The organism is Actinokineospora sp. NBRC 105648, assembly GCF_030269645.1.
GTDB lineage: Bacteria > Actinomycetota > Actinomycetes > Mycobacteriales > Pseudonocardiaceae > Actinokineospora.
Genome location: NZ_BSTR01000005.1, coordinates 178,272 through 235,486 on the forward strand (window position 1 = coordinate 178,272; position 57,215 = coordinate 235,486).

At 68.5% G+C, this 57,215-nt stretch carries 53 protein-coding genes and 2 pseudogenes (2 of these 55 cut by a window edge); 32 read left to right on the forward strand and 23 right to left on the reverse strand.

Annotated features, from left to right (window positions below):
* From QSK30_RS07430 to QSK30_RS07450, 5 genes are all read right to left on the reverse strand, one after another.
* Positions 1–494: the 5' portion of a type II secretion system F family protein gene (locus tag QSK30_RS07430; protein WP_285500682.1), read on the reverse strand. 421 nt of this gene lie to the left of the window's left edge; the window shows 494 of its 915 coding nt (coding positions 1–494); it begins with the start codon at positions 492–494; its stop codon lies beyond the left edge, outside the window.
* Complete coding sequence (locus QSK30_RS07435; protein ID WP_285500684.1) at positions 482–1,912, reverse strand: TadA family conjugal transfer-associated ATPase; 1,431 nt, start codon at positions 1,910–1,912, stop codon at positions 482–484. Before QSK30_RS07435 ends, QSK30_RS07430 begins: the two co-directional genes overlap by 13 nt.
* Entirely contained in the window at positions 1,909–2,727 is an 819-nt protein-coding gene (locus QSK30_RS07440) for a CpaE/TadZ family protein (protein ID WP_285500686.1), read from the reverse strand. The genes QSK30_RS07435 and QSK30_RS07440 overlap by 4 nt, the downstream gene beginning before the upstream one ends.
* Complete coding sequence (locus tag QSK30_RS07445) at positions 2,727–3,434, reverse strand: hypothetical protein (protein WP_285500687.1); 708 nt, start codon at positions 3,432–3,434, stop codon at positions 2,727–2,729. Before QSK30_RS07445 ends, QSK30_RS07440 begins: the two co-directional genes overlap by 1 nt.
* Positions 3,435–4,605: 1,171 nt before the next feature.
* On the reverse strand, positions 4,606–5,001 hold the full coding sequence (locus QSK30_RS07450) for a hypothetical protein (RefSeq protein ID WP_285500688.1): 396 nt from the start codon (positions 4,999–5,001) through the stop codon (positions 4,606–4,608).
* Between the two features lie 665 nt (positions 5,002–5,666).
* Here QSK30_RS07450 and QSK30_RS07455 point away from each other — a divergent pair.
* Positions 5,667–6,119 carry a prepilin peptidase gene (locus tag QSK30_RS07455; protein ID WP_285500689.1) on the forward strand — a complete coding sequence of 151 codons (453 nt, stop codon included), beginning with the start codon at positions 5,667–5,669 and terminating at the stop codon, positions 6,117–6,119.
* A 531-nt stretch (positions 6,120–6,650) separates the two neighbouring features.
* Here QSK30_RS07455 and QSK30_RS07460 read toward each other — a convergent pair.
* Positions 6,651–6,857, reverse strand: coding sequence for a hypothetical protein (locus QSK30_RS07460; RefSeq protein ID WP_285500691.1), 207 nt, complete (start codon positions 6,855–6,857; stop codon positions 6,651–6,653).
* 517 nt (positions 6,858–7,374) lie between these two features.
* Between QSK30_RS07460 and QSK30_RS07465 the strand changes: the two genes are divergently transcribed.
* The 14 genes from QSK30_RS07465 (at position 7,375) to QSK30_RS07530 (ending at position 18,056) form a co-directional block, all read left to right on the forward strand.
* Positions 7,375–7,848 (forward strand): hypothetical protein, encoded by a 474-nt coding sequence (locus QSK30_RS07465; protein ID WP_285500692.1) that lies wholly within the window; start codon positions 7,375–7,377, stop codon positions 7,846–7,848.
* Entirely contained in the window at positions 7,845–8,555 is a 711-nt protein-coding gene (queC, locus tag QSK30_RS07470; protein WP_285500693.1) for a 7-cyano-7-deazaguanine synthase QueC, read from the forward strand. The genes QSK30_RS07465 and queC overlap by 4 nt, the downstream gene beginning before the upstream one ends.
* 158 nt (positions 8,556–8,713) lie before the next feature.
* Entirely contained in the window at positions 8,714–9,538 is an 825-nt protein-coding gene (locus QSK30_RS07475) for a reverse transcriptase family protein (protein ID WP_285500695.1), read from the forward strand.
* Entirely contained in the window at positions 9,535–10,098 is a 564-nt protein-coding gene (locus tag QSK30_RS07480) for a formylglycine-generating enzyme family protein (RefSeq protein ID WP_285500697.1), read from the forward strand. Before QSK30_RS07475 ends, QSK30_RS07480 begins: the two co-directional genes overlap by 4 nt.
* Entirely contained in the window at positions 10,095–10,571 is a 477-nt protein-coding gene (locus tag QSK30_RS07485) for a DUF6884 domain-containing protein (RefSeq protein WP_285500699.1), read from the forward strand. Before QSK30_RS07480 ends, QSK30_RS07485 begins: the two co-directional genes overlap by 4 nt.
* A complete protein-coding gene (locus QSK30_RS07490; RefSeq protein ID WP_285500700.1) occupies positions 10,568–11,608 on the forward strand; it encodes a glycosyltransferase family 2 protein in 1,041 nt (346 codons plus the stop codon). Before QSK30_RS07485 ends, QSK30_RS07490 begins: the two co-directional genes overlap by 4 nt.
* Complete coding sequence (locus QSK30_RS07495; protein WP_285500701.1) at positions 11,605–12,579, forward strand: radical SAM protein; 975 nt, start codon at positions 11,605–11,607, stop codon at positions 12,577–12,579. Before QSK30_RS07490 ends, QSK30_RS07495 begins: the two co-directional genes overlap by 4 nt.
* The gene (locus QSK30_RS07500; protein WP_285500703.1) at positions 12,576–13,145 is read left to right on the forward strand and encodes a phosphoribosyltransferase; all 570 of its coding nucleotides are present in this window, start codon (positions 12,576–12,578) and stop codon (positions 13,143–13,145) included. Before QSK30_RS07495 ends, QSK30_RS07500 begins: the two co-directional genes overlap by 4 nt.
* Positions 13,138–14,253, forward strand: coding sequence for a glycosyltransferase family 4 protein (locus QSK30_RS07505; protein ID WP_285500705.1), 1,116 nt, complete (start codon positions 13,138–13,140; stop codon positions 14,251–14,253). The genes QSK30_RS07500 and QSK30_RS07505 overlap by 8 nt, the downstream gene beginning before the upstream one ends.
* On the forward strand, positions 14,253–15,107 hold the full coding sequence (locus QSK30_RS07510; RefSeq protein ID WP_285500707.1) for a 5'-3' exonuclease: 855 nt from the start codon (positions 14,253–14,255) through the stop codon (positions 15,105–15,107). Before QSK30_RS07505 ends, QSK30_RS07510 begins: the two co-directional genes overlap by 1 nt.
* Positions 15,108–15,112: 5 nt before the next feature.
* Entirely contained in the window at positions 15,113–15,745 is a 633-nt protein-coding gene (locus tag QSK30_RS07515; RefSeq protein ID WP_285500708.1) for a PIG-L deacetylase family protein, read from the forward strand.
* 65 nt (positions 15,746–15,810) lie between these two features.
* Positions 15,811–16,656, forward strand: a complete 846-nt coding sequence (locus tag QSK30_RS07520; protein WP_285500710.1) for an SAM-dependent methyltransferase — start codon at positions 15,811–15,813, stop codon at positions 16,654–16,656.
* Between the two features lie 70 nt (positions 16,657–16,726).
* Positions 16,727–17,302, forward strand: a complete 576-nt coding sequence (locus tag QSK30_RS07525; RefSeq protein WP_285500713.1) for a hypothetical protein — start codon at positions 16,727–16,729, stop codon at positions 17,300–17,302.
* Between the two features lie 109 nt (positions 17,303–17,411).
* A complete protein-coding gene (locus QSK30_RS07530) occupies positions 17,412–18,056 on the forward strand; it encodes an HAD family hydrolase (RefSeq protein WP_285500714.1) in 645 nt (214 codons plus the stop codon).
* Positions 18,057–18,059: 3 nt separating this feature from the next.
* Here QSK30_RS07530 and QSK30_RS07535 read toward each other — a convergent pair whose 3' ends face one another.
* A complete protein-coding gene (locus QSK30_RS07535) occupies positions 18,060–19,310 on the reverse strand; it encodes a helix-turn-helix domain-containing protein (protein WP_285500716.1) in 1,251 nt (416 codons plus the stop codon).
* A gap of 223 nt (positions 19,311–19,533) precedes the next feature.
* On the opposite strand from QSK30_RS07535, the gene QSK30_RS07540 reads away from it, so the two are divergent.
* From QSK30_RS07540 to QSK30_RS07550, 3 genes are all read left to right on the forward strand, one after another.
* Positions 19,534–20,016, forward strand: coding sequence for a 6-pyruvoyl trahydropterin synthase family protein (locus QSK30_RS07540; protein ID WP_285500717.1), 483 nt, complete (start codon positions 19,534–19,536; stop codon positions 20,014–20,016).
* Positions 20,013–20,723, forward strand: coding sequence for a 7-carboxy-7-deazaguanine synthase QueE (locus QSK30_RS07545; protein ID WP_285500719.1), 711 nt, complete (start codon positions 20,013–20,015; stop codon positions 20,721–20,723). The genes QSK30_RS07540 and QSK30_RS07545 overlap by 4 nt, the downstream gene beginning before the upstream one ends.
* Before the next feature lie 483 nt (positions 20,724–21,206).
* Complete coding sequence (locus tag QSK30_RS07550) at positions 21,207–22,076, forward strand: Fic family protein (RefSeq protein ID WP_285500720.1); 870 nt, start codon at positions 21,207–21,209, stop codon at positions 22,074–22,076.
* Positions 22,077–22,144: 68 nt separating this feature from the next.
* Here the strand turns inward: QSK30_RS07550 and QSK30_RS07555 are convergent, their stop codons facing one another.
* From QSK30_RS07555 to QSK30_RS36800, 3 genes and pseudogenes are all read right to left on the reverse strand, one after another.
* Positions 22,145–22,615: an RNA polymerase-binding protein RbpA gene (locus tag QSK30_RS07555; RefSeq protein WP_285500721.1), complete on the reverse strand. Its 471-nt coding sequence runs from the start codon at positions 22,613–22,615 to the stop codon at positions 22,145–22,147.
* Between the two features lie 168 nt (positions 22,616–22,783).
* A complete protein-coding gene (locus tag QSK30_RS07560; protein ID WP_285500801.1) occupies positions 22,784–23,941 on the reverse strand; it encodes a DNA-3-methyladenine glycosylase 2 in 1,158 nt (385 codons plus the stop codon).
* A gap of 126 nt (positions 23,942–24,067) precedes the next feature.
* Positions 24,068–24,349 (reverse strand): annotated as a pseudogene (locus QSK30_RS36800) (Ada metal-binding domain-containing protein); the annotation flags it as partial.
* Positions 24,350–24,618: 269 nt separating this feature from the next.
* On the opposite strand from QSK30_RS36800, the gene QSK30_RS07565 reads away from it, so the two are divergent.
* Entirely contained in the window at positions 24,619–25,251 is a 633-nt protein-coding gene (locus QSK30_RS07565) for a hypothetical protein (protein WP_285500723.1), read from the forward strand.
* Positions 25,252–25,334: 83 nt separating this feature from the next.
* The gene (locus QSK30_RS07570) at positions 25,335–26,159 is read left to right on the forward strand and encodes an alpha/beta hydrolase (protein ID WP_285500724.1); all 825 of its coding nucleotides are present in this window, start codon (positions 25,335–25,337) and stop codon (positions 26,157–26,159) included.
* Between the two features lie 12 nt (positions 26,160–26,171).
* On the opposite strand, the gene QSK30_RS07575 is transcribed toward QSK30_RS07570, so the two are convergent.
* Entirely contained in the window at positions 26,172–27,611 is a 1,440-nt protein-coding gene (locus tag QSK30_RS07575) for a helix-turn-helix transcriptional regulator (RefSeq protein ID WP_285500725.1), read from the reverse strand.
* Positions 27,612–28,659: 1,048 nt separating this feature from the next.
* On the opposite strand from QSK30_RS07575, the gene ligD (QSK30_RS07580) reads away from it, so the two are divergent.
* Entirely contained in the window at positions 28,660–30,678 is a 2,019-nt protein-coding gene (ligD, locus tag QSK30_RS07580) for a DNA ligase D (protein ID WP_285500726.1), read from the forward strand.
* Between the two features lie 179 nt (positions 30,679–30,857).
* On the opposite strand, the gene QSK30_RS07585 is transcribed toward ligD (QSK30_RS07580), so the two are convergent.
* A complete protein-coding gene (locus QSK30_RS07585; RefSeq protein WP_285500727.1) occupies positions 30,858–32,153 on the reverse strand; it encodes a PP2C family protein-serine/threonine phosphatase in 1,296 nt (431 codons plus the stop codon).
* Positions 32,154–32,512: 359 nt separating this feature from the next.
* On the opposite strand from QSK30_RS07585, the gene QSK30_RS07590 reads away from it, so the two are divergent.
* A complete protein-coding gene (locus QSK30_RS07590; RefSeq protein ID WP_285500728.1) occupies positions 32,513–33,100 on the forward strand; it encodes a hypothetical protein in 588 nt (195 codons plus the stop codon).
* A gap of 408 nt (positions 33,101–33,508) precedes the next feature.
* Here the strand turns inward: QSK30_RS07590 and QSK30_RS07595 are convergent.
* A pseudogene (locus tag QSK30_RS07595) lies at positions 33,509–33,659 on the reverse strand (IS701 family transposase); the annotation flags it as partial.
* A 420-nt stretch (positions 33,660–34,079) separates the two neighbouring features.
* On the opposite strand from QSK30_RS07595, the gene QSK30_RS07600 reads away from it, so the two are divergent.
* From QSK30_RS07600 to QSK30_RS07630, 7 genes are all read left to right on the forward strand, one after another.
* Positions 34,080–35,342, forward strand: a complete 1,263-nt coding sequence (locus QSK30_RS07600; RefSeq protein WP_285500729.1) for a hypothetical protein — start codon at positions 34,080–34,082, stop codon at positions 35,340–35,342.
* A 588-nt stretch (positions 35,343–35,930) separates the two neighbouring features.
* Positions 35,931–36,236, forward strand: a complete 306-nt coding sequence (gene ureA, locus QSK30_RS07605; RefSeq protein ID WP_285500730.1) for an urease subunit gamma — start codon at positions 35,931–35,933, stop codon at positions 36,234–36,236.
* An 8-nt stretch (positions 36,237–36,244) separates the two neighbouring features.
* Positions 36,245–36,772 (forward strand): urease subunit beta, encoded by a 528-nt coding sequence (locus QSK30_RS07610; RefSeq protein ID WP_285500731.1) that lies wholly within the window; start codon positions 36,245–36,247, stop codon positions 36,770–36,772.
* Between the two features lie 42 nt (positions 36,773–36,814).
* Entirely contained in the window at positions 36,815–38,614 is a 1,800-nt protein-coding gene (gene ureC / locus QSK30_RS07615; RefSeq protein ID WP_285500732.1) for an urease subunit alpha, read from the forward strand.
* 7 nt (positions 38,615–38,621) lie between these two features.
* A complete protein-coding gene (locus QSK30_RS07620; RefSeq protein ID WP_285500733.1) occupies positions 38,622–39,275 on the forward strand; it encodes an urease accessory protein UreF in 654 nt (217 codons plus the stop codon).
* Complete coding sequence (gene ureG / locus QSK30_RS07625) at positions 39,190–40,011, forward strand: urease accessory protein UreG (RefSeq protein ID WP_502871802.1); 822 nt, start codon at positions 39,190–39,192, stop codon at positions 40,009–40,011. Before QSK30_RS07620 ends, ureG begins: the two co-directional genes overlap by 86 nt.
* 65 nt (positions 40,012–40,076) lie before the next feature.
* Positions 40,077–40,817 (forward strand): urease accessory protein UreD, encoded by a 741-nt coding sequence (locus tag QSK30_RS07630; RefSeq protein ID WP_285500734.1) that lies wholly within the window; start codon positions 40,077–40,079, stop codon positions 40,815–40,817.
* A 1,071-nt stretch (positions 40,818–41,888) separates the two neighbouring features.
* On the opposite strand, the gene QSK30_RS07635 is transcribed toward QSK30_RS07630, so the two are convergent.
* Both QSK30_RS07635 and QSK30_RS07640 read right to left on the reverse strand, forming a co-directional pair.
* Positions 41,889–43,214 carry a GAF domain-containing protein gene (locus QSK30_RS07635; RefSeq protein WP_285500735.1) on the reverse strand — a complete coding sequence of 442 codons (1,326 nt, stop codon included), beginning with the start codon at positions 43,212–43,214 and terminating at the stop codon, positions 41,889–41,891.
* Positions 43,215–43,470: 256 nt separating this feature from the next.
* On the reverse strand, positions 43,471–43,647 hold the full coding sequence (locus QSK30_RS07640; protein ID WP_285500736.1) for a DUF6292 family protein: 177 nt from the start codon (positions 43,645–43,647) through the stop codon (positions 43,471–43,473).
* A 789-nt stretch (positions 43,648–44,436) separates the two neighbouring features.
* Between QSK30_RS07640 and QSK30_RS07645 the strand changes: the two genes are divergently transcribed.
* Positions 44,437–45,327 (forward strand): SDR family oxidoreductase, encoded by an 891-nt coding sequence (locus QSK30_RS07645; protein ID WP_285500737.1) that lies wholly within the window; start codon positions 44,437–44,439, stop codon positions 45,325–45,327.
* A gap of 195 nt (positions 45,328–45,522) precedes the next feature.
* Here QSK30_RS07645 and QSK30_RS07650 read toward each other — a convergent pair whose 3' ends face one another.
* Positions 45,523–45,723: an ANTAR domain-containing protein gene (locus tag QSK30_RS07650; protein ID WP_285500740.1), complete on the reverse strand. Its 201-nt coding sequence runs from the start codon at positions 45,721–45,723 to the stop codon at positions 45,523–45,525.
* A 209-nt stretch (positions 45,724–45,932) separates the two neighbouring features.
* Here QSK30_RS07650 and ligD (QSK30_RS07655) point away from each other — a divergent pair, with 209 nt between their 5' ends.
* Entirely contained in the window at positions 45,933–46,181 is a 249-nt protein-coding gene (ligD, locus tag QSK30_RS07655) for a non-homologous end-joining DNA ligase LigD (RefSeq protein ID WP_285500742.1), read from the forward strand.
* Between the two features lie 187 nt (positions 46,182–46,368).
* On the opposite strand, the gene QSK30_RS07660 is transcribed toward ligD (QSK30_RS07655), so the two are convergent.
* Positions 46,369–48,441, reverse strand: coding sequence for a trehalose-6-phosphate synthase (locus QSK30_RS07660; RefSeq protein WP_285500744.1), 2,073 nt, complete (start codon positions 48,439–48,441; stop codon positions 46,369–46,371).
* 81 nt (positions 48,442–48,522) lie between these two features.
* Positions 48,523–49,425, reverse strand: coding sequence for a carbohydrate kinase family protein (locus QSK30_RS07665; protein ID WP_285500746.1), 903 nt, complete (start codon positions 49,423–49,425; stop codon positions 48,523–48,525).
* 389 nt (positions 49,426–49,814) lie between these two features.
* Between QSK30_RS07665 and QSK30_RS07670 the strand changes: the two genes are divergently transcribed.
* The gene (locus tag QSK30_RS07670; protein WP_285500748.1) at positions 49,815–50,018 is read left to right on the forward strand and encodes a hypothetical protein; all 204 of its coding nucleotides are present in this window, start codon (positions 49,815–49,817) and stop codon (positions 50,016–50,018) included.
* 41 nt (positions 50,019–50,059) lie between these two features.
* Here QSK30_RS07670 and QSK30_RS07675 read toward each other — a convergent pair whose 3' ends face one another.
* The 5 genes from QSK30_RS07675 to QSK30_RS07695 all read right to left on the reverse strand — a co-directional run.
* Positions 50,060–50,557 carry a response regulator gene (locus QSK30_RS07675; protein ID WP_285500750.1) on the reverse strand — a complete coding sequence of 166 codons (498 nt, stop codon included), beginning with the start codon at positions 50,555–50,557 and terminating at the stop codon, positions 50,060–50,062.
* Positions 50,558–50,857: 300 nt separating this feature from the next.
* The gene (locus QSK30_RS07680; protein ID WP_285500751.1) at positions 50,858–52,612 is read right to left on the reverse strand and encodes a hypothetical protein; all 1,755 of its coding nucleotides are present in this window, start codon (positions 52,610–52,612) and stop codon (positions 50,858–50,860) included.
* 37 nt (positions 52,613–52,649) lie between these two features.
* On the reverse strand, positions 52,650–54,374 hold the full coding sequence (locus QSK30_RS07685) for a hypothetical protein (RefSeq protein ID WP_285500753.1): 1,725 nt from the start codon (positions 54,372–54,374) through the stop codon (positions 52,650–52,652).
* Positions 54,374–55,255, reverse strand: a complete 882-nt coding sequence (locus QSK30_RS07690) for a hypothetical protein (protein ID WP_285500754.1) — start codon at positions 55,253–55,255, stop codon at positions 54,374–54,376. Before QSK30_RS07690 ends, QSK30_RS07685 begins: the two co-directional genes overlap by 1 nt.
* 47 nt (positions 55,256–55,302) lie before the next feature.
* Positions 55,303–57,215, reverse strand: the 3' portion of a protein-coding gene (locus QSK30_RS07695) for a hypothetical protein (protein ID WP_285500756.1). The gene runs 1,513 nt beyond the window's last position; only the last 1,913 of its 3,426 coding nucleotides appear in the window; its start codon lies beyond the right edge, outside the window; it ends in the stop codon at positions 55,303–55,305.

A 57,215-nucleotide genomic window follows, 5' to 3' on the forward strand; every position in this document is an offset into this window, starting at 1 on the left:
CGCAGGGACGGTGCCAGCCGGTCGCCGCTCTCGACGCGGGCGGAGACCTCCAGGATCTGTGCGCGGATCGGCGTCGGCGCGACTCGAGCGGTCGCGATGATCGCCTGCTCCAGGCCGGCCGCAGCGGCCAGGGTGTCGCGCAGCATCTCGGTCCAGCCCGCGACTGCCTCGATGCGATCGATGTGGCGATGGCGCGCTGGGTCCGAACCGACCAGCCGGGGCAGGGCCCACGCGGCTAGGGCCGTGAGCAACGCCCCGACGATCCAGCCGGTGAGCACACCAACGCCGAGTCCCATCGCACCGGCTATCGCGAGTCGTCGGCCGGTGTGCTGGCCGCGGTAGCGGACACGCCACCTCGTGCGCCAGGTCGGTGTCGCAAACGCTTCCTTAGCGCTGGTGTCGCCGCGCCACCAGCGGACGAGCAGCACGAGGCCTAGGCCGGTGCCGAGTCCGAGAAGCCCGTACAGCGCTGTGGGGTTGTTCATGGTCGCCATCCGCTGGTGCCTCGGTCGGCCAAGTCCGAGTTGTAGCCGGCGTCGATGAGTTCGTCGAGCGTGTCGGTGCGCATCGGGTGCCCTGGGACCGCGCGCAGGTCGGGGCCGGGCTGGAAGATCTCGTTGGACACGATCTGGCGTTCGTCGGCGTCGACTACCTCGCGGATCGAGGACACCACGCGAGTCGAGCCTTCGCCGCGGGACCAGGCCAGGTGCACCACGAAGTGCAGGGCGCTGGCCGTGAGCAGGTTGATCGCCTCCAGGGTCAACCGCTCCGGTCCCTGGAACGCATAGGCGGCGAGTTTGGTGAATGCGCCGTGGCTGGTGCTGCTGTGGATGGTTCCCATGGAGCCGTCGTTGCCCATGGACATCGCATTGAGCAGCGGCAGTACCTCCGGCCCACGAACCTCGCCGACGCATACCCGGTCCGGTGACATCCGCAGGCTCTGCCACACCAGGTCGGACTGGGTGACTGCCCCCTGGCCCTCGATGTTGGCTTCCCTGGCCTGCAGCGCGACCACGTCCGGGTGAGCGGCCTCGTTGTCGTCCAGGCCCAGTTCGAGTACGTCCTCGATGGTCACCAGTCGCTCCCACGGCGGGATCGCCGAGGCCAGCGCCCGCAACATGGTGGTCTTGCCGACCGCGGTCCCGCCGCTGATCAGAACGTTCTTCTTCGCCCGCACGATCGCGGTCAACAACGACTCCAACCCCTCCGTGAGTGAGCCTTTCCTGCGCAGCTCGGCGAGAGTGGCCTGGGCGAACCGGTGCCGGCGGATCGAGACCGACGGCCGCGCGGTCACCGCCATCACCGCGGAGACTCGTGCGCCACCGGGAAGTTGGAAGTTGACGATGGGGCTGCCGCGGTCGAAGCGGCGCTCCTCCATCCCGGACCGCGCGGCCAAGTCGCGGATCAGCTCGACAAGTTCGGCGTCAGAACCCGAGACGGCGGCGAGCCGATCGCGCTTTCCGTTGGCGTACTTGACGAACACGCGGTCACCCGTGATGTTGATGTTCTCGATCCCTTGGTCGGCCAACAGTGGCTCCAGGCCGGCCAGTCCGAAGATCTCGTTGAGGACCTGGTCGATGAGACTCCCTTCGACCTCCGGCGGGACTACGCTGCCGCCACGGCTGAGCTCGGTCTGGGTATGGGCTTCGGCGGCATCGGCCAGGATCGCCTCGGCGAAAGCCCGCCGCTGTGCCGGTGTCATGGCAGGACGTTGGGCGTCCTCGTCTTCACGGATGCGGTTGGACAGCCCCGTGGAGAGTTCTTGGCGCAGGTACGTGCGCAGCCGCTGCGTCGGTGAGATCTCCGGTGTGGCGATGACCTCCACCGGCGCGGGCGTCGGCAGTGCTTGCTGCTGCCACAACGGCACTCGATCATCGGCCGCAGACGTGCCGCGTGCATGAGGATTCGTCATAACCGGGCACCGCTTTCGTTGTCAGCAGCGAAGGTTGGCTCGTCCGAAGAAGGGCCTGGCGAAGCCAGCCGCGGCATGTGTGCTGTGGTCGGACTCGGCTCGGCGTATTGGCTGACGAGTTGGGCGGCTATCCGAGCAGCAGCTCGACCGAGACTCGACTTGGCCGGGCTGCGCCCACGGCCCGGCCGGCCGGCCAACGCCGCCGCGTCCTTGTCCTCGTGAGGAATCCGACCCATCACGTTGACACCAAGGGCACGTTCGATCTCGCTGGTCGGGTAGCCCTCGCCCACGACGACCAGGCCGGGTCGGCGGCCCCACCGAGCCACAGAACGCAGCTTGCCGGACACGTGGGCGAGCTGGTCGTCGCGGGCTCGGGTGACGAGCAGCATTGCGTCGGCCGATCGGATGATGGACATGGCCGGGGAGTCCGGGTCGACCCGCCCGCAGTCGGCGATCACCACGGTGTCCGGCGTGTCCGCGGCAGCTCGCATGGCTGAGGTTTGCTGCTGTGCCAGCTCGACCAACGTGGCTCTGGCCTGTTCCGCGCCGACAGGACCCACGACTACCCGCAGTCCGCCGGGCAGCTCCTGCGTGTGCTGCTGCAGCAAGCCGGGATCGCTGCTGCGGCGGCCCGCGGCGGCCAGGCTCACCAGGCCCGGCGCCTGCTCCAGCCGGTACCGCGCCACGAGGTCTCCCCCAGCGGGATCGCACTCGACAACGATCGGCTGCGGACCCTCTGGCCAACGAGCTGCCAACGCCAGCGCCAGAGTGGTGACACCGGGCGAACCCTTGAGCGAGAACACCACGACCAGCATCAGCGCTCGCCCCCGTTCACCGCGAGCAAGGTGATCTGCCCTGCTGGAACCGACGCAAGCCCGCGAGCATCCGCTTCGTTCAACAGCAAGGCGACCACCGTGTTCTGGTCGTTGGGCTTGGACTGCACGTCGGTGACGGTCGCCGACCACGACAACGGTGCGGAGGGTGCCGTTCCCCCGGTGGCGTTCGTCCCCGGAATGACGATCACCGCAACGCGGGTTCCTTGTGACAGGTCTGGAGGGAACTGACCTGGTTTCACTGCCACGGCCACCACTGCCTGCCCCTGAGGAGGAACTCGCGGTGTGCCGAGCACGGCGCGTGTCAGCAATGCTCCGGTGGGCAGGCTGAAGGCAATCGGCTGACCAACCACGGTGGGCAACTCGTCCGCGGGGATGGCGCCCAGGTCGTTTCCCTTGGCCAGGCTCGACTGGAGAATGTCCTGAGAGGACAATACGTGCCCGACCGTGACCGGGCCGGCCAAGACCAACACCTGCTCCCGGTCGCCCACCGTTGTACCGACCACGACCCCAGCCGCGGTGCAGGCCAGCACCAGCAGCACCCCAAGCAGCAGATAGGGGACCTTGCGGCGGCGGGCGGCGGTTGTCAGCCGGGGCGCGCTGAGCTTCCCGCCTCGATCGCTCCACGAACGGGGCAACTGCTTGGCACGGCCGTTGGCCGCGTGGTCGGAGTTCGTTGTCGTGGTCACCGGTTGTCCACCTCCAGGCATGGCTGTCGCGTGCCACGTCGTTCGGAGCAAGATCCGCGACGCGGGTGAGGGTGATCTGTTCTGTGGTTGTCGTCCGTCTCGGACCCGAAGCGGGCCGAGGCGGGCGCTGTTCAGCGGCCCCCGGTGGCCAAGGCTTGCGACTCGGCGACTCGGAACGCAGCGGTCGAGGTGGTGGTCATGTCCGGGAACGCCCCGGACTGGCCGGCACCGGACCAAGTCACCGTCCAGTGCACGGTCGCCGCCACGGCGAACGCCTGGCTGGGCTGCCCAGCCGAGGAGGAACGGTAGGTGTGGCCGCACTGAGGTGAGCTACTGCCAGGATCGGTACCCGCAGGGAACGCCACACCAGGTCCGGTGCACGTGACCGTGGACCCGTCACCCATCGACCACGACACACCAGTCGGCCGCGCCACAGCGGTCACCGACACACCCGGTACCGCGGCTGTGGCCGAGACGTCCTGCCATCCCGCCGGGTCCATCCAGAGCCAAGTGGGCAACACGACGAGTTGTTCTCCTGCCGGATTGGCGGCGATCGTCAGCGACGGCAACCTCAACTGGCTGCGTGCCTGCGCTGCGAGCTCAGCGGGCGAGGGCAACGGGGCCGCCGCGCCAGGCGGTGCGCCGTCCGGCATCCAGACCGGTGGCCGATAGAGGGCATCCCCGACACCTGGACCGGTGCACTTGTAGATGTACCAGGCACCAGGTTCCTGCCCCGGCTCCATCGCAAACACGGCGGTTGGCCGCGCCGCACCCTGCCGTCCCGCGGGGTGGTAGACAGCGGATTGCACGGTGGGCGCGCCTTTCGACGGCGGGATGTATGCCGTGTGCTGCACGGCGCCTGGCGGAGGCAGGTAGCCACTTCGCTCGTAGGAGCAGTTCGCCAGGTTCACGTCATCGAGAAGGGTGTCCCCCTCGTATCGACCCCGGCTGGGGTTGCCGTTCCCCTTCGCGCTCCCGTTTCCAGGCACGCGATCCTGAGCTCGGCGATCCGGTCCCCCGGGCTGACTACCTGTTCCTGCACCGAGTTCGCACCCCGGATAGGGGTACTGGTCGCAGTTCACCGTGCCCCAACCGTTGTCCGCGGACGCCGGAACAGCGCAGGCCAGTCCGACCACGGCCGAGAATCCCAGGACAACAGCCCCTTTGCTGATCAACTGCATGACCCCACCCCTCTGACCGCGAACCGAGTCACCCGCCACACCCCGTCCGCCTGCTTCTTCACTTCAGCCGTGATCGCCTGCCTGCCCCCGGGCTTGTCGTCGGACAACTGCCCATCCGCCTTTCGGTACTTCAACCAACCGGTCGAGTCCCCACAGTCACCGATCATCACCGTCACCGGATCCACCGCCGGGTCCACCGAGGTCACCTGCGGGTAGTTCTTCGGCGCACCTTTGGTGATCAAGCCATTCACGCTGTCCGCGTACATGCCGCGCGAGATCGCGGACAACGCATCCCCCGTGGCGTACTGCGATAGCAACGGCGACTGCCAATCCGACGTCGTGGCCGCCTCCGTCATGTTCTGCCACATGCCCACATACGAGCGCACGGCCCGATCCTTGGCAGCGTCCGCAGGAGACACAGGCTGGACTGACGTCGCACTGGGCAATGTCGAACCGGCTCGGCTAGCAACCGGATCACCAGCACTTCCCGCCATGTCCTGAGTGCACGACGTGAGAAAGATTCCTGCCAACACCACGACTGCGGCGGCACGGCGATGACCGTGACGCAGCGTGTTGCCGTCCGTTCCCACAATCCCATCCCCCATCTGCCAACCAGGTCGCCCCCGACCTCGACACGTGTACCCGACGTGCCCCGTCCTACTGCAAGGTGCAATAGGTCCAACACCAGAGTTGGAACGACGAACCCATCCCAAAAACCACCCGAAAGGACTAACGAGCAACAGGCCCGCACAACACTCATTGGGTGGTCAAATCTCACCTGAATGGGTAGCAACAGCTCACGATTGGCTGTCATTCTCTACAGCGAATTGAGCAAATGTCACTTGGAGTAGCGGCGATGGGTAGACCAGGAGTGTGGGAAATTGCCATTTGGGGGATCGTTGGGCTTGCCACCGGGGCGCTGCTCCGGCGGTTGACGGCGACCCCAGCACCTCCCGCTGTCCTCGAGGTCGCCACCGCAGCCCTCTTCGCCTCCCTGGCGTGGCGGATGGGGCCGGAGGCCCATCTGCTCGCCTACAGCGCACTCGGCGCAGTGTCGGTGCCCCTGGCCGCCAACGATCTAGCCGAGAGACGACTCCCCAATCGGTTGATCTTCCCGACCTACCCGACGCTGCTCATCCTCTTCGGCGTCGCCGCGGTCGTCGAGCACCAACCAGCGGCGTTCGTCCGCTCCTTGGTCGCGATGCTCGCCCTGCTGGTCTTCTACGGGGCGCCCTACCTCGCGAGAACCGGGTTGATCTCCGGAGGAGACGTCAAACTCAGCGGCCTGCTCGGCTTGGCGATGGGGTGGGCGGGGTGGCGGGTTGTGCTGACAGGCACCTTTCTGTGCTGGGTTCTTGCGCTCGCCTGCTGGGTAGTTCCTGCGGTGCTGCTAGCAACGTTTCGCTCCGCCGATCGAGTCACCAGTGGATCTTCCTCGGTCCCCTTGGGCCCCTTCCTGATCGGCGGGGCACTGATCGCCGTCTTCCTTAACTCATGGCTTTGACGTTCGCAGCTAAGCCGATCAGACCCGGCCTGCTCCACCTGCCGATGATCGCGACCGTGCAGTTCAAAGGCGACTTCACCCGATCGGCACGCCGCACGGCTCGCCGAAATTCCGCTGGTCACACCACACGCCGCTCCATGGCCGCCGCGCAGCCGCCCCACGGCCGCTCTGGTTCGCACGGCGCTATGCGCGTTTAGCTGTGCTGCGTGTCCTTAGCCGATCGGCCTACACGCTGCGGCTGGGGACATCCTCGCTGGTCCGGTCTCGACTCGGCTTGGCGTGGGCGGTGTCGCTCTATCGGGAGAAGAAGAGTTCAGGACAATCTCATAGGGGCTCGCTGACAATCGGAGCAGACAATGACAGTCTCCCAGCGATTCGCGGAACCGACGGTTTCGCGATACCCACAGACCAAGCTCGCTGTGATGCGTTTCCTCGTGCAGCTGGTGTGTCGACGGGTACGGAGCAGGACCACCCCCACCGCGCGAGGCGGTGACGCATGTTGATCGACCGCGAACCGTGGACGGTGCAGTGTCACGACGCTGTAGACCGGCCGCGGAGTCTGCTGGTGCACGTGCGTGGCTCGACGGTGGTGGTGACGGTGCCTCCTGGTGAGGTGGCCGCCCTCGGCCCGGCACAGGCCGAGGAGTTCCACTCCGTGCTCATCGCCGCCCGCAGGGAGGCCGGGGCGCCCGCGCCCGGTGCACCCGGCCAGTTCGAGAGCGCTTCGTCAGAGAGCATGGTGGAGCGGTACAGCGACGGTTCGCCTCCTTCCGTCGTGGGCCATGCCGCTTCACCGCCATGTTGCGGTGGGGCCACGGGTTCCAGCCGTGGTCCCACCGCGACCCCTGAACCGCAAGGTGCCGACGTATGCCGGTCGTGATCGTCGCGGCAGTTGCCCTGGTGCTGGTCGGATCGCTTCTGGCCGTTGCGTTTCGGGCGAGGCAGCGTGCTGAGCCTTCGGCCGCTGGCAGACATCGGCGTGAGCGGAGACAGCCTCCCTCCCCCGAACTGGCATATGCCATCTCCTCTGCGGGCCAGTTCGGTCTGGGCTTCATCCGGAAGAGCGAACAGGTTCCGTCGGACGCTAGATAGCGATCCGCAGCCTCCAGGGCGGCGACTGCCAACGATCCGTTGACTCGCCAGCGCCGCCCCGGTGTGTGGCGACCTGGTCGCGACCCCTCGATCCGCGGCGGGACCGGAGCTTCGTCCCATTCGACTCCGGTTCCGCCGTTCCATCCCTGATGAAGGAGCCATCGTGATCACGCCTGTCGCTGACGAGGCTGCCCAACGAGCGCTAGATCTACCGGACTACTACACCGAAATCCTGACGTGGCCGACCACCACGGAGGCGCTGACCGGCGTCACCGGTGTGCGCTTGGGCGAGGCCGTGGACGCCTTGTTTATGCGCGCCGGGTTCGCCTGCGAGGTCAACCACCTGCTCGTCCTATCGATGCTGCACGCTCCGGTCATCGCCATGCCCGGCGAGCCGACCACCTGGGTGTTCCTGACCCAGGCTCGGACCGTGATGCGCGAGTCCACCGTGGCCGAGCTGATGCGGCTCAAGGTCGAGTGGGAGCCGGTCGGCACCACGATGCCGCTGCCCTCCGCCGACGTACTCGAGAGCGAACCGCGGTGGCTCGTCCCACCGGACCCGGCCCGGGAGCTTCCGCCCTGGATGGCGGTCGTCGGTGCGGCCCGGCGGACGTCCTCGCTGTGCGGTGCGTGGTGAACACCCCGGACGCGTCGGCGGAGCACCGACACCCGCGGCACACGGTCGTCATCGCCTCCGGCGGACTCGACTCCACGGTGCTGGCGTACTGGCTCGCCGCGCGAGGTAGCCGGTTGACGTTGCTGTCGTTCGACTACGGCCAGCGGCACCGGGTCGAGGTGAACTACGCCCGCGGGATCGCCGAGCTGCTGGGCAGCCGACACGAGGTCATCGACCTGACCAGCCTGGGCGTCCTGTTGACGGGATCGGCGTTGACGAACGAGACCATGCCGGTTCCGGACGGGCACTACACCGACACGTCGATGGCCACGACCGTGGTGCCCAACCGCAACGCGGTCATGCTCGACATCGCCGTCTCCGTCGCGATCGCACTGCGGGCTGACGCGGTGGCGTTCGGCGCGCACGCAGGTGACCACACGATCTACCCGGACTGCACACCGACCTTCGTCGACCGCTTCAGCCGAAGCGTCGCCGCGGCCAACGACGGATTGCTCCCGGAAGGCTTCGAGGTCCTGGCCCCGTTCGTGTCGATGAGCAAGACCGACATCGTGCGCATCGGGACCGCCCTGGCGGTGCCGTTCGCGCGTACGTGGACCTGCTACCGCGGCCAAGACACGCACTGCGGGACCTGCGGCTCGTGCGTCGAGCGCCGGGAAGCGTTCCGCGACAACGACATCAACGACCCGACCGTCTACCAGAGCGCGTAGGAGGACCCATGCAGGACGGGAACGAGCGTGTGACTGGGCCTGGGCGGGGCCGTCTTTCCGTCGACCACAGCTCGCGCGTGCTGGTGTGCGAGCCGGTCATCGGTGGTCAGCGGATCGTTCCTGCCGCCCAAGCACCGTCGACGCTAGCGCATCGCGAGATGGTCTCGCCATCGCCCGTCCCGGTGGTGCAGACCCACTCGCTGATGCCGATGCTGAGCGAGAAGCGGCTTCGCGCGGCCCTGCGCCAGTGCGGTCGACGAGCATCCGCGCCCGGTGCGGACCGGATGACGCTGGCGGAGTTGCGGCGCCGCGCACCGGACCTGCTGCCCGCGCTCGCACGCGACCTCGCCGGCGGGACGTGGAAGCCGGGGCCGCTGCGGGAGGTGTGCATCCCCACCTACACCGGCAAGCAGATGCTCACCACCGTCCCGACGATGATCGACCGGCTCGTGCACCGCGCGATGCGCAACGCCATCGAACCCATCCTCGAAACCCGGGTGCTCAAGGACTGGGTGTCCGGGTTTCGCCCGCACCGCAACCGGATCACCGCACTCCGGGCTGCCGCGCAACACCACGCCGCGGGGTTCCGTTCCGTGGCCGACGTGGACGTGGCCTCGGTGTCGGAGGGCACCACGGTCGACGAGGTCATCGACTGGTGCGCCAAACACATCCACGACGGTTCGTTCCTCAGCCGGATGCGCGTCGCACTGGCGGCGATGCCGTACCCGATCGCACCCGGGTCGGGGTTGGCGCCGCTGCTGATCAACCTTCGACTGTCCCGAGTGGACAACCTGCTCGATGAGCTGCGGATCGTGCGCTTCGCCGACAACTACGCCGCCTTCACCCTGGACCACAGGTCCGCACACGGCGCCTTCGCCACCATCACCGGGGCACTCGCCGAGTTCGGTATGCGCCCCAACGAGTCCAAGAGTCGCGTGCGCGCACGCGTCAACGTCGAAGACCTGTTCCTGATCGGTGGATGAGCATGGACATCGACTGGATCGAGGTGCCCGGCGGGCTGTGCGCCTTCGGTGACGAGGCCCGCCCCCGAACGGTCGCCACCCTGTTGTGGACCCGCACACCCATCACCTTCGCCCAACTCACTGGCGACCACCGCGGGCAGGACGGGCTGCACCCGGCGACCGGACTCACCCACACGCAGGCCGCCGACTATGCACGCGGGTTGGGCGGTCGGTTGCCCAGCTCGGTGGAGTGGGAGTGGATGGCCGGCGGCATCGAGCGTCGACGTTGGCCGTGGGGCGAGGACGCGTGGAGCCCGGAGCTGGCGAACCTGCGCGACTCCAGCCACGGCGCGACGACTCCGGTCGACGCGCACCCGGGTGGCGCGACACCGCAGGGCTTGGTGGACGTCGCGGGCAACGTGTGGGAGTGGACGGTGCGGGTGACCATGGGCAACGGCGTCGTCCTGCGCGGCGGCTCCTACGCCTCACCCCCGCTCTACGCCCAGACCACCTTCCTCAACGCGGCCCCAGCCGAGCTGGCCTCGCCGGGCATCGGGTTCCGCGTGGTGCGCAAGCCATGACCGCGACGCTGCGTTCCGCCGCTCACATCGCGGCGCTAGAGGGTTTGATCATCGTCTCGTGCAGCAGGAGAAAGCTCGTCAGCAGTAGGCCGGTTCCCGCACTGGACCTCTACCAGGGCGCTCTCACACCACACCTGCGCGAGCACCTGCCGATCGGGTACCGGTCTCGCGTCCGGATCGTGTCCGCCGAGCACGGTCTCCTGCACGCCGATGAGCCGATCGAGAGCTACGACCACAAGCTGTGCGTTCCCGCGGAAGCCGAGCGACTACGCGCACGGGTGACGCCGCGGCTGGCCGTCGATCTCTCATCGCTGGCACTTCGTCACGTCCTGGTGGTCCTGGACCCGATGTACATGGCCGCAGTAGCAAGCCTGTTCGACTACGCGCCCCCGCTCGGATTGACCGTGATGCCGCACGCCGGCGACTGGATAGGCGCAGCCGCCGTCCTGGCGAGGTGGGGGTGGGTGCGGTGACCGGATCTCTGCGCGAAGAACTCCTGCAGCGCAGCAACAACCATGCCTCCAGCACGAACTGCTGGCAGGCGATCTCCGACGGCGTTGGATGGCACGAGCCGACCCCCTCCCACTGCTGGCTGGCGGGATCACGGACCGTTTCGGTCGTCATTCCCGCGCGGCAAGTCGGATATTGCCTGCGCACGGTGCTCGACGCGTTGGAAGTCCAGCACCACCGGTACCGGTTCGAGGTGATCGTGGTCGACGACGCGAGCACCGACGACACCGCCCGCATCGCTTCCTCGCATCGGGTCGTCGACCGGTTCGTGAGTCTGCCTCGGCGGATGGGCGCGGCGACTGCGCGCAACGTCGGCACCGCGCTCGCCGGCGGGGAGACCGTGCTCTACCTCGACGGCGACGTCGTAGTGCCACCGCACGTCATCACCGACATCGCCGCTCGCGCCACCGACACCACCCTGCTGGTCGGATTCCAGCACCACCTGGCCTACGAGGACCACTTCCGCGACCCCGCTCTGCTCGCCCGGGTACCACGGTTGGAGTTCGACACCCGCGTCGTGTGGCGACCACCAGCCGGCCGACGACTTCCCTACACCGGGATCACGCTGGACAAGCCCCTCGACGGGCGCCCTTTGGACGGCACCCGCGACTTCATCGACCTCGGCCACGGCAGGCGCTACTACGACTGGGACCTGCCCCGCATGGTCGCCAGCGCCGTACTCGCGGCGCCCAGGTCCGCGGTGCTGGAGATCGGCGGGTTCGACAGCGAGTTCGACCGGATCGGCCGCGCCATGGCCGACACCTACCTCGGCGCCTGCCTGATCGCGGCCGGGCTGCTGGTCATCCCACTGCGCCAAGCAGTCGGGTTCCATCTCGACCCACCTGATGCTCCCCAGCAATGGCAGCACAAGACGGCCACCCTGCCTCGGACAGTGGCCCTCTTCCAGTCCTTACTGGACAGACCTGCTCCACAGGGAAGGACCGAGGGCTTCATCGCCGACATGTCCACGTTGCTCCAGCACTGCAAGGAAGGCCCATGATCCGCACCGCCGTGACGAACAACCCCGACCAACGCATGTTCGCCACTGGTACGCGTGGCGGAACCGGCGTCGTCTACGACCCCCTGACCGGCCAGAGTTACCGCCTGCCCACCCCCGTATCAGCCCCCGCCCGAATTGCTCTCGACCCGGCGACCGTGGAGTCCTATCCGGAAGTCCACCCCGGTGACCTGGGTGGCGCCGTGCCGGTGAGTGTGTGCTGGTCGCCCATCGTGCGCTGCAACCTGTCCTGCCCACACTGCCTGGACGACAAGTCGGTGCCAGAACTCCCACGGGAGCGCCGAGCCCACGTCGCGGCAATGCTGGGCGGCTCGGGCGTACTGGGTGTGGACATCTCCGGCGGCGAACCCCTGCTCTTGCGCGACCTCGCAGACCTGGCCGACCTGCTGATCAGAGGCGGGTGCGCGGTAAGCGTGACCACCAACGGCACCCACCTCGCCCGCCGAGCCGACGCACTCGCCTCCCACCTGGACGCGATCCGGGTCAGCCTCGATGGCCCGACCGCGGAAACGCACGACCGATGGCGCGGCGACGGTAGCTTCACCGACGCCATCAGCGGGATTCGCGCCGCGGTTGCGCACAACATCCCGACCCAGATCCAGACGGTGCTCATGCGCTCCACGATCACCAGCATCCGCGCGATGGTCGACTTGGCGGCCACACTCGGCGCGACTGGGGTGACGTTCCTGCAGTTCCTCCCCATCGGCGAAGGAACCGCCATCGCATCCGATGAGCAGCTCAGCGACAAAGAAGCCGCCGAACGAATCGCCGAGCTGGGCGAGGTGCCGGTCGCGGTCCGGCTGCGCACCCGCGCCGCAGCGGCCGGATTCACCGTTGTCCGCGCCGACGGCCTGGTGTGGCGCAACGACGCCGACGTCGCAGCGATCAACCGACTGCGCCCGCTGACCCACACCTCCAGCCTGACCCTGTCCGGACGGGACGGTTCGGCATGAGCCGTAAAGTCACCGCCCAGCGCGTCTTCGAGCACCAGCTCATCTGGCGGGTCACCCCGGACGCCCTCCGAGAGGCGACGCAGCTGCTGTTCACCGCGATCCAGCGGGATCACCCGCGGGTCGAGCACGTCATCGGTATCGCCCACGGCGGTGTCGCCCCGGCCCGCATCCTGGCCGGCCGGTTCGGCATCGGCGCTCGCACCGTACGGGCCCGGCACAACACCGATGACGCGATCTACCGGCAGGCCACCGGCAAGGTGAGCGTGGACCTTGGGGTGTTCCAGCGCCTATCGGCCGACAAGCGCCTCAGCGGTACCGTGCTGCTGGTCGACGACATCTGCGGCACCGGCGCCACCCTGCACAAGGTCCACAACGCACTACGACCCGCACTCGCCGCCGACGCGCAGGTGATCAGCGCGACCTTGTGCGTCAACACCGGAGCACAGACTCGGCCGGACTACTTCGTCTGGACGGTATCGGACTGGGTCAGCTTCCCCTGGGAACGCCGCCCCACCACACCCACCACCGACATCACCACACCCGCCCAGGCCACACGCCATGGCTGAAACCCCTATGACCGTGGCCTTCGTCCTGGCCTCCTACACATCCGACGCGCCCGCCGGCATGGAACGCGCCACCGCCGCCCTCGCCCTTGGCCTGCGCCAGCTCGGACACCGCGCCATCATCATCACCGCGGTCCGCACACCCTCCGACGACGAACCCGACGAGGACCTCATCGTCCTCGACTCGCTGCGAGTGACCTTCCCCGCCGACGATGACGAGCTGCGCTCGGCGATCACCCGCAGCGAGAAGAGCATCGCCGCGGACCTACGCGCCCTGTTCCGACGCCACCAAGTCGACGTCGCCGTCTACGTCGACGGGCTCTGGGGCCTCGGCCGGATCGCACCCCAAAGCAGGGCCCGTTCGGTGTTGGCGATGCACGTCCTCGGCCACGCCGAAGACCTGACCCCTGCCCTGCATCGCGCCGACGTGGTCATCGCACCCTCGACCACGGTCCTTGAGCAGGCCCGAGCCAACGCGTACGACACCGTCGGTTGGCAGGTCGTGCCGAACGCGCTGTTGGGAGACCACCAGCGGCGAGCGGGCGCGCGCAGAGCGCAACTGCGCGGCGTGGGATCGGTGCGGATCCTGGCGAGGCTGGGGCCCGAAAAGAACGTCCCGGCTCTCCTGGAAGCCGGACACGTGATCGAACGACCCATCGAAGTCGTCCTGGCCGAGGCCGGGTTCGAGCACGCCACCGGCTCACAGCTCGCCGAGTGGCACCGATGCGCCCAAGCCGCCGCCAACCTGCACTTCGCCACCGTCCGACCCGGCGGACTGCCCTGGCACCGGGTACCACCGTGGCTCGCCAACGCAGCCGCGGTGATCGTGCCCTCGCTCAAGGAAACCTTCGGCCTGGTCGCCCTCGAAGCGATGAGCGTCGGCACCCCCGTGATCGCCTTCGACGTCGGCAACCTACCCACCCTGATCGGCAACGGCCTCGGCGGCGTCATCGTGCCGCATTTCCACGGCGAGTACGGGCTGTGGAACGCCACGCAGCGACTACTGGCCGATCCGGTACGCTACACAGCGCTATCCAGGGCTGCTTACTACCGCTCGCGGGACTATCTGCCCACCACAGTCGCCCAGACATTCCTGAAGGCGGTGCGGTGATGCTCAACGTCCCCCTGCTCCTGGTAGACGGCCACAACCTGCTCTGGCGCGGCGCCTTCGGGTTCCCCTCGCCGGTCATGTCGCGGAACAAGACACGCGACCTGACCGCGGAGTTCGCCTTCTTCGCACTACTACGCGTAGCGATCCGCGAGGAGTTCACCAACCAACCGGAAGTGCTCGTGGTCTTCGACGGCGAGCACGGCTCCGCCGAACGCCAGGACACGGACGCCGACTACAAAGCCAACCGCGTCCTCGACGACGCCGCACTCAAACCCATCCGCGCCATCCCCCACGTCCAGAAAGCACTCACCACCCACGACCTCGCCTGGATCGAACTCGAGTACGCCGAAGCCGACGACGTCATCGCCACCCTCGTCCGCCATACCCAAAGGGCCGAGCCGGACCGGCCCGTGCGGATCATGTCCGGCGACCGCGACTTCTACCAACTACTCACCGACCACGTCCACGTCCTCAACACCGCCATGCGCCCCGGACACCGCCACATCGGACCCGACCAGGTCTTCACCCGCTACAAGGTGACCCCCCGCCAGTGGCCGGACTTCTGCGCCCTCAAAGGAGACGCCTCCGACAACATCCCCGGCGTCACCGGCATCGGCCCCGGCACCGCCGCCACACTCCTCGCAGACGGCCTTCGACTGGAACACCTGCCCGACTCCGGCAGACTCACCGGCACCAAAGGACGAGCCGTGTCCGCCGCCTGGGAACAAGTCCTGGGCTGGCGCGACCTGGTCACCATGCGCACCGACCTCACCCTGCCCATCGCGCCCACCGGCCAACCAAGCCGCACCCTGCCACCACCCGGTGAGATCATCGACAGCCTCGGGCTCTGGTGACCACGATGACCACACCCGCGTTCACCGCACCCGCGTCCGTGTTGACCGTCATGGCCCACCCCGACGACGCCGAACTCTGGGCCGGAGGCACCCTCGCCCTCTGCGCCAACGCCGGCACCACCGTCACCATCGCCGTACCCCACCACCACAAACCAACCCGTGATGCCGAGGCAGCCGTCGGGGCCGCGGTCCTCGGCGCGGACCTGCGGCACTACGCCCAGCCCACCACCTCGGCGCTGCACGAACTCCTGCTGGTGATCCGACCCGAGGTCGTGCTCACCCACCCACTCAACGACGTGCACCCCGACCACCGACACATCGCCCACGCTGTCCTCGAAGCCCTGCCCGACGTCGTCATCGCCACCGGACACCCCCGCCGGCTCTACACCACCGACACCTACAACAGCCTCACCCTCGACGGCCCTGTGCCAGCGCACACGATCGTCGACATCTCCACGACCTGGCCCACGAAAACGCGCGCCCTCGCGGCCCATGCATCGCAACCGATCGTGGACCACTTCGGACCCATGGCCGAAAACCTGGCCCGCCTATGGGGAGCACGCATCGGCGTCACCCACGCCGAGAACTTCACCCCGCTACCCATCCTCGGCCGACTCGCTGCCGCCGCCGCCCTGTAGACGCGAAGCTCCCCAGTGGACATCCGCGCCAGGTAACCGACCACGGTTTCTCTTGGAGCACACCCATGCCCATCTCCGGCGACCCCCACGCCTATCGCCTCCCGACCATCGACCTCGAACGACCACACACCAGCCGAATCAGCAACCGTCTGCTGGGCGGCGACCTGCACTGGGCCATCGACCGCCATTTCGCCGACCGCGCCACAGCCATCCTTCCGGAACTGCCCGACCTCCTTCGACTCAATCGTCGTTTTCTCGCCCTGGCCATCAAGTTTTGCGCCGACCGCGGTATCGAGCAATTCCTTGACCTCGGCTGCGGCACACCAATACGACCAATGACACACGAACTCGTCGACAACGTCCTCCCAACAGGACGCTGCACCTACGTCGACATCGACCCAGTGGCCATCGCACACACCCAGCTGGCTGTGGAGGAGCACGGTGCCCCCAACCGGCACGACGTCCTGCACGCCGACCTTCGATCCAGCAGCAGGCTGTGGCAGACCATCACGCACGACGATCGCCTGATCAACCCCCACCAGCCCGTCGCCATCATCTTCTCCGACGTGCTGCACTTCCTCCCACCCGGCACCAACGAACGAACTCTCGCCACCTACACGGACCTGATGCCACCCGGGTCCTACCTCATCGCCACCCACCTGAGCACCGACGGCGTACCAGCCGAAGTCGTCAACCGTCTCCTCGACCTACGCGCGCTCTACGGAAGCATCGGGCAACCGGTCACCATCCGCAGCACCTCAGAGTTCACCGAGTTGCTAAGCGACTTGCAGCTCGTCGCCCCCGGCGTCGCATCGGCGGCGCGATGGTGTGTCTCGCCAGGCCCCGCTCTGGCATCTAACGCCCTTGACAAAACTTGGCTCGCCGCGATCGCCCACAAGCCGTGTAGGTGAGCTTGACGCGCAGGGAGCAACCTTGCCGGCGCGAGTCGCACATCGCGGGCGAGTCGGAGACAATTCCGACGTGACTGTCGCATCGTTTGTATTCTCCGCCGTCGCGTTGGCCCTCTCAGGCGCCGCGTTCGGCTGGCAGGTCCTTGCCTGGTTCCTGACCGGCGGACGAGCCAACGTTGATCTGCGTATCGGAGTAATCGACAAGCTTTCTCAACGATTCTTCACTCTTCCTCTGGGCCCTAAAGCGATAGACGGGATCAAGCGAACAGCCACTCAGAACGGCATCAACGGCCCAGTGGCTTTCTTCGTGACTGTAAGCAACGTCGGAAGGACGGCACTTACAGTCAAGGATATCGCTTTTCGTGCTCCCACCAATGAACGCTACGGCATCCTCGGGGGAGGCGACTGGGGCGACAAGCTACCGAAACGGCTAGAACCCGGCGACTCGACCACCTGTGTTTACGACTTGTCATTCTTGCAAAACATGGCGGCCCTCCAATGCCACAAGCACAAATTGAGCCTCGCGCCGATGTTCGCCGAAGCGGAACTAGGAACCGGCAAGACCGTCCGCTGCAAGAAGCAGGCCCTCGTAACGCCGGTCATCGAACAATCTTCATCCAACAAAGACGAAATGGAAAATGAATAATCGCGTATCGATGACGGCGGGCCGGTCCACGTGTCTCCCGAACTACTCCAGCAGATGCTTCCCGCGCGCCGGTGAGCTGACCATGCCCTCGATCTGATGTCATAAGGGCATGGTCACTGCCGTGGTGTTCGACGTGGGCGAGACGTTGCTGGACGACTCGCGGGAGTGGGGTGCGTGGGCCGACTGGGTCGGCGTCTCCCGCCACACGTTCTCGACCGTGCTGGGCGCGGTCACCGCGGCGGGCCGGGACAATGCCGAGGCCTTCCAGTACTTCCGCCCCGGCTTCGACCTGGCCCACGAACGGCAGCTGCGCGAAGAAGCTGGCCGGGGTGAGCTTATCGGTGAGGATGACCTGTATCCGGATGTCCGGCCCGCCCTTGCTCAGCTCCGTGTACAAGGTCTTTGGGTGGGTGTGGCCGGGAACCAGACCGCCCGCGTGGGCACCCTGCTGCGGGAGTTGGACCTGCCGGTCGATCGGGTCGCGACCTCGGGCGAGTGGGGCGTGGCCAAACCCGCTCCCGAGTTCTTCGAGCGAGTCGTCGCCATGACGCCGGGCGGTGTGGACGAGGTCGTCTACGTCGGGGATCACCGAGACAACGACGTCGTCGCGGCCAAAGCGGCGGGCCTGCGGACCGTCCTGATCCGGCGCGGTCCCTGGGGCTACCTGTGGGCTGACGACCCGCTGGTCCGACGGGACGCCGACTGGGTCATCGACTCCCTGCTCGAACTGCCCGACCTGCTGCAGCCTCACTAGGGCTCAGCGGGCACCGGCCCAGTCGGCGAGGTCGAGCAGGCCGGAGCTGGGGGCGCTGTGGGTGGACAACAGCGTGGTCAGGGTCCGGCGAACCTGTGGGTGTGCTCGGGCGTGCTGGGGCGCGACCTGGCGGGCGGTCTGCAGGCTCGCGTGGGCGTCCTCGTGGCGGCCGAGGTCGAGCTGGGCGCGGGCGAGGTCGATGAAGTAGTGCGAGCGTCGTTCCGCGGGAAGCTCGGGCGGTGGGTACCAGGACGAGGCGCGTTCGATGCCGACCGGGTCGCTGAGTTCGACGGCGACGGCGAGTTCGTGGATGCGTAGCGAGGCGGGGCCGAAGGCGGTGCCGTGGTAGACGCCCTCGGGCACCGTCGTGCAGGCCCGGCGGGCCTCGCGCAGGTGCTCGGCCGCGGAGTCGGGCTTGCCGGCGCGTCCGGCGACGACGGCAGCTCGCATGTGCAGGGCTGCGAGAGCCGCAGCACTGGCGACCGGCGGCGTGCCGCGGGCAGGCAGCTCGTCGACGGCGAGGTCTAGGGCGCGGGCCGCGGTCACCAGGTCGCCGTTGGCGAAGAAGGTCTCGGTGCGCACGTAGGAGACTGCGGCTGCCAGAAGGTGGTCCTCGGCTCGTTGGGCGGCTGTTCGCATCCGGTCGATGAGGCGGGCGGAGAGGTCCAGGTAGCCGAACTTGAACGCGACACCGTCAGCCGCCCGCAATGCCAAGGTCAGCAGCGCAGCAACGGATCGCTGCTCGGCCTGGCCGCCGAGCTGCCCGGCGCGGCCCAGCTCGGCCAGGACCACCGGGAGTCGATGGGCGAGATCAACGTATCGGGCCTGGAGACGGTCCTCGCTCATGCGGGCTACGTCCGCCCGAAGCTCGGCCAGGGTTCTCGTCGGTCCGTCATCTGGCAGGTCGAGGCTGTCGAGCGAGCGTCGCAGGTCGGGCACTGCCGCAGCGATGACGTCGGCCTCCAGCGTGAAGGTGCCGGTCTTTTCACCGGAGCGCGAGGGCGCGGTGGCCGTGTCGCGTGAAGGAGACGGGGCCCGTCGAAGAGTGCGGCGCAGCAGCTCGTCGAGTTCGTCCAGCGACACACGCAGAGCGAAGGCCACACGTTGCCGCTGCCAGGGGTACGGCGCCTGGACTCCCCGTTCCCAACGGCCGATGGACGTGCGCTCCATGCCGAGTTCCGCGGCGAAGCTCTCCTGCGTGTACCCCGACGCTTCCCGGGCACGGCGCAACGGAGAAGGAGGCCGTCCTGCCATGGTCTGTCCCCCTCCCGTAGCCGCTATAGCACACAGTACGTGACTGTTTGCTCAGCGTAGAAGGTGTGCCGCTCCATGATCGCCCCACACCCGCCGCACGGCCGCTCTGGTGATCCACACCGGCAGACAGTTGGCTCAGGGGTGTCCGCGGTGGGCGACCCCCGACCGCCCACCGCGGACCCGCTAAGAGGCGGCAACCGGGAAAAGGGAGGTGATCCGGGAGATGTCGTACAAGATCACCGTCGAGCACTCCTTCGAGGCCGCGCACCGACTACCGCACCTGGGCGGCAAATGCGTCAGCCTGCACGGGCACTCCTGGACGACCGCGGTCACCGTCAGCGCCGCGCAGCTGAGCCCCGAGGTGACCGTCGTCGAGTTCGGAGCCCTCAAGGCCCGTCTCCGCCACTGGATCGACGAGCACCTCGACCACGGCACCATGCTCGGCGCCCAGGACCAGCTGGTGAACCCGCTGACCGCCACGGGCAACAAGGTGTTCCGCTTCGGACTCGAAGAGCCCGGGGACACCGCCGAGCAATTCGCCCACGGACTGGACTGGCCCACCGTCGAAGCCACCGCGGTCCTGCTCACGCGCGTGGCCCAGAGCGCACTCGTCGACCTGCCCCGCGCCGACGGCGCCCGAATCGACCGGGTCCTGGTACGCGAGACGCGCCTCAACACCGCCGTCTACGAACCCGCCACCTCATGACCGAACCCACAACGACGACGCTGGCAGTCAACGAGCTGTTCGGACCCACCTTCCAGGGCGAAGGCACCAGCACCGGCAAACTGGCGCGGTTCCTGCGCCTCTACGGCTGCAACCTCGCGTGCACCTGGTGCGACACCCCACAGACCTGGGACCGCGCGCGCCACGACCCGGCAGCAGAGCAGACCCGTCTCACCGTCGACGACATCCTGGCCTGGCTGCGCACCGGCCCGAGCAGCCTGCTCGTCGTCACCGGAGGCGAACCACTCCTCCAGCAACGCGCGCTGGAACCGTTGTTCACCGCGATCACCGCCGCGGGTCTGGCCACGGAGATCGAGGTCGAGACCTCCGGGACCATCACACCCACCCCGGACATCGTCGCGGCCGTCACCCGGTTCACCGTCTCGCCCAAGCTCGCACACTCGACCATGGTGCTGCCCCGAAGGATCCGGCCCGCGGTGATCCGACAGTTCGTCGCCTCGGGCAAGGCGAGTTGGAAGTTCGTCGTCCAGACCCCCGACGACCTGGCCGAAGTCGAGGCCCTGGCGACCGAGTACGGCCTCGACCCGGTCTGGATCATGCCCGAAGGCACCGACAGCACCACCATCCTCGACCGGATGCGACTGCTCGCCGACCCGGTCCTCGCCCGCGGTTGGAACCTCACCTCCCGCCTGCACATCCTGCTGTGGGGCAACGTCCGTGCCCGCTGAGCCCGATGCGGAAGACACGCTCAAGGCTGCTGTGGCACGTTGCCGCATCTCCGGTCGCTGGCACCAGGCCCTCGACGTTGCCCTTCGGTCACTCGACACCCCGATCGAGGACGACCTCACTGCCGCCCGCCGCTCGGCCCTGGTAGGCAAGTTTTCGCCGAAGCTGCTCGACCCGGTGCTGCCGCAGCCCACTTCAGGCGCGCTCATCAGCGATTCCCCGCTACTCCCGGGCTCATCGCCGAGCACGCCGGCATCCTGGTCGACCTCGCCGCGGCGTACCAGGCCAACGACGAGCCGCGGTTCGCCGCGCGGACCCTGGACACCGCGCTGGCGATGCTGGTCGACGTCGATGACGGTGCGGCAGAACGGGTACGGCTTCTCCGACGAGCAGCAGCAGAGCCGCGATCCACCTCGCCGCGGATGGCGCCCACCCAGCCCTGCGTCGAGGCGGGCCCTGTACTACCGCTACCGCCGGACTTGCCCATGAGTTCGCGCACCCATCGGCTGGTGTGCGACGCACAAGAAGCCATGGCACGGCTGGACGAGATCGCGGCGCATTCACCATTCCGGTCCACATGGGCCTGGTCGGTACAACTGCGCGAGATCCAGCGGTCGGCGCACCTGGACAGAGGCCACTTCGCTCTCCGGGAGGTGCTGTTCGCGCACCTGCCCGGGTTCAAGCGGCACGACGCCGAACGTGACCTGGACCGGTATCTGATGGCGACCGGCATCGCCCTCGGGTCGAGTGTCGAGACGCCGGACGGCGTGTCCGCCGGCCAGACGGTGACGCTGAAGCGGCTCAGGGCCTGGGCGGATACCCACGAGACGCTGGCAACCACAGCGAAAGTCGCCATCGCACACCATCACCTGCTCACCGCCCACGCGATCCATGAGGATCGTGGACACGTCGCCAGGCTCCACGTCGGGATGGAACTCGCGCGCCTCGGCCTGCTGCGTGAGCAGTGGCTACCCGTTTCGGCGTGGATCGACCGGAACCTGGACGAGTACCGCGACCACGTCGTGCTCGCCTCGAAGACGGGCCAGCTCGAGCCCTTACGTCGCGTTCTTCGCCCGCGGCGTGACGGAGTCCTGCCGCTCGGAGATCAGGCTCATCACGCTCGTGGACGAACTCCGCCGGCGCCTGACAGCATCTCTGCCCTCACGCAGAAACAGCAGGATGCGGGCAATTCTGGCCTCCACGCTCAGCATCCCGATGTTCAACAACCGTCGTCTCGTCGACGAGTACAGGACGTCGGTCCGCGGGATCCAAGACGTCACCGCGGATCTCGTCGACCGCGGCGTGCTCGTGCCGATCGGTACATCCACCTACGGCCAAGCGTTCTGCCAGCCTGACGCCCTGGACCTGCTGTCCACATCAGACGACCTTGTCGGCTGAGGCCGGCAGCCTCGACCGCGGGCGATCAGGCGCCACCGGTAGGGAATGCGAACGAGTACGGCCGCCCGGCGATGCACACACACCCCGGCTGCGCGCCACCTTGGCGGCGAACGGCGGCGAGGGCGGAGTCCACCAACGCGTCGAGGTCCGCGGTCGTGCGACGTTCCATGAGCATCACCAGGTGCGTGCGCAGCGGTTTGCCGTCGGGGCCGGGCCGCGTTGTGTGATCGTCGACGGCCGGGCAATCCGCCAAACCGTGCTGTGTGCACTCCCAGGAGGCAGGCAACTCAGCGGACTCGGCGAAGGGCACAGTGAACTCGTGGCCGCGCCGGCAGGTGAACCGGACCATGACCCGAGGTGCGGGTTCCACGGTTCGATCGGGCGTCCCGGTCGGGGAGCCCAGGCCATACCCTCGCAGGATTCCTTTGCGCACGACGTGCTCCGATCGGTCGTTCCCATCAATGCGAGCCGGTGGTGCCGCCGGCCTCAACGGCATCCGCGGTGCGAAGGCAGACAGCGTGAGCCAGCGCTGCCACAGCGACAGCGAGTTCGCGTGTCGCGGCGGCCTTCGCCAGGGTCGCGTGCACCATCGCGGCAGCGGGAACCATCTCACGCAGTGCTGCCTGAGCGTTGGCCTCGTGGTTGGGTGGGGTCGCACTGGCCACTACCGCGGTGCCTTTGTGGTGTCGGGGTGGAACTTGCTGGTGTGGGAGGTGCGGACGAGGTGCGCGTGCGCGTGGGAACGCCACGGTCGCCACCCTTCGCCGTGTCGCGCCAGGTCGTTGATCTTGGCCGGTAGGCCGAGAACCTTCGCTCCGGCTCGGGCTTCCGGATCATCGGCGCGGAGGCGGTCCGGATCACCGAGCAGCCGCACGGTGACGTGCTCTGCCATCCGCGGGCTGATGCCGGGATAGGAGTGCAACTGGGCATACAACGCGCTGTGATCGACCCCGACGTGCAGGGGCAAGTCTCCGGAAGCGATGTCCACGCACACCGCACGGACTGTCCGCTGGACCGAGGGCGGCACAAAGTTCCAGCCGTGCCTGGAGATCACGGTCGCGGTGGGGAACAGCATGGTCAGTTCACCGTCTGGTTCGGACAGTTTCTCCCCGGCGGCGCTGACGAGCCTGTTCATCTTCTCTTGAGGTGATGACGTCGTGTCCGAGTGTTCTACGAGTGCGCGCACCAGCGTCTCGGTGCCGTCAGTGCTGCCGAGTAGCCGGATGCCCGGGTTGGCCGTCACCGCCGGTGCGAGTCTTGGGTCGGCGCGCAGGACGTGGTCGACAGCGTCCGGATCCGCGTCCAAGTCGAGCAACGCTCGCATCCGAGCCACAGCGGCGCCAAGGTCGGCGAGATCATGCAGTCGAACCGCGCAGTCCACGTGGTCGGCCTCGAAACGGAGACGGACAGTCGCCGGACCGCCGGGAAGTCGCAACGTTCTCGCGTACTGGGTCGGGCCCACCCATTCCACCCCGTCGACCGCGCAAGCGCCGAGGTCATGCAGCAACCCCTGGCCGTCGAAGGGGGTGCGGGTGCGCAACCGCACGGTGATCCGACCCCAGACCTCCGGGGGCCGTGGCCGGTCTCGTGCGGCGCGGCGCATCCACGTCGGGGATCGCGCGTAGACGGAGCGGATGACGTCGTTGAACTGGCGCAGGCTGTTGAACCCCGCCGCGATTCGGACGTCCTGCATCGGAAGCGTGGTCGTCTCGATCAGCGACCGGGCCAAGTACGCGCACCGCATCGTGGACAAGGCCAACGGCCCCGCGCCCAGCTCCGAGGTGACGACCCGGGTCAGATGCCGCTCGGAGTAACCGAGCATTCGCGCCAACTCGGGCACACCATCCCGCACAACCAAGCCATCGTCGATCAGCCGGACCGCCCGACTCGCAAGGCCACGGTCTTGTCGATTCCCTTGAAGGAGCGATACCTCGCCAGGTGGGCAGCGCAGACAGCAACGGAAGCCACCTCGCCATGCCGCCGCGGCGCTGGGAAAGCGGGTCACGGCACCCGGAGAGTCCTGTCGCACCTCAGGACACGACGGCGTGCAATAGATCCCCAAGATGGTCGCCGCGGCAACCGGGAGCGAGGACGCAGCGTCCGGTTCTACTGGATCAGCCTGTCCACCTGCGATGCCCAGGCCGACACTGGGCTCTTTGCCCCCAACTGTAGTGATTATCGGTCTCTCTGTCCGCCCGCACGGAAATGTGTTGCGCTGCAACACTTCCACAATGACGATCTCCGCCCTGCGATCTCATGAGACCGCCGTCGCCGTACAGCTGGGAGAGCGCACTGCAGGTCAGCGGTACCGCACGCTGCGTCGGTCCGAGCCGTTCGTCGCCCCGACAGCGATTAGATCCGGAATCACGCATGTGATCCAGAGCGACCCTGAGGCGTCGGTGCGGCGACTCTGAAGCGGCATGCCACCCGTGCAGCGACACCTGACCGGGTGACGACCGCCGTGTCGTCTCGACTTGCCACCCGGGTGAGCTGCCAAGCTTGGTGATCGTGCTGAGTGACGAGGTGCGTGTCCTGCTGATCGATCTGGAGAACAGCGTCGGCGGGTCCACCCCGCGGCGTCGGGTGCTGGTAGCGCGGGTGGAAGCGGTGCTGGCCGCAGCGGGGACCGTGCATCACGTGGTCGCCGGGTATTCCGGGGCGGACCTGGCCGACGACCTCGTCGGCTCCGCATTGGCGGAGATGGGGGTGAGCGCGCTGCGAGTGGCGCCGGGGCCAAACGCAGCAGAGTTGGTGTTGCTCGCCCATGCCCGCCGGGTACACGCCTCTCTGGGGTGCCGCAGCTTCCTGGTCGCCTCTGCGGATCACCGATTCGCGGAACTGGCGGACCTGGGGCGTCTGGAGTTGGTGGTCTGGCACGACCAACCGGTGGCCACACAACTCAAGGACGCCGCGCACCGGATCCATCGTATTGCCCGCCCGAGCAGCACGACCGACGCGGCCGGGCCGGATCCGCTGGCCACCCCGACGCGTCCCGAGCCTGTCCTCGACGGTGGATCAGCGGGACGTCGTGCCGGCCTGAGAGAGATGGCGACCGCGGTACTGACCGGAATCGGCATCGGGATCGGTCAACGGCTGGTCGAGTCGCTTGCTCGACGACAGCGGCCTCGGTAGGCACGTAGTGGTGCTCGCGGGTGGCTTCGCTGGTCTCCTGGGATCATGGGGACTGCCACTCGACGACTACCTGGAGCGTCTCGATGCCGACCCGGAGCACCACCACCGCCGTCCGAACGCTCGATGGCCTGCAGCTCGGAGCCACCTTCGACGCCCCCGACGGCCCGCCGACGCACGCCGTGCTGCTGGTCCACGGTGCCGGGGTCACCCGCGAGGAAGGCGGCTTCTTCACCCGCATTGCTGCGGGCCTGGCCGACCAGGCCGTGGCGTCCCTGCGCATCGACCTTCCCGGCCACGGCGAGAGCGAAGGGCGCCAGGAGGACCTGTCGCTCTCGGGCGTGCTCAACGCGATCCGCTCAGGCATCGAACACCTGAAGAGCCTGGTCGACGTACCGGTCGTCTCGCTGCTGGCCGCAAGCTTCTCGGGCGGCGTGTCTTCCTACTACGCCGCCAAGCGACCGTCTGAGGTCGACCGCCTGGTCCTGATCAACCCGCTGATCGACTACAAACAGCGCTTCGTCGACGAGAAAAGCGCCTGGACGAACGACCACATCAGCGACAAGGCCGGTCGCCAGCTCCTTGAGCAGGGCTACGTCGGGCACTCGCCGTCGTTCAAGCTCGGCAGGCCGATCCTCAACGAGGTGTTCTGGCTCCAGCCGCGCACGGCACTGGCCGAGATCACCGCGCCGACCCTGATCGTCCACGGCACCGAGGACACCTTCATCCCGGTGGCATCATCCCGATCCGCAGTCGCCCAGCTCGTGTGCGAGCACCGGCTGATCGAGCTGGAGGGCGCACAGCACGGCATCGCCGTGCCCGACGACCCGCAGTACGCCGACCCCCAGACCCAGACGTGGCAAGTCGCGGTCATCAGCTCGATCGCGGAGTGGGTCAAGGCGGGGGCGTGACCGCGCTGGGGCCTACGCGCTCACGGCGTGGCGCAGTTCCTTCACCGCCGATCGGTCCTGCCACGGCTTGAGGCTGTCGAGCACGCGCACCAGCTCCTGCTTCGTACGCTCGGACTTACTGCGCATCGCCTGCTCCGCCGACGCCAACCCGGTCGAGGCCGCTTGGTCGGGCTCACCGGCCTTAGCCAGGGACGCCGCCATCCACGACAGGAAGAATCCGTAGTCCCGCGGCGAGAACGTGTTCTCACGCAGCGACTCCGCGTACACCGCGACCGCCCGACGTGGTTGCCCGACCTCGGTCAGGCAGACGGCGGTCTGCATCGCCAGCAACGTCTCACCGTAGTGAGCGCCCAGCGTCGAAGACTCGCCCGCACCACCGGCCGAGAGCAGCGTCCTGGCCTGGTCGAGCTTGCGCTCCACCGCGTCCACCGAGGCACCCAACATGGCCTCGGCCCGCGCTTCCTGCTGCACGGCCTCAGCCCGCACCCGCTTCGGCAACGACCACGGACCGCTCTGCACCGCCTGCGCCAAGGTCAACATCCGCAGCGGCTCCCGCTCGTCGTAGGCCAGCTGCGCCTTCTTCAGCAGGACATAGCCCTGCATCGGCATGTCCCCGGCCTCCTGCGCCCACTCCGTCGCCCGGTCATGCCAGAACAACGCCCGCCCCATGTCCCGCGCGTCCCGATACAGCCACCCGGCGAACTCCGCTGTCTGCGCACCGAACGCCAAAAGCCCACGGCGCACATCGGGCTTGACCTCACGGGCATGCTCCTCGACCGCCCCGAGCAGACCCAGCACCATCGGCAGCGTCTTCCTCGTGCCCAGCGTGCCGTCGTCGCGCTTGCACACGTCGAGCTGACGACGGAAGTAGTCGACCACCGAACCGTCGAGATACCGCCGAGCGTCGTCCATCGCGCTCGCGACCTGCCGCAACTCGTCCAAACCGAGAGCAGGCAACGCGGTGGCGGCGATCCCGTGCTTGAGCAACGAGCGACGGTTCAACGGACTCATCGCATCCCATTCGCTAGCGGTCACAGCCGGACTCCTCGACGGCCCAAGCTCCGGAATCCGATCGCTGAGGTACCGGCCCAACCCACTGGCCGCCACCGTACGAGCATCCAAAGGCACCAGCACCGGGCGGCCATCCACCATCACCGGCAACAGCACACCATCCGGCACCGCAGGCACCTGCGGATCAGTCACCGGTTCCGCTGGCTCGATTCTCGCACCGGCCTCGGTGATGTCGGCAAGCAGTTCGTCCAGGTGGTCTAGGGACAGCTGCAGCACCCGCGCGATCTTCGGCCGCAACCACGGCTGCGGTGACGAGAGCGGGTCGCCACCCTCCCACCGGACCACGGTCGAACGCTCGACACCGAGCCGTTCAGCCAGCCCTTCCTGCGTAAGCCCGCACGTCTTCCGCCGTTGCACGAAGCGCTCACGTCTTGACGCCATCCTGGAGCCTCCGCTTCGCACTAACCGGCCTCGTCTGCGCAGGAGCTTGTGTTCAGGCGCCAGCGCGCAACGACGCGCGTCGGGGCGCTTGCGCTCTCTGTCGCCGATCAACTACAGCCCGTTGTATCAGGGTATGACCCGTCGAAGCGCGCAGCAACCAAGTACGGCAATTCCCGGGTCGAGCGCACGGTGATCAGGTCCCGTGCGTCTGCGGGCCAACAACTGCTCCTTGACGTGCTGGTTGGCCCTGACGCGGAGGTGTTCAGCCAGAAACCTGACCCGCTTCTGCGCTCAGGCGGAGTTAGCTTGCAGCCGGGCCGATGGTGCCCTGGTGGGCGGATTGACCTTCCCCGCCGACCCGCCCACCAAGACTCGCAAACCATAACCCACCCTCGAACGCATGTGCGACTCCAGGGGCTGGTCGGCCCCTACGGGGAGCCCGACCGTCGCGGTTGCGCCTCCGCGGTCCTGTCGGCTGAAGACGGGAATCGGCCTCTCCCTCTAGGGTCGATCATGAGCGGGACGATGTGCCCGCACGGCTCGTCGTCGAGTTCGGCGAGGTCCGGGATGGCGCCAGCAGTCCTCAGCACCCAGAAGTGATCGACATCCGGCACTTCGGCACAGCTGTCGCACGAGATCCGCACAACACCGGCGACCCGGTCCACCCGGGCCTTATAACCAACGGTGTGAAGCGAGTGGGCGCCTACCTTGCAGGTGGCAGGCAACACCGCGACCCGAACCCCCGCGTTGGTATGTCTATAGTGGACAGTTGAATCAGGGGATCGGTCGTCGAACATGGACGAACTCTAACCCAGGAGTCGAACATGTGTTCGCTCCCGTTTGAGGCATCCCTCGTGTAGGGGACCGCGACGCGGGATCGAGGTACGTGGCGCACGTGATCGGCGCCGCAGCGTGACTTCACGCAGTTCGGTGCGATCGTGACGGGGATGACTGTGGGTCGGCGGCGTCGCGTATTGGCGGTCGCACGGTTAGCGTTGAGTCCTCAGTGGTCACTCACCGGCGACCCACGACACGGGGAGCGAGCGCGATGGCAGCGGACATCTCGGTCGGCGTGCCGGAGTGGGTCGAGCCGATGCTGGCCAAGCCCGACGGGGGCCGACTGCCGCAGGGGCACAAGTGGACCTACGAGCACAAGCTCGACGGCTACCGGTGCGCGATGCGGGTCGCCGCCGACGGTTCGACGGTGCTGACCAGTCGCAACGGGATCGACTTCACCGACGAGTTCCCCACCCTGGCCGGAGTGCTCGCACCGGCACTCGCTGGCCAGGCGGCGGTATTCGACGGCGAGATCGTCGTCTACGACGAGCACGGGCGCCCGGACTTCGGGGCGCTGCAGGAACGCCGCGGTCGCTACCGCAAGCACAGCTCCTCGCCGCGCCGCACCGAGCGGTTCGACGACGTGCCGGTCCGGTTCCTGGCCTTCGACCTGCTCCGGCTCGGCGATCAAGTCCTGCTGCACGCCCCGTACGACCAGCGGCGCGCGCTGCTGGAACACCTGGTGATGCCCGATCCGCATCTCGTGTCGGTGGTGCCCGCGGTCACCTTCGACGCGCTCACCGCTGACCGGCTCACCCCAGCCACCCTGCTGGAGCGGGTGGCCGCTGCGGGGCACGAGGGGCTGATCGCGAAACTGCGGGCCTCGACCTACGTGCCGGGGCAGCGCTCGGAGGCCTGGCTCAAGCACCCGCTGATCCAGACCCAGGAGGTCATCGTGTGCGGCTTGCGGCCCGGGCAGAGCCGGTTCACCGGCATCCTCGGCGGCCTGCTGCTCGGCGCCCACCACCCCGACACCGGCCACCTGGTCTACCTCGGTGACGTGGGCACAGGCTTCACCGAACGCGAACGCTCCGCCCTCCAAGACCGCCTCCAGGCCCTCGAACGCCCCCGTCACCCGTTCGCGGTGGACCCGCCACGTGAGGACGTCCGCCGCGCCCGGTGGGTCGATCCCGTCCTGGTCGGCGAGGTGGTCTACCGCCAGTTCACCCGCGGCGCGGGCAGACTCCGCCACACCGCCTGGCGTGGTCTGCGGGAGGACCGTGATCCCGCCGACGTCATCGCACCACACGTCCGAACTGGATCACCCCCGGCCGCGGAATCCGAGCCTGAACCCGTCACGAACGCTGGGACGGGTGAGCGGATCACGGTGCAAGCCGGCAAACGGCGACTGACACTGTCCAACCTGGACAAGGTGCTCTACCCGGCCGACGGGTTCACCAAAGGCGAGGTCATCCACTACTACTCCCGCATCGCCCCCGTCCTGCTCCCCCACCTGGCAGGCAGACCGGTGACCACCATCCGCTTCCCCGACGGCGTGCACGGCGAGCAGTTCTCCGAGAAGAACGTCCCCCGAGGCGCGCCACCGTGGCTGCCCACCGCTCGGCTGGCGAGATCCGGTGCCCGTAGTGGCCTTGGCCCTGGGACGATCGAGTACCCGCTGCTCGACGAGTTGGCCGCGCTGGTGTGGGCGGCCAACCTCGCAGCCCTCGAACTGCACGTGCCCCAATGGACGATCGGTCCCGGACCCACTAGGCGCCACCCGGATCGGCTGGTGTTCGACCTCGACCCCGGGCCCGGCACCACCATCGTCGAGTGCTGCCGTGTTGCCGAACGACTCCGCGACGTCCTCGTCGCCGATGGGCTCACCCCGGTCGCCACAACCTCCGGGTCCAAAGGCATGCAGGTCTACGCCGGCATCCTCACCCGCCAACCCGAACGCCCCTCCACCTACGCCAAAGCCTTGGCCGAACGCTTCGCCGCCCAGACACCCGACCTGGTGACCGCCACCATGGCCAAGAACCACAGACACGGCAAGGTGTTCATCGACTGGAGCCAGAACAACCCCGCCAAGACCACCATCGCCCCCTACTCACTGCGCGGACGCGAACACCCCACCGTCTCCACCCCCATCACCTGGGACGAAGTCGACGCCTGCCGCAGGCCGGGACAGCTCGTGTTCACCGCCGACGACGTCCTCGACCGAGTCGGGAGGTCGGGCGACCTGTTTTCCGTGCTCTCGACGAAGCGGGCCGCTCTTCCGGCCAGGTGACCACCTCAACGTCCCACGTAGGTCGCCGTCGGGACCACGCACGGAGCAGGACCGATGGCTCGACAGGTCGGTGTCCGCTCACTCGAGCCCCGTCCACCTACGCCAAGACCCTCGCCGAACGCTTCACCCTCGCTGGCGCTCGCCGCAGTATCGGCCCGCGTCCGGCTGCACGCAGTCGACTACTCGGCCCTGTTCGGCTCGTCGGGCTGGGCGGGTGGTGTCCCGTGTCCTGGTGCGACACCGTGGCTCTCGTGGGGGCTGGGGTCGGGGACGAGTTGGATGACGAGCAGGGCGACGTCGTCGTTGGCGGGTTCGGCGCCGATGAGGGCGTCCATGACGTGGACGCAGATGGCGTCCGGGGGCGCGGGCACGACGGTGGCGGTGAGGCGGTCGAGGAGGACGTCGATGGAGTGGCCGCGGCGCTCGACCAGGCCGTCGGTGTAGAAGACCAGGACCGATCCGTCGGGCAGGTCCAGCGTGGTGTCGTGGCGGCCCTGGGGTGTGGGGATGTCCAGCCCGACCGGTGGGTCGAGGGTGATGGGTGCCAGGACGGCGGGGTGGTCGGGGCTGGCGTGGACGGGTGGTGGGTGACCGGCCGAGGACAGGGTGATCCGGCGGGCGGTCAGGTCGATGACGCCGTAGCTGACGGTGGCCATCGCGTGATGCTCGAAGTAGGAGACCTTGCGGTGCAGTTTGCCCAAGACCTCGGCGGGCCTGTCGTAGTCCAGGGCGTAGGCGCGCAGCGCGCTGCGCAACCTGCCCATGATCACCGCCGCTGCCAGGCCGTGTCCGGCGACATCGCCGATGACGACGCCCAGTCGGTTCCCGTGCAGGGCGAAAACGTCGTACCAGTCCCCGCCGACCGCCGTCGGCGCGCCGGGGACATAGCGGGCGGCGAAGCGCACCGCGTCCACCACCGGGAAGCTGGCGGGCAGCAGGCTGCGTTGCAGCGCGGTGGTCGCGGCACGCTCGGCGCCGCTCTGCTCGGCCTGCACGGTGAGCGCGACCCGGTCGGCGACCAGGTGCAGCAGCTTGCTGTCGGTGTCGGTGAACGCGCGCGGGGCCAACGAGCCCACGTGCAGGACCCCGATCAGCTCACCGCGAGCCAGCATCGGCACACCGAGCAGCGCGCGCAGGCCTTTGCGCCACAACAACGGACTCACCACCGTCGTCTCGTCCACCCGGTCGAGCACCACCGGCTCGCGGGTGAGGGCGACGCGGCCTGCGAAGCCCTCGCCCAGCCCGATCGTCACGCCGTGGCGGACCTCCTCCTCGATCCCTGCGGTGGCCGCGACCGCCAGCCGCTTGGTCCGCGGGTCGTAGAGCACCGCGGTCGCGGTGTCCACCTCGAACAGCTCGCGCACCCGCTGCAGCACCACGGCGAGGAACTCGTCGAGTTCCATCTGGCGCAGCGCGACGTCGGTGATCGCCTCCAACACGCTCATGCGGTCGGCGGCGCCAGGCAGATCGGACACCGGCGAAGCCTAGCCAACACGCCGACCTTGGCACCCTTTCGCGACGTCGCGCCGACCACCTCCTCCCGCAGAGCGGACAACGTCCACACCGCGTCGACAGAAAGAATCCAGCAAGTTTGATGTCAGGTCAAATGTTCGCGGACGCTGTACGTCGCCCGCCTCGTCCAAACTGATCCGACAGGGCTGTCGTGATCACCCTGTCGGCGTCGTTTGACGACGGGGTGATCACGGCACGATTAACACGCCAGCCAAGATCATTCCACTTTTCCGGTGTTACCTGGAATCGCGTGGCGGCACACCATCGTGATCCACTTACATTGTCCTCAACGTCGGAAACACACTCTGCGACAAGGGAGACAATGACCGTGAAGAAGCTCGCTTCGGTGATCGGTGCTGCGGCCGCGTTCGCTTTCCTCGCGACGGGCACGGCGGGTGCCACCAACCCGCCCTCCGGTGGGTTCGACTGCCAGAACGGCGGGACCGTGAACGCGCCCGTGCTCTCGTGCAACGACACCACCATCAACGCGCCCATCACGCTCAACCTCCACATCGACCGGACGCTGTCGGGCAACGAGATCGTCACGGTCGAGGACACCCTCAACCACACCACCGTCACCGCGACCAACCTGGTCAACGTCAAGAAGGTCCTCGTCGACGCGTGCGGCGCGTTCAGCGCGGCGGTCGACGTCGACAAGGTCCTGGTCTGGGGTCAAGGGCGTCGGCCCCGTCATCGCCTGGCCGGTCCCGCCGGTCGACGGCGGACAGCGGAACCCCGGACGAGGGGTGGGACGAGGGCACAATGGCCACTCGTGTCCTCGCCCCTTTCCAGCCCTGCCATCCCGGATCCGCTGCGACGATCAATATCGCACCTTATGACAGAAATACGTCGAACAAAATCGCAAGAGCAGCTGTCTGTCGCTGTTTCGAAGGACCGCTCGGAGCAATGACAAGCCATTCAGCATGACGGTTGCGCAAGACGGCGCCTGCGGCCCGGGCGCGTGGGTACCGCGGCTGCGGGGATCCACCGGCGGACACTCGACGACGAAACGCGCACGAGTGTGCGCCGGATCGGTCAACAGGTGTTTGGGGGTCGGGGATCGGGCAACTCCCGACACAGCTTCGTTCTGACGAGCAGGGTGCACCTCGGTTCCGAGAGGACGACCATGACCCCTCAACACTCCGCTGTCACGAACGTCGCGGCGGTCGACTTCGGCGCGGGCGTCTCCGACGCTTGGCGCGCCATCGCCACCTTCGTCCCAAGCTCGTGGCGTTCCTGCTGATCCTGGTGATCGGCTACTCGTGGCGAAGTTCGTCGCCAAGGCCGTCAACGCCGTCCTCGAACGCGTCGGGTTCGACCGGGTGGTCGAATGCGGGCCTTTCTGGCCGGTGGCCTCCGCCAGGGTCCACCCGTTCTTCCGCTCCACTTCAGACAACAAACCCCTGACATAGCAAACGCATCTGACGCCGCGACTCCCCAGGCGGAAACCTCGCCGCGAAACCGCCCATGAACGCGTCGAACCCCGCCGACCACGACCGCGCATCCTCAACCACACCAAGATCGAATACCACCTCCCCCGGCGGGTCGCAACCTGTCGTTGTCGTACTAAACGGACGTTCCTGCCGGGTAAGACTGGTCGGACAGTTGAGCGAACTGCTGATCGAACACGACGAAGCGATGATCCCTTGAGGTCAAGCCTGCCTGACACGGGGAACATCACAGTCTCCATCAAACCCGGGGCTTGACAGTCTGGGATCAGGGTGTCCGATTCAAGGGGACAACCTCAAACCTACCTGAATTTTCTTTCACCGCAGGCGGTTGATTGCCGCATTCGACGCCCGACCGGTCAGCGATCGGCCATCGCCGCCTCGGCTCAGTCACCCGATTGGTACATGCTCCGTCCGGGTCGGGCGTGCTTCGATCACACTATGGACCCGGTTGAGCAAGCCGGTCGCGGCTCCGCGGCGGCGGCTTTCCCGTACGCGTTCCACATCGCCCTGGACGGTAACGGGCTCAACGGGTTGGAGGGGCGGGCGGGGGTGTGCGTGTTCGGCTACGACCCGGTCAGCGGGCGGCACGCCTCGCGGATCGAGTACTACGACGGGCTCGCGGGCGGGCACGCGATCACCCTCAGCCCGGACCGGCGCCTCGGGTTCCTCGGCAACACCGGCCAGCACCTGGCCTTCTACGACACCGAGCGACCCGAGGACACCGAGCGGGTCTCCACGCTGCGCTTCGAGCCCACCGACTCCTCCATCAAGGGCAGCACGCACGCGGTGTGGTTGGACGGCTCGACCGGGATCACCGCCGTCGGGGAGTCGTTCTGGCAGTTCGACGTCAACCACCTGACCGCCGCCGAGAACATCGGCGCCCACGACCTCAAACTCCCCCACGCCATCAAGCGGACCGCCTCCGGCCGGCACCTCGTCTACGGCGGCATGGACCACCCCCGGCGCGGCGAAGCGTGCGAGGTCGGCATCTTCGACCTGCACTACCGCACCACCCGCACGGTCGAACTGCCCGCCACCTGCTGGCACGTCGCCACCCATCCCACTGAAGACCGCTTCTACGCCCTGTCCTTCCGCGTCGTGCCGCAGGAGGGCCGCGACTGGCACGAGTGGGCCATGGCCCACTTCAAGGAATACGCCTTCGAGATCGACGCCGATACCGGGCAGGTCCTGCGGCACTGGACAGCCGCGAGCGACATCCCCGCGCACATCAACTCCGACGTCTGCATCTCCGACCGGGAGCTGATCTACTGCACCGGCGGCAGCAACACCATCGTCCTCATCGACCTGGCCGACTTCTCCTCCTACCGCATCATCGACCAACGCCCCGACATGCGGCAGCAGGTGAAGGCAGGACGCCAAGCCACTCGACAGGTGCTCGACGCCCTTACCAGGGGATCGGCACTGGCGAGCACGAAGCACTTCCTCGCGGCGCTGCGCGTCAGCCGGGGAACGTTGATCGACGGCGTCTACGCCTGCCAACTCTCCGCGGACCAGACCCTGCTGTTCACCGCCAACCGCGGCCTCAACACCATCACCGTTTATGACTACCCGGCGTGTACGGTGCGCACGCGCGTGCGCATGCCCGACCTGCACGACCACATCGACGGACTGCGCGTTTGGTCCGACCCCCGCCTGGGCTTCCACCACGGCGCCCTCATCAGCCCACAAGACCACCACTGAGAATTCCGACGGAGTCGTCGAACACGCCGATAGCAGGCGGGGCAGTTGTTGCGGGTTCCGGGTCGCGTTGGCCACATAATTGACCACGGCAGCGCAGCAGCGCTTCGCCGCGTTTTTGGGTGTGGCCAGGGCCCTCACCGTCACGGGCGATTGCACTTACTGACAGTGCGTGAACGCTCGGTGTTCAGGTATTGCCGTTAACCCATTTGCCCCTGTCCGGGATCGGCCGAATGCCAGTAGCGTCTCCGGCGTCGATCATCATGGGAGCGGGACACGTGGTAGCGCTGGTGTCGCGTGCGGTCGGACGGGAATGCACCGACGAGGAGGGGTGTAAGCCTTCGACGACCAAACGCACTGTGCGAACAAACAAATCTGCACCTGACGGGACGCAACCCTTGTCCCGTGGTGAACCTGGCCACCCCTGACATCTGGGCTCGCCGAGCCGGTGACTGCGAGGCCGGGAACCCCGCCGGGTTCCCCCTTTCTCGGGTGCACCCCCCATAGCTCGCTTACGGCGCCTTGTCGGCTTCCCGACCGGCGCCATCGGACATTCGCGTTAAGTCGCAGACGGACCACTAGGGAGCACGAGTGCATTTCACCCCGTCGGAACAGGAGAAGCTGCTCCTCAGCGTCGCGGGCATGCTCGCCAGTTACCGCAAGGAGCAGGGTGTGCGGCTCAACTACCCCGAGACGGTCGCCTACCTCAGCTGCTGGGTGATCGAGCAGGCGCGCGTGGGCAGCAAGACCGTCGCGGAGCTCATGGCTGAGGGCAAGAACCAGCTCACGCGGGCGGACGTCATGGACGACGTTCCGCTCATGCTCGAGAACGTCCAGATCGAGGCGACGTTCCCCGACGGCCGCAAGCTCGTCACCATCCACGACCCGATCGCCTGAGGGGACCCGTGCCTTACTTCCAGATCACCGCGCCGCCGACCGCAACCCCGCCGACCACCGAGCCGCCAACCACCGTTCTGCCATTCCGCTACGGGCCTGGGCACATCTGGACCGACCCGACCGCGCCTGACCTCGAACTCAACCAGGGGCTGGCGAAGACCGACGGTGTCCATGTGCAGAACATCGGCGATCGTCCCATCCAGGTTGGCTCGCACGTGCACCTGGCGGACATCAACCCGGACCTCAAGTTCTTCACCGAGGCCGAGGTCCAGCAGCTCGACGTGCTGCCGGAAAAGCCGACCGCCGCCGAGGTCGAGGCCGCCCGGGCGAAGTCGAAGGCGCTCGCCGAACAGACGCAGGACGCGGCAGCCGAACGGGTCCACGGCAACCGGTTCGACATCCGTTCCGGTGCGTCCCTGCGCTTCGAGCCGATGTCCAACCCGGACGGCCCGTACACGCTCGTGGCGATCGGCGGTAAGCGCGTCGTGCCCGGGATCCGCCTGGACAAGCAGCCCGGCGACGAAGACCTCGACTGATCCGCGGCATCCGACACCGGCTGAACAGCACAGGAGACAGACATGCGGATCTCCCGCGAAGACTATGCCAAGGCCTTCGGTCCCACCGTCGGCGACCGGGTGCGCCTGGGTGACACCGACCTGTGGATCGAGATCACCCACGACCTCACGTTCGGGGGTGACGAGGCCATCTTCGGAGGTGGCAAGTCCATCCGCGAGTCGATGCTGCAGGGCACGACCACCAGCGCCGACGGCGCCCCGGACACGGTCATCACCAACGTGACCATCCTCGACGCCAAGCCCGCGGTGCCGTTCGACGAGAGCACCGAACGCCCCGTAGTGCGCGCCGACGTCGGCATCAAGAATGGCAAGATCGTCGCGATAGGCCGCTCCGGCAACCCCGACGTGTCCGGCGGTGTCACGCCGGGCCTGCACATCGGCCCGGCCACCGACATCATCGCGGGCGAGGGCAAGATCCTCACCGCGGGCGCGGTGGACACCCACGTGCACTTCATCTCGCCCTCCCAGGTGATGGAGGCGCTCGCCACCGGCACCACCACCCTGGTGGGTGGCGGTGTCGGTCCCTCCGAGGGCACCAAGGCGACCACCGTCACACCGGGCCCGTGGCACCTGCTGAACATCCACCGCAGCCTCGACCACCTGCCGGTCAACGTGCTGCTGCTCGGCAAGGGCAACACCGTCAGCCAGGACGCCTTGGCCGAGCAGGCCTTGGCGGGCGCGGGTGGCTACAAGGTGCACGAGGACTGGGGCTCCACCCCGGCGGCCATCGACGCCGCCCTGACCGCGGCGCAGCGGTGGAACCTGCAGGTGGCCCTGCACGCGGACTCCCTTAACGAGGCGGGGTTCGTCGAGATGACTCGCAGGGCGTTCAAGGGCCGCCCGATCCACGTGTTCCATGCGGAAGGCGCCGGTGGCGGACACGCCCCCGACATCATGGAGCTGGCGGGTGACGTCAACGTCCTGCCCGCCTCCACGAACCCGACGTTGCCCTTCACGGAGAACACCGTGGCCGAGCACCTGGACATGCTGGCGGTCTGCCACCACCTCAACCTCAACGACCCGGCGGACCACGCCTTCGCCGAGTCCCGCATCCGCGCCAGCACGATCGCCGCCGAGGACGTCCTGCACGACATGGGCGCGATGTCCATCACCTCCTCCGATGCCCAGGCCATGGGCCGCATCGGCGAGGTGATCACCCGCACCTGGCAGGTCGCGCACGTCATGGGCGGCCGGTTCGGCTCCATCGGCCCAGGACCCGCCGACAACGCCCGCGCCCTGCGCTACGTGGCCAAGTACACGATCAACCCGGCCGTGGCCCACGGCATCGACGAGCACATCGGCTCGGTGGAGCCGGACAAGCTTGCCGACCTCGTACTGTGGGATCCCCGCTTCTTCGGCGTGCGCCCTGAACTAGTCATGAAGGGCGGCGCGCTGGTGCGCGGGAACCTCGGTGACCCGAACGCCTCCATCTCCACACCGCAGCCGCAGCTGATCCGCCCGGGGATGACCGACGCGATCGGCGCGGACCTGTCCTACACCTTCGTGTCCCCGAGGGCACTGGAGGAGCAGAGCTACCAGGAGTGGCACTCCCGCAACCCGGGCAAGCCCTCGCTCTTCACCGGGGACACGTTGGTCGACACCCTCGCGCTGCGGCGCAGGCTGGTGGCGGTCAACGACACGCGTGCCACGACGAAGGAACACATGGTCTTCAACGCCGAGACCCCGGACATCGACATCGACCCGGAGACCTTCGAGATCACCGTCGACGGCACCAGAATCGAGCCGAGGCCGGTGACGATGGCCGAGAGGCTGCCCCTGGCCCAGCTCTACACGATGTTCTGAGGCGCCGGTGAGCACCTCGTCGCTGCTGCTCGCGCTGCTGGGCGATGCCCGGCTCCCGTCCGGCGGGCACACCCAGTCCGCCGGGCTGGAGCCTGCCCTGCGCGCAGGCACGACCCCTGCCGAGGTCCCGGCCTACCTGCGGGCCCGCCTGCGCACGGTGACCCGGGTGGAAGCGGGGACCGCCGTCGTGGCGCGCGCCGTGGCGGCCGAAGGCGGCGACCTCGACGCGGTCGAGGCCGCCTGGGCTGCCAGGACCCCGAGCCCGGCGCTGCGCGCCAACGGCAGGCGCCTGGGCCGCGGGTACCTGCGTGTCCTGCAGACCCTGTGGCCCGGCCCGACCGACGACCGGGCACGCCACTGGGCGCGTCCGGTCGTGCTGGGCCTGCTCGCGCACCGCGCGGACCTGTGCCCGGTCGACCTCGCCCGCCTAGTCGGCTACGACGACGCCCAGACCGTGACCGCGGCCCTGCTCAAACTCGAGCCGGGTGACCCGTTGCAGGCCACCGCGTGGGTGCGCGACCTGCTGCCCGACATCGACCGGATGGCGCGGCAGCTCGCCCCCTTGCGGACCCCGGATGAAATCCCCTCGGGCGGCGCACCGCTCATCGAGCGGTGGGCACAGACCCACGACACGACGACAGAGAGACTCTTCAGTGCCTGAGACCACCAAGACCCCCGCCCGTGCCATGCGCCTGGGGGTAGCGGGCCCCGTCGGGACCGGCAAGAGCTCGCTGATCGCGCTGCTGTGCCGTGCCCTGTCCGACAGGCTGCGCATGGCCGTGATCACCAACGACATCTACACCGACGAGGACGCCCGCTTCCTGAAGTCCGCGGGCGTCCTGGACCCCGAGCGCATCCGCCCCGTGGAAACCGGCGCGTGCCCGCACACCGCGATCCGTGACGACGTGACCGCGAACCTGCTCGCCGTCGAGGACATGGAGGCCGACTTCGACCCCCTCGACCTGGTGGTCATCGAGTCCGGTGGCGACAACCTGACGGCCACGTTCTCCCCGGCCCTGGTGGACGCCCAACTGTTCGTCCTGGACGTGGCGGGCGGCGGCGACGTCGTGCGCAAGGGTGGGCCCGGCATCGCGCGGGCCGACCTGCTGATCGTCAACAAGACGGACCTGGGCCCCTACGTGAGCGTGGACGTGGAGCGCATGGTCCGCGAAGGCTCAGCCGCACGCGAGGGCCGTCCCGTCATCGGGCTGTCCCGCACCGACGCGGCGTCGATCGACGAGCTGGTGGCCTGGGTGCTGGGCATGCTGGACACCCACCGCAGCGGCGACCACACGCCCATCGACCCCGGCCCCATGGCCCCGCACACACACGCCGACGGCACCACCCACTCGCACACCCCCGGCCGGGCAAGCGCGGCCGCTGGGCCGGGCGCGTGACCCACATCAGCGTCGCGCCAGGACCGGGGCGCTGCTACCTCCGTACCCAGGACGGTCGGCTGTCCGTGCGGGCCTTGCACCGCGACCCGCACGGCGCGCGCGTGGGGCTGATCGCCAACGGCGCACTGCTGCTGTCGGGCGACCGCGTCCACGTGGAGATCGACGTGGCCGATGGGGCGTGGCTCGAGGTCGTCGAGTCGACCGGCACAGTCGCCTACCGCGGCGAGCAGCCCTCGTCCTGGACAGTGGACGCCACCGTGGGCGACGGGGCGGCGCTGTCCTGGGGATCACTCCCGTTCGTGGTGTCGGACAACGCCACGACGCACCGTGGCACACGGCTACGCCTGCACGGCACCGGCCGAGCGCTGCTGCAGGAAAAAATCGTGCTGGGGCGTGCCGGGCAGTTCGGCGGCGACATCGCGATGTCCCTGGACGCCGTCGACGACAGCGGTCCTCTGCAGAGAGAGCACCTGGACCTATCCCAGCCGGCCCGGGTGCTGCCTGGGATCCTCGGCCGACTGCGCGCCCTGGACACCGTGACCGCCCTCGGGTGGACACCACAGCCCCCCGAGGGCCTCGTCGCGGGCCTCAGCGGTGCCGGAGAAACCTGGTTCCCCCTGGACCGCTCCGGTTCGGTGTTCCGATGGATCGGCGGTGGGCTGTTCCAGGACACCCTCGGTGACCCCACGTTCACCGCCTGGCGGGCCGAACTCCTGGCGAAATACCCCCGCCGCGACGCAACACCGCCCCGCAGGGCCGCCCCGCAACCGCCCGCGCCCACTCTAGCCACCCGATTCGGCGGCTGAGGGCCGTCTCGCAACCCGGTGGATGGCCGACGGTGGCCACCAAGGGGTCAATCGCGTTCGAGGTCACTCATCGGTGGTGGGTCGGGCTGGCTGTGTGGTTGATCGTGGCCAGCACTTTGCTGGGCATGAGGACTCGGCGGGGTACCCGTCATGCGGGTGGGCGGAGCCATGGAGTAGTGCACGTCCGCGTGGGCCCGCAGGGCGGAGAAGCCGCCGACGGCGAGGGTCGGCCTCGGCGGTGCAGGGTTGGCGCCGTGAACGTGTTCGGGTTCACGCCTGTAGCGGGCTTGGCAGAGATTGGGCAGCCAGACGGGCCAAGTGCTCCAGTCAAGTACGTCGACCTGGCCTGCCGCCACGTCGGTATTGGTGGGCGAGGTGATCGGTGAACCATGTTCGGGGGACGAGCGTGTCGGCGACGGCGGTGGCGAGCCAGCGGCCGAGGTGGGCGATCCCGGCGAAGCCTCGCCGCCTTTGCCGCCCCCACGTTTCGGGCGGTAAGGGTGATGACGTTGGCGCCCGCGGCGGTGGGCGATCTGGCGGTGTCGTCGGTGCAGGTGTAGGCAACGACGGTGACAGCACCGGCAGGGGTGTGACGGCCGCCGCCTCAGCGTTGGAGGTCAGGCAGGCTGGGAGGTGTTTGCTTTCGTCGTGCGCGGGGGTCACGACCTCGATGCCGGCCTCTACCGCGCCGGTCGAGGAAGTTCATGACGCGAACCCCCTAAGCGGGCCCTAGGGACGACACCTCCAGCGCTGCGACGCGGCCGTCCGGTCAATGCAACAACGCGTCCACCGCATCCTGGCGGCCGTCGACGTCGTACTCGGCCGAAATCCCCGGAACACGGCCGACGACGCCAGAGCGGACTGCTTGTCGGGACGATCCGCGCTCATACCCCGGCGGCAGTGCAGTCCACACCACCACCGGACAGTGCACCCGGGTGCGTCGCCGTCCCCTTTCTGACCACAAACGTGGTCGTAGACCGCGCGGTCGAGGCGTCCCTGATCATCGCCGGATCGCGGACCCGCGCCCGGCTGCCGCTGCGGCTCGTCAGGGGCGGACGGGCGCGGCGTCGGTCAGGACGGATTGGTGTCTGCTGCTCGGGTGGGACCGCGGTGGAGGTAGGCGGTGAGGCCGCCGAGTTCCTCGCTGGCGATGAACGCCGACCGCACGGTGAGGATGGCTTCCTCGACGTGGGCGGGGCACCCCCAAGCGGCGTCGCCCCAGGAGTCGGCGACCTTGAGTTCCGCGGGTGCGGTGCACCCGTCGGCGCCGCCGAGTTGGCAATGCTCGGGGTGCGGCTGGACAGCTTGGGCGGCTGCGGCAGTGCGCATCCGGGCGGTGAGTTCGGCGGCGGCAGCGGCGCGCTGCTCGGCCTCGGCCCGCAGTGCCTGTTCGGCGCGTACCGCTTCGACCAACTGGGCGCGGACCGCCTCGGCGCGGACCTCGGCGTCCCGCCTGGCTCGTTCGTTGTGGTGACGTTCGATGGCCAGGGCTGCGGTGCCTGCGAAGACGCGGGCAAGGGCGAGATCGAAGTCATGCGGCACCCGGGGGACCCTGTGGTACATGGCAAAGGTGCCCAGCAGGCTCCCGTCGCGAGCCAGGATGGGAGTGGACCAGCAGGCGGCCACGCCCGCCTGGTCGGCCAGGTCGCGGAAGTCGACCCAGAACGGGTCGGTGGCGATGTCGGTGACGATGACCGCCTCCCGCCGGTGGGCCGCGGTGCCGCAGGAGCCGACGCCTTCACCGGTGGCGATGCCGTCGATGGCCTCGTTGTAGAACCCGGGCAGGCTGGGCGCGGCCCCGTGGCGTAGGTGGCGTCCGTCGGGGTCGGCGAGCAGGACGGAGACGAGGACTTCCTCCGGGTTGAGGTTCTCGATGCAGCGGGCCATCCCGTCGAGCACCTCGGCCAGGGGAGCCTGCCGAGCGATCTGCTCGAGCAGGGCCCGATGCTCGGCCATCAATCGCTGTGCCTGCTTGACCTGGGTGGTCTCGACACCGATCACCCGAATCCCGACGACACCACCCTGGGCGTCGCGACGAGGCTCGCAGGTGAAGTCGAAGAACCCCTCCCGCGCCTGCGGACCGGTCTTGAGCACGACCCGAACGTCACGGCCGGTGTAGGTCTCACCGGTGCGGTAGACCTCATCGAGCAGCGCGATGAACCCCTGCTCAGCCAACTCGGGCATGGCTTCCACTAACGGTTTGCCGGTTCGGGACCGGTGCTCGCCGATGGCGGTGAGGAACGCCGGGTTCGCCGATTCCAGCAGGTGGTCGGGCCCGTGCAGCGAGGCGAACACGGCGGTGGACTGCCCGAACAGTGCCAGGAGGTCGTCCTCCGCCGCCTGTTTGGCCGTCGCGGGCTCCGCGGCAGAGGGGTGGGAGCCTGTTGCCGCCGTCATGGTGTGGTCCGTTCCTCAGTTGGTGAGTGCCACCGTAGCGCCACAATCGCCTCCGCTTGACTGCCGGATCCGCGCGTCAGGCCGCCGAGGGCACCGATGGAACGGGGGTTTGTTGCGACCGAGTGGTGGAAGTCGCCAACGAGCGAGGAGGCGGGGAGCGTGCGGGCGGCGGTGAGATGGGCCTTGCGGGTCAGGCTGGCCCCGGCCTCCACTGCGACGGACAGCCTGTGTTCTCGTCCCACAGGAAAGCGAATGGTTAACGTGGACACACTGCGCTGTGGGCGTCCACAGCGATGTAGGCCGACACCGGACCGTCTTGGTCGGCGGTGACCGACTCGACCCCGAAACCGACGGCCTCCGCGACAGCGCCCACGTAGCGCCAGGTACCGATGAGGTGCCGCTGGCCGGTGATCGGATCTGCAAACAGATTCATCTCTTCACTCCGAGGTCAACAGTCCCCACCTCACCATGGGGGTGGGATGAGGGGTTCGGTCAACACGGCTTGACTGCTGGATCAGGCGGCGAACCACCGTCAGCTTGTCTGCACGGCCCTGTTGGGCTCACCCGTTCGCGGACACGTGAGCCCAACGGAGGCTCTGATCAGGCGTGGATATCCCGTGGCTTAACAGGCGACACCACGGCGATCCGGCGCTGCTTCGCCTGCTAAGCCACGGGATGTGCAGGGGTCAGCACACCAGCATGGTAAGAGGCGCCGATGCGTTGGATATTGAGGGTGCACCCAGGAACAGCTACCGGAGAACACACCAAGCGGCCGCTCACTCACCTGCACTGTACGTCACAGTGCACGCGATCGACGCTGCCGGTCTGACCGCCAACGCCTACCTGCACGTCCGCGACCCCCGACGTGGTCCGGGCGATGCTGGAGGACTATCGCGCCGGCCTGACCATCGACCGCGCGCACGAAGGGGCCGCCCCCGCCGCTGGCACACACCTGCGCGGCGCGGCGCATCCTGGTCCTGTGGTCTACCCGTGACGACTCGAAGACCTCCACGGCAACCCCCTGGCCATCTGGCAGGCCTGGGTGGATGACCTGCGCGGCCACGGCATCGACTCCGGCCACCACATCGCCGAGCAAGCCCCCACCGAACTCGCCACCGCCCTGAGCACCTTCCTCCACGACTGAGACCCCGACACAGCGGTTTTGACCGCCAGCGGCCCGGGCATCCCCACCGCGATCGCCAGCCGACCCGGGGAGAGCCAGATGGCCGACCAGACCACCCGCCGCGACCCGCGCAGCCAGTACCCGGGCCCAGCGTCCGCGGAGACCATCGAGCACCCCGGCCCCACCGACCAGATGGACCGCGAACCCGACCACGGCGAACACACCTACCGCGGATCGGGCCGACTGACCGACACCGCGGCGGTGATCACCGGCGGGGACTCCGGCATCGGCCGCGCCGTGGCCATCGCCTTCGCCCGCGAAGGCGCCGACGTCCTGATCACCTGCCTCCCCGAGGAGAAAGACGACGCCGCCACCACCGCCGCGCTGATCACCGACGCGGGCAGACGCGCGGAAGTGGTCGTCTGCGACCTGATCCTCGAAGCAGACAACACCCGCGTCGTCGACCAAGCCGTCGCGGCTTTCGGGCGCATCGACGTGCTCGTCTGCAACGCCGCCTACCAGATGTCCCGCGACGCCGGGCTGCCCGACATCGACACCGAGCAATTCGACCGGGTCCTCAAGACCAACGTCTACGCCCTGTTCTGGCTCTGCAAAGCCGCACTCCCGCACCTGCCCCCGGGGGCGTCCATCATCACGACCTCCTCCATCCAGGCGTTCCAACCCTCCCCGAACCTGCTCGACTACGCCACCTCCAAAGCCGCGATCGTCAACCTCACCAAAGGACTCGCGCTCAACCTCATCGACCGCGGCATCCGCGTCAACTCAGTCGCCCCCGGCCCCGTGTGGACACCACTCATCCCGGCCACCATGCCCCCGGACAAAGTCGACTCCTTCGGCGCCCAAGCACCACTCGGACGCCCCGCCCAACCCGCCGAACTCGCCCCCACCTACGTCTTCCTCGCCTCCCAGGAATCCAGCTACACCACCGGCGAAACCATCGCCGTCACCGGCGGCACCCCCATCACCTGAACCGAACCAGCGAAAATCTTCAACCCCCGACACGTCAACGGCCCCGCCAAGTACGACCAGTTTCCAGGACACACCATGGAAGTCACACCGCACACAGGGCGACGCCGGCAACACTGATCACGGCAGGTGATTCACCCGCCGCCAGTAGCAACCGCGGCAACGAGGCGCTCGGCCAAGACGCGGAGCCTGACGTGGTCACGCTGGGACTACTCGCCAGCAGCTAAACGTCGCGTCGCCAGAGATGGCAAGAGAGCCCATGATGATGCCCTTGGCCTGGTCGATCACCGCGCGCGATTCCACCGCGCCCCGCAGCTGCACAACGAGGTCGTGGGCCTGGACGTAGCGACTGAGGGAGCGCAACGCCTCGACCGCGGTGGCGTAGAGCTCCAGCAGCACATCGTCAGAATTAGCGAACCCGCGGCTTGGCACGCTCTAGCAGTTGATGGCTCCCGCATGCTCATCGTTGATGAATAGGGGCACGCACAGAAAGCTTCCCACCGACCCCACGTCCTCTCCCCGCCTCGATGCCGAGCGACACGGCACCGGGCGGACGGATCACCGTGCGGGCCGGGAGACGATAGCTCAAGCTGTCCAATCTGGACAAGGTGCTCTACCCGGCTGACGGGTTCACCAAGGGCGAGGTCATCAACTACTACTCCCGCATCGCCCCGGTCCTGCTCCCGCACCTGGAGGGCAGGCCGGTGACCACCATCCGCTTCCCCGACGGCGTGGACGGCGAGCAGTTCCTGGAGACGAACCTCCTCCGAGGCGCGCCATCCTGGCTGTCGACCGTCGTCTGCCGAGCTCGGGCGCCCGCAGCGGCCGAGGCCCGGCCACGATCGAATACTTGGTAGATTGACGTCCTGCCGAGGGCGTCGCCTCATTCCCGGCACCGACATGCCGACGATCAATACCTCCGTGACTCGGAATCCCTCCCAGCCAACCCATCCAGCCAAGGATGAAAGAGGTGCTTTATAGATCGTTCTTGTCGACAGACAGTACCTTTGTGCCGGCGTGGGCGACACCTGAGTCAACGCTCGGTCATCTCGCGGGGTTGAGGGATCTTGGGCGGGATGGCTGGGTTCCGCTGAGCAAGCAACTCTGAGTCGCTGCGTCAGCGTGCGGGAGCGCGCCGCGGCCGGAGATCTCGTCGCGGATGTGGGTCGCCCAGTCCATGGGGGTGGCGTGGCCGAGGGTTTCGGCGAGGGTGCTCAAGCGTGCCGCGCGTTCGGTGGTGGTCAGGGCGAGGGCGGTGTGCAGGGCGTGGAGCATGTCGGCTGCCGACGACGGGTCGACGAACACGGGGCCCGCGGTGAACACCGACGCCGCGCCCGCGCGGCGGGAGAGGATGAGAGCGCCGGTTCCGCCCACGGCGTGCTGGGTGGCGATGAACTCCTGCGCGGTGAGATTCATGCCGTCGTGGAGTGAGGCTACCCAGAAGGTGTCGGCGGCGGCGTACTGGGCGATGATCTCATCGAACGGCAGGCAAGTGGGCCGGTAGTCGACCGGACTCCAGTCCGGTGTGGACCAGGCGGCGTTCACTTCGCGCACCATGGACTCGAGGTGGCGGCGCGTCTCGTCGTAGGCGGTGATACCGGGCTCGGGCGGTGGGCAGACCAGGCGGAATACGATGGTGCCGCGTAGGTCGGGGCGCTCGCGGAGCAGGTCGCCGACGGCACGGACTTTGAGCGCGGGCGCCTTGGTGTAGTCGAGGCGTTCCACGGCCAGGATCACGCGGTGCGGTTGCGGACCGGCGGGCACGGCCAGGCGCTCGATCGAGGTGCGGTCGACGCCCAGCGGGTGGACGCCCAGGCGTGGGCCCGGGCCGATGGCGGCGCGGAAGTTGTGGGCGAACTCGGCGGTGTGGAAGCCCGCCCAGTCCAGCCCGGCGAGCGAGGAGCGCACCTCACCCGCGGTGGGCAGGGCGTCGAAGAGTGCCGGTTCCGGGAAGGGGGTGTGGTGGAACAGGCCGACGCGTAAATCCGGGCGGTGGGCCTGGAGGAAGCCGGGGACGAGCCAGAGGTTGTAGTCATGCAGCCACACCGTCGCCCCCGGTCGGGACATCGCGTCGATGTGTTCGGCGAAGCGGCGATTGATCTCGCGGTAGTCCGACCACCAGTCCGGGTCGAACCGCGTCAGGTCCGGGCGGGAGACCAGCAGGGGCCAGAGGGTTTCCTTTCCGGTGCGGTTCAGGAAGCCCGCCCACCGGGCCCGGCTCAGCGACAGGAACTCCAGTGGCAACCCGGTCCCGTGGTCGGCGGCGGCCGGTTCGGGCACCGCTGCGGTGACCCACACGCCACCGAGCCCTTGGGAGAAGACGGACGTCAAGGTCGGGAGGATGCCGTTCGGACTGCTGGGCGGACGCCAGCCGCCGTCGTGGGCGAGCACGGGACTGCGGTGGTAGCCGACGACCAAGCGGTGCCGCTGATCGACCCAACCGAGGCGGCGCAAGGCCGCGAGAATCGCGACGGCGCCCAGGGAGCCGGCGGGCTCGACGCCGAGTTCGGCCGCCAGCGCGGGCTCGGCGCCCCCGACCACGACGGATTCGGTTTCCAGCCGCAGCATCGACAGGTCGTTGAGCGAATCGCCCGCCACCAGCACATCCGCGAGGTGCCATCCTTCACGGCGGGCCAATTCCGCCACGGCGGCGCCCTTGTCCACCCCGCGTGGCAGGATGTCGAGGTACCACCCGCCGGAGTGCAGCACGTGACAACCCAGACGCGCCGCTTCCTCGGCGAGACCGGGCGGGACGACGTCGGCCAGGTAGGAACAGCGGCCTTCCTGCGGCACGCCCTCCTGGTAGACCAGGTCGAACGGTTCGAGCGCGGCCCGGATCGCGGCGGCGCCCGGCCAGCCGCGCCTGAGGTGACCCTGAAGGCTGTGGTCGACTCGCAGGTCCCCGTGGCAGACCGTCGAGCCGACGTCGCAGATCACCCAGTCCGCGCGCGGTACCAGCGGGTCGCGCAACACCTCCGCGACCGAGGCGCGGCCGCGCCCGGTGGCGAGGACGACCACGACACCGGAGTCGGTCAGCGCATCGCGCAGCTGGGCCCGCTCGGCCGCCGTGCCCGCCAGGAGGGTTCCATCGAGGTCGGTCACGAGTACTCGCGCCATGTCGACTCCCTGGTGACGTACAAGTGAACACCATCGAGCCTAGGACTCGAAACGATCTTCCGGTGACTCCGAGCACGCGTGTCACCCGGGTGGGAGCCGCTCCTGCCACACAGCCAACTCCGCCGAGGTCGGCGCGGCGCTCGACCCTACACCGGTGACCGACGCGGACCCGCACGCCACCCCCGCCGCCAAGCACCCCCGCAGGTCCGCACCGGTCAGCATGCCGTGCACGAACCCGGCGCCGAAGCAGTCGCCCGCCCCGGTCGTGTCCACCACCGGCACACACGGGGCGGACACCGCGCGCACCTGGTCACCGCGCACCGCGACAGCACCTGCGGGCCCGCGCTTGACCACCACCGTCGGGGTGAACCGGGCCAGTTCTCGCGCGGCGCGCTCCGCCGTGTGGGCCCCCGTGAGCCGCAATGCTTCTTCCTCGTTCGGGGAGAACACCTCCACGGCCGCCAACACCTCTCGCACGGTCGGCGTCGCCAAGGTGACCGGGACGTCCTGGCAGTCCAGGAACACCGCGACCCCCGACTCCCGCACCGCCCGTAGTTCCTCGACAGCGCGCTGCCCGTACCGCAGGAGCGGAAGGACGACCACCCGCGGCCGGTGCTCAGCCACCAGCTCCGGCAGCGCCAAGTCGACCACCTCGTCTTGGAAACTGACCATCGTGCGGTCCTCAGGTCCGGAAAGGACAGCTGTCACGCTGCGCAGCGGGCCATCGAGACGGACAAACCCCACCGGGTCCAGCCGCTCCCGCTCCGCCGCCCCCGACACCTCGCGGCTGAACAGGTCGGTCCCGAACGACGCCGCCCACACCACATCGTGTCCAAGCCGCCGCAACGCCATCGCCGGACTGAACCCGCCTCCGGGTACGACCTCGAAGCCGCCCGCGAACACCTCCCCACCCGACCGCGGTACCGGCACACCGCTGAAGACCAGGTCGACGTAGTACGCACCGACCACCATCACCTCTCGCACCGAAACGAAGCTAGCCACCCGAAACCCCCCGCCGCAACCCAGCCGAACACGACGACAGGTCCACGTGCACCCGCGGCCCAGGAACGTCGACCCCGATGAGCCGCCGGCTAGATCTCGGTCCGGTCGACGACGTCGACGCCCAAGTTCTCGGCCTCGACGAGTTGCCTGCGCCGACGTCCCCAGGCAGCCAGGTGTATTGCTCGGGTGAGCACAGCCAGCGAAGGTTGGCGACGTGGAGCGCACCCGAACCGCCGGAGGGGCGCTTGCTCACGCGCATCTGCTTCGCGCCATACCAGTGGTCTGGACCAAGACACGATCGGCGGTGTACCCCGGTGCCGCGGTGTTGGCAGCATGTGCGTGTTGGTTTGTCGCTCTGACCGAGGAGTCGCATGCGTATCGCCATCGTCGCTGTCGTCGCTGCCGCGTTGTCGGTGGTGGTCCCCGGGGTCGCGCACGCCGACTCGGTCACCGTCGGGCCCTACCCGAGCGAGGCCTCGTGTCTACCGGACAAGCAGCGCTACGCGGCGCTCTACCCCACCTACGGCTGCTACCAAAGAGGGACCGGCTGGTACTTCACCTACCGCAACGTCTGACCCGCGCGAAGACATCGCCCCGCCGTCTCGGTGCAAGCGGTTCAGGCGGGCAGCCGGAACGCGGCGGCGAGGAACTCGCCGACCTTGCCGAACGCGGCCACGAACTCGCCCAGGCTGATGGGCTTGGTATGTGGAAGTAGGCGTGCAACGAATAGCTGCTGAGCACATCCGCCTGGGCGGCGCGGGTCGGCAACACGACCACCGAGATCGCGGCCAGTCACGGGGTCGGCCGTGACCGCGGCGAGGCCTTCGCGCCCGTCCTTGCGCGACATCCTCAGGTCCACCAGGATCCGCCCCCGTCGAGGTGCGTCGTCGTAGCCGTCGGCGCGGCGCAAGAACGCGAGCGCTTCGACACCGTCGTCCACCACATGCAGTCGGCTGTTGGTGGCGCGCTCTTCGAAGGCCTCACGGATCATGACCACGTCGCCCTCCTCGTCCTTGACCAGCAGACGTCGAGCAGGGCGGCGTCGTCGGTCGAGTCGCCCCGTAGCGCCGCTCGGCCCGCGCCAGACCACCACGCCCGCATCGAGTCCCGCCAAGGCTCCAGGCCACCGCCTGGCCTTCGACGCCGGACTCGCGGGCCACCGGCTACCGGTATCCACACGAGGGCATCGACGTCCTGCCGACCGGGCGCCCGAGCTGCACGACGTGCTCGAACGACGAGATGACGAAGATATGACCCAGTCGTACTGGACGGCACACTCGGATGTGCACTCGCCTGGGCGATGACACCACCTCCGAACCCGGGGAAGTTATTTGATCGTGACTGCCCGCCGTCGCCTCTATCAGCGCAGTGTCTCCGGGAAGTCGCGATTTGCGGCTGATGCGGTTGGTTCCGGTCAGGGACGGGTAGCACTGGTGCGGCCGATGGCGATGATCCGGTCGCGATACCAGGCCAGAGCTGGGGTTTCGGTAGTGCGGTAGTCGTCGACGGGAACGGCGGGCGTCCAGGCTGTGGGGGTTTCCGGGGTCGGCTCCGTGCCGTCGGACGACCTTGAGTGCAGTACGCCCTCGGAGTCGGGGAACAGGACGAATAGGCCTCTCCCGGTGGTCACGAGGCGGACGTCGTGTGACGATCGCATTCCCTCGTCGTGGGCTGTCAGCACCCCTTCCGCGTCCTTCCGGATCGATACCACGGAACCTGCCAGTGTGCGGATCAGGCACATCAAGGTCCGGTTCCGGAAGAACAGCTCCGGAGAGCCGATCGGTATTTCAGGCCTGAGCACGCCGTAGCTGTAGAAGTCCTGCCACGGTTCCTGGCCGGTGCGGCTCTTGACTTCCAGGACCGGAAGCGCGGAATGGGTTCGCACGGCGGCGTACAGGGTGGTGCCGTCCCAGCACAGCGACGTCGCTCCGTATCCCGGCGGGGGCATCTCGGAGGCGGTTCCCCAGGTCGTGCCGTTGGTGCTGGTGCGGGTCAGTTGCCGACCGTCCGGGGTGCGGTAGGCGCAGATCAGTGAGGTGCCCGCCGCGATGAGCGAGACGGGGGCCGGTGCGACGGGGTCGGTGAAGCCGGAGAGGGTCCGCCACGTCCTGCCGTCGTAGGTGGCCCAGGTGAGTTGTTCCTTGTCGTAGGGGCGGAACAGCAGGTGGAGCTTCCCTCCGTGGACGGCCAAGCCCGGTGCAGAGGCGGCCGGCGGGAACGGCAGTCGCGTGGGCGCTCCCCAGAGGCGCATCAGCGGGTTGAAGATCCGCATGGACAGGTCCGGCCGGTGCTCCAGGGTGGGTGCGCTGAAGGACGGCACGGTGTACCGCGCCGTTGCGAGCCGGTCCGTGACGACGGCCTTGGTGACGGTCAAGGAGTGCGTGACGATGTCGGGGTTGGTGACCGTCACCAACGTGGAGCGGACGGCTTCCAACTGACCTGAGCTGGACGACGAGGTGCCGCGCAGTTGGAAAAGGGTGTCACGGGTGATGTTGTGGGCCGTGTAGCTCTCGCTGCCGGTGACGGAGATGTCCGCCTTGTCGTAGAGGAGCTGGAAATCGCCGCCCGCCGCTTGCCAGGTGAGGGTGACGCTGTCACCGTGTGCGATGCGTCCGGCGGACGCGCGCAGGTCGCCGAGGCTGAAGGTGGCGGGGAACTTGCTGATCGCGAGTGTGACCGTCTCGGTACTCCAAGAGTCCTCTGTGGACTCACCGGGCAAACGCCAGCGCACGGCCACCGTGAGCAGTGCTCGGCCCACAGTGCGGTTGACGGGCAACGTCCGCACCAGGAGCGAGAGTCCCTTCTGCCTGGCGATCTGTGCCGCGCCACCGGGCGGGGTGAAGGTGACCTGGCCGGAGGTGGCGACGGCGCCGGTCCAGCCGGGGGTGTCGGTGGCGGCCGTCATCCCGATCGTCGCGGCGGCCAGCGCGGTGGCTCCGCTGCCCACGGGCACGGTGACGGTGATGCCGCCGCACTCGATCGGGTCGGTGGAGCGACGGGTGAGGACGATCGTCAGGTCTGCCAGGCGGTAGGCGCCGGAGGCTGACGACGCAGGCAGCGGAGTGGGTCTGCTGGCCAGCGCGTAGCGCAGTTCGACACCAACCTCCGACGAGGCGTCCTCGAACGCTGTCGGGGCGGTCGTGGAGTCGGTCGCGGCGTCGGTGGTCATGGCTGCTCTCCTGCTAGCCGGACGGCTCTCGGACGGTTCAGAACAGGCACAGCCGGTCCTTAAGCAGTGCCAGTGAGGGACTGTGGCCGAATCCACCGCCGGGGACCGGTGACGCAGGGGTCCAGGAGGTCCCGTCGTAGATCAGGTATTGGATCGTTCCGGTGGCATCGCGGAAGACGCAGTGGACTCGGTCGTGGGCGACTGCCAGCGAGGGCGGCCCATCGCCCTGCGCCCCTGCGTGCACCACCGGCCCGGCCACCCAGTTCGCGTTGTCGGTGAAGGAACCTGAACGTTCGTAGAGCACCTGATACCCGGCGGCGGTCTGGTACACGCAGACCACTGTGTTGCCCAGCACGGCCAGCGCCGGCGGGCCGGTGGAGGCGGGTGCCACTGATATCCGTCGGGGCGTGGACCAGTTGTCGACGCGGCGGGTCGCGAAGTTCAGGTGGCCGTCGGTGTACACCAGGAAGAGCTTCTGTCCGAGGACGCTCGCGAGCGCGGGGCGTTGAGCGGTGATCACCCCTGGGACCGGTTCGGGTTCGGACCACCATGAACCGGACACGGCCCTCTGCATCACCTGGTTGTCGGCACCGCGGTACACGCACCGCATGGCCTGCAAGAGCCCCCGGGATCCGTACCACGCCAGGGCCGGGTCGGCTCCCGGGCCGAAGGGTTCTTCGACCGTGGTCCAGGCGTAGCCGTCGAAGTAGGAACCCACGAGACCCGACGACCCCAGCGGTTGGTAGACCATCCGACCGGCGACTCCCAGGATGTTCTGCATCGCCGGGCCTTGGCTCATCGCGGTTCCGCGCAGCGGCAGTGCGCTGCGGCTCCAGTGGGTCTCCTCCCACGTCCGAGTGGCGGGGTCGTACACCGCGCCGGCGATGGTGGGCAGTCGTTGCGGGAAGACGAGCGGGGCGCTCGCGGTCACCGGTTTGATCTCGGGTGCTTGCAGCGTCCCGTGCACGATGATCCGCGCGACCGTCTGGGCGAAGTCGGGCACGTGCACCATGACGCTGAGGGTCCGCTCGACGCTGCCCGCGCCGTCCTGGGCGACCGCCCGCAGGTGGAAGGCCGTCGTCTGAGTGATGTCGGTGATGGTGACCGAGGTTTCGCCGGTCACGGGGTGGGTGCGGCCGTCGTAGTGCAGCGCGAGGTGGGTGGCGGCACTGGCGTCCCAGCGCAGCTTGACTGCGCCGCCGCGCGGGACGCTCAGCGGCGTAGCGACGAAGGACCTCAGGTGGAATCCGAGGGGGAACTTGCCGACCTGCGGCCGGGCGGTCTGCTGCTGCCAGGCGGCGGTGTCCGGTGGCCGCCAGGAGGCCTCGACGTCGACCTGGCTGAGTCCGATGCGCTGGTTCACGGGTAGGCCGATCACCTGGAGCGTCACGCCGGTGTCCGCGTCGAACACGGTCTGCGGGGGCGAGCCCGGCGCCGGGGCGAAGGTGACGGTCCGGGCGGTGGCGTTCACCGTGCCCTGCCAGCCTTCCAGGCTGATGCGCGCGGTGACACCGGAGAGGCTAGAGGCCAGGTCCGTCTCGCCGGTGCCGACCCGCAGGGTGAGGGTGAAGGACCGGCATTCGACGGGGCTCTCGCCCGCGAGCGAGGCCACCACCATCAGGTCGGCCTTGGCGGGCGGGCCGCTGGAAGGCGAGATCCGCAGCGGGTCGGGGTTGACCGACAGGTCGAAGACGAGCGGGTCGGTGGCGGCGCTGCTGGTGCGGCCCGCGGGCGGGGCCACCAGGTGGCGGACGAGCGACATCACGCCTCCTGCGGGTCCGACGCGCGGACCGGGGTATCGAATTCCGCCGAGGCGGCGGTGTCCAGGTCCGGCGGTCGCGTGATCCGAATCCGGTCCAGGGTGCGGGTTTCCATCCGGTCGGTGCGCAGGTCTCCGGTCACGACGAGGTTGTTGACCTCGATGTCCGGGTCGGGGACGCCGACGACCGCGCCGAGGGTCTGCTCGGCTGTGCCGTGGGTGGCGCGCAGGTAGAACACGGTGGTGCGGCGCATGTCGGTCACGGTGAACTCGCTGCGCCCGGTGACGTCGTACTGCACCCCTTCCCACAGCAGGTGCAGCGTCGCGCCGGCCGATGCCTGCCAGCGCAGTTCGACGTCACCTCCGTTGTTCACCTGGGCGGGCGCCGGGATGAAGTCCTTGACGTAGAAGCCCTGCGGGAACTTGGAGACCTCGAAGAAGGTGCTGCCGGTGCCCGATTCGTTGTCCCAGTGCGCGGTGACGGCCACCTGAGCGGAACCGATCGCCCGGTTGACGGGGATGCGGTCGAGGGTGATGGTCAGGCTCGCGCCCGGGTCCACGGCCTCGCTGCCGGAGGAGGGACGGAAGGAGAAGGTGGACTGCTCCATGCCCGTGTAGGCCCAGCGGGGCCGGTTGACGGTGGCCTCCACGCCGTCGAGCGACGTGGCGAGCTGGTGGGAGTTGGCTCCCGCCGGGAGTTTTACCGTGATCTCGTTGAGGGTGACGCGGCCCGAGCCGGTCACCGTCGCGACGAAGGTGAGCTTGGCGTACTCGGCGTCGCCCGTGCCGGGTGAAACCCGGACCGGCACGGGGGTGGTGCTCAGTTCGAAGGCGACGCGGTTGTCGTCGGTCAGCGGCGCGGCGGCCGGGGTGAACTCCGTCATGGGCAGGCTCCTCGTGGGACGGCGGACGGTTCGGGGCCGGCTCGCGGTCAGCCCGAGCCCTCCCGGCTCGCGCCCGCCGCGTCGTCGAGCATCATGAAGCCGGTGCGTACGCGGGGCCGGGTCCCCTGCGGCCACGTTGCCGGGTCGGGTGTGGTCAGGGGTGAACGGGGCCAGGTGGCGCCGTCCGGCTCGGCCCACGACCAGGTGCCGGTGGCCGTGGCCGGGCGCGGTGCCAGCACGGCGTCCGGCCCGGAGGGGTCCGGTTCGACCGCGGCGAGCAGCGGGCCCGCGCGGAAAGCGACCGACATCGTGGCGAGTGCCCGGTCGGTGAACTCCTGCGGCACGAAAACCTTGCCGACGGGCAGGATGTCGGTGGTCGCGTGCACCGCCGCCCTGGTGTCCAGCAGCATGGTGACGACGGCGCGGGGGCCGTCGAAGGTGAGCTTGAGCCGTTCCCCGTTGCCGATCGACCTGAGGTAGCCGTCGTCGGCGGTGTCCAGGGCGGTTTCGATGTGGTCGTAGTCGTCGCCGCGCACGTAGCCGATCAGGCCGTCGTCGATCTGGGCGGCTTCGCCGAGGCGCACCCGCCAACGGTAGCCGAGCAGTTCCGGCTCGGGCTGGTCGAAGATGGTCCGCCAGTGCACGTCACGGCGGGCGGGGCCGCACAGCTCCAGGCCGAGTTCGGCTCGCACCAGGGCGATCGGGCGCCCGAAGAAGCAGACGAGCGAGGTGTCGTCGGGCCCGTCGGGGTCGATCGCGGCGAGCGCGTCGTCCAAGTATTGCCGCAGCGCGTCGAAGCCGGCCGGCCCCTGCCCTCGCACGCCGGCGAGGAACCGGTGGGCGTGGGGCGAGACGGCGGCGAGGTCGTCCAGGTCGAGCACGGGCGAGTCGGGCAGCGGGTTCCAGGTGACTTCGTCCCGCCCACCCTCGCCGACCAGCACCCGGACGTCGCCGAGCGCCGCGCCTTCCGGGGCGTAGCAGGCGATGGATTGGTCGAGCCGGTTGTGGATCAGCCAGGCGCACACCGGGTTCGTCCCGGCGGTGACGTCGATCTCCTCGCCGGTCCTGCCGTCGAGGAAGTGGAAGGCGAGCCGACCGGGTTGCAGCAGCCGGGGCGAAAGCTGCGCGAACCGGTCCTGCTCGATCTCGCCGACCTGCTCGTCCGGGACGAACGTCCTGGGCCGTGCGAAGTCGAAGTGGCGCGGGTTGTCGATGAGGTTGACGGCGCGGCCGAAGCGGTCGACGACGGCCAGGCGGGTGAACTCGACCTGCCCGGAGCGCAGTTCCTGGAAGTCGCTGTCCTCCCACTCCTCGTCCTCGTCCTCGTCGGGGAAGTTGCCGGGTCGGGGGATGCCCTGGTCGCCGTCGGCGATGAGCGCGCCGAGCGCCCCGCCGGGCCGCAGCCCGGACCCGGTGAGCCGTTGGCCGATCTGCGCGGAGAGCCCGTCGAGGCGTTGGGACAGTTCGTCGGTCTCGCGCAGCCGGGAGCGCAGGGAGCGGATCATCTGCTGGTCGAGGTCGTTGCGGCCGTTGGCGTAGGCGGCCAGCCGCCCTTCGAGCTGGTGGCCGCTGGTGGGGGTGAGCACCTGTCGGCCGGCGACGGCGATGCGGTGGTCGACGGTCCCGCCGCCTGTCCAGCGGTAGCGCTCGCGGTCGAAGTACCAGTTCTCGGTGCCGTCCGGCTCCTGGAAGGGGATCGCCACGTAGTTGGCCGACCAGGTCAGGTACATCGGCTGCCAGGGCTGGCGCCACGGCTGGGTGCCGTACTCGGGCAGCGCCCCCTGCGAGGTGCCCAGGTCGAGTCCTTGAGCCAGGGCTCGGTCCAGGATGAAGAACTCCGCCAGCAGCTTGGGGACCAGCGGGACCAGCCCGCTCGTGTTGACGAGCGCGACGTCCCCGGCCACGGTCGCCTCGTTGATCGGCCCGACGGCCTTCACCAGCCGGTCCGCGACGCGGCAGG

Bases quoted from the DNA above. Each gene is read 5' to 3' on its own strand.
- QSK30_RS07670 (WP_285500748.1), top strand. From the start codon at position 49,815: ATGCGTATCGCCATCGTCGCTGTCGTCGCTGCCGCGTTGTCGGTGGTG.
- QSK30_RS07685 (WP_285500753.1), bottom strand. From the start codon at position 54,374: ATGTCGCTCGTCCGCCACCTGGTGGCCCCGCCCGCGGGCCGCACCAGC.
- QSK30_RS07440 (WP_285500686.1), bottom strand. From the start codon at position 2,727: ATGCTGGTCGTGGTGTTCTCGCTCAAGGGTTCGCCCGGTGTCACCACT.
- QSK30_RS07475 (WP_285500695.1), top strand. From the start codon at position 8,714: ATGGTCTCGCCATCGCCCGTCCCGGTGGTGCAGACCCACTCGCTGATG.
- ligD (WP_285500726.1), top strand. From the start codon at position 28,660: ATGGCAGCGGACATCTCGGTCGGCGTGCCGGAGTGGGTCGAGCCGATG.
- QSK30_RS07520 (WP_285500710.1), top strand. From the start codon at position 15,811: ATGCCCATCTCCGGCGACCCCCACGCCTATCGCCTCCCGACCATCGAC.
- QSK30_RS07435 (WP_285500684.1), bottom strand. From the start codon at position 1,912: ATGACGAATCCTCATGCACGCGGCACGTCTGCGGCCGATGATCGAGTG.
- QSK30_RS07690 (WP_285500754.1), bottom strand. From the start codon at position 55,255: ATGACGGAGTTCACCCCGGCCGCCGCGCCGCTGACCGACGACAACCGC.
- QSK30_RS07640 (WP_285500736.1), bottom strand. From the start codon at position 43,647: ATGAATCTGTTTGCAGATCCGATCACCGGCCAGCGGCACCTCATCGGT.
- QSK30_RS07545 (WP_285500719.1), top strand. From the start codon at position 20,013: ATGACCGAACCCACAACGACGACGCTGGCAGTCAACGAGCTGTTCGGA.
- QSK30_RS07555 (WP_285500721.1), bottom strand. From the start codon at position 22,615: ATGCCGTTGAGGCCGGCGGCACCACCGGCTCGCATTGATGGGAACGAC.
- QSK30_RS07645 (WP_285500737.1), top strand. From the start codon at position 44,437: ATGGCCGACCAGACCACCCGCCGCGACCCGCGCAGCCAGTACCCGGGC.
- QSK30_RS07540 (WP_285500717.1), top strand. From the start codon at position 19,534: ATGTCGTACAAGATCACCGTCGAGCACTCCTTCGAGGCCGCGCACCGA.
- QSK30_RS07505 (WP_285500705.1), top strand. From the start codon at position 13,138: ATGGCTGAAACCCCTATGACCGTGGCCTTCGTCCTGGCCTCCTACACA.
- QSK30_RS07480 (WP_285500697.1), top strand. From the start codon at position 9,535: ATGAGCATGGACATCGACTGGATCGAGGTGCCCGGCGGGCTGTGCGCC.
- QSK30_RS07590 (WP_285500728.1), top strand. From the start codon at position 32,513: ATGACCGTGAAGAAGCTCGCTTCGGTGATCGGTGCTGCGGCCGCGTTC.
- QSK30_RS07510 (WP_285500707.1), top strand. From the start codon at position 14,253: ATGCTCAACGTCCCCCTGCTCCTGGTAGACGGCCACAACCTGCTCTGG.
- QSK30_RS07485 (WP_285500699.1), top strand. From the start codon at position 10,095: ATGACCGCGACGCTGCGTTCCGCCGCTCACATCGCGGCGCTAGAGGGT.
- QSK30_RS07515 (WP_285500708.1), top strand. From the start codon at position 15,113: ATGACCACACCCGCGTTCACCGCACCCGCGTCCGTGTTGACCGTCATG.
- QSK30_RS07500 (WP_285500703.1), top strand. From the start codon at position 12,576: ATGAGCCGTAAAGTCACCGCCCAGCGCGTCTTCGAGCACCAGCTCATC.
- QSK30_RS07550 (WP_285500720.1), top strand. From the start codon at position 21,207: ATGAGTTCGCGCACCCATCGGCTGGTGTGCGACGCACAAGAAGCCATG.
- QSK30_RS07495 (WP_285500701.1), top strand. From the start codon at position 11,605: ATGATCCGCACCGCCGTGACGAACAACCCCGACCAACGCATGTTCGCC.
- QSK30_RS07660 (WP_285500744.1), bottom strand. From the start codon at position 48,441: ATGGCGCGAGTACTCGTGACCGACCTCGATGGAACCCTCCTGGCGGGC.
- QSK30_RS07635 (WP_285500735.1), bottom strand. From the start codon at position 43,214: ATGACGGCGGCAACAGGCTCCCACCCCTCTGCCGCGGAGCCCGCGACG.
- QSK30_RS07600 (WP_285500729.1), top strand. From the start codon at position 34,080: ATGGACCCGGTTGAGCAAGCCGGTCGCGGCTCCGCGGCGGCGGCTTTC.
- QSK30_RS07560 (WP_285500801.1), bottom strand. From the start codon at position 23,941: ATGCTCGGTTACTCCGAGCGGCATCTGACCCGGGTCGTCACCTCGGAG.
- QSK30_RS07570 (WP_285500724.1), top strand. From the start codon at position 25,335: ATGCCGACCCGGAGCACCACCACCGCCGTCCGAACGCTCGATGGCCTG.
- QSK30_RS07680 (WP_285500751.1), bottom strand. From the start codon at position 52,612: ATGACCACCGACGCCGCGACCGACTCCACGACCGCCCCGACAGCGTTC.
- QSK30_RS07575 (WP_285500725.1), bottom strand. From the start codon at position 27,611: ATGGCGTCAAGACGTGAGCGCTTCGTGCAACGGCGGAAGACGTGCGGG.
- QSK30_RS07460 (WP_285500691.1), bottom strand. From the start codon at position 6,857: ATGCTCTCTGACGAAGCGCTCTCGAACTGGCCGGGTGCACCGGGCGCG.
- QSK30_RS07530 (WP_285500714.1), top strand. From the start codon at position 17,412: ATGGTCACTGCCGTGGTGTTCGACGTGGGCGAGACGTTGCTGGACGAC.
- ureG (WP_502871802.1), top strand. From the start codon at position 39,190: ATGAAATCCCCTCGGGCGGCGCACCGCTCATCGAGCGGTGGGCACAGA.
- ureC (WP_285500732.1), top strand. From the start codon at position 36,815: ATGCGGATCTCCCGCGAAGACTATGCCAAGGCCTTCGGTCCCACCGTC.
- QSK30_RS07535 (WP_285500716.1), bottom strand. From the start codon at position 19,310: ATGGCAGGACGGCCTCCTTCTCCGTTGCGCCGTGCCCGGGAAGCGTCG.